The 54,569-nt window shown below is 66.6% G+C and carries 58 protein-coding genes (2 of these 58 only partly in view); 37 read left to right on the top strand and 21 right to left on the bottom strand.

The window, feature by feature from the left end; all coding sequences use genetic code 11:
- The 3 genes from QQZ18_RS17130 to QQZ18_RS17120 form a co-directional block, all read left to right on the top strand.
- On the top strand, positions 1-636 hold the 3' portion of the coding sequence (locus tag QQZ18_RS17130) for a D-alanyl-D-alanine carboxypeptidase family protein (RefSeq protein WP_284542168.1). The gene continues 477 nt to the left of window position 1, outside the view; only the last 636 of its 1,113 coding nucleotides appear in the window; its start codon lies off the left edge, out of view; it ends in the stop codon at positions 634-636.
- A gap of 26 nt (positions 637-662) precedes the next feature.
- Positions 663-1,853 (top strand): CobW family GTP-binding protein, encoded by a 1,191-nt coding sequence (locus QQZ18_RS17125; RefSeq protein ID WP_284542167.1) that lies wholly within the window; start codon positions 663-665, stop codon positions 1,851-1,853.
- Positions 1,854-2,168: 315 nt separating this feature from the next.
- Positions 2,169-2,423, top strand: coding sequence for a hypothetical protein (locus tag QQZ18_RS17120; RefSeq protein WP_284542166.1), 255 nt, complete (start codon positions 2,169-2,171; stop codon positions 2,421-2,423).
- A 52-nt stretch (positions 2,424-2,475) separates the two neighbouring features.
- On the opposite strand, the gene tlpA is transcribed toward QQZ18_RS17120, so the two are convergent.
- The gene (gene tlpA / locus QQZ18_RS17115) at positions 2,476-3,135 is read right to left on the bottom strand and encodes a thiol:disulfide interchange protein TlpA (protein WP_284542165.1); all 660 of its coding nucleotides are present in this window, start codon (positions 3,133-3,135) and stop codon (positions 2,476-2,478) included.
- Positions 3,136-3,165: 30 nt separating this feature from the next.
- Between tlpA and argH the strand changes: the two genes are divergently transcribed.
- The 8 genes from argH (at position 3,166) to ureC (ending at position 9,716) form a co-directional block, all read left to right on the top strand.
- Positions 3,166-4,545, top strand: coding sequence for an argininosuccinate lyase (gene argH, locus QQZ18_RS17110; protein ID WP_284542164.1), 1,380 nt, complete (start codon positions 3,166-3,168; stop codon positions 4,543-4,545).
- Between the two features lie 42 nt (positions 4,546-4,587).
- Complete coding sequence (locus QQZ18_RS17105; RefSeq protein WP_284542163.1) at positions 4,588-4,782, top strand: lipoprotein; 195 nt, start codon at positions 4,588-4,590, stop codon at positions 4,780-4,782.
- 10 nt (positions 4,783-4,792) lie between these two features.
- Positions 4,793-6,061: a diaminopimelate decarboxylase gene (lysA, locus tag QQZ18_RS17100; protein WP_284542162.1), complete on the top strand. Its 1,269-nt coding sequence runs from the start codon at positions 4,793-4,795 to the stop codon at positions 6,059-6,061.
- A gap of 99 nt (positions 6,062-6,160) precedes the next feature.
- Positions 6,161-7,021 (top strand): urease accessory protein UreD, encoded by an 861-nt coding sequence (locus tag QQZ18_RS17095; RefSeq protein ID WP_284542161.1) that lies wholly within the window; start codon positions 6,161-6,163, stop codon positions 7,019-7,021.
- Between the two features lie 14 nt (positions 7,022-7,035).
- On the top strand, positions 7,036-7,338 hold the full coding sequence (locus QQZ18_RS17090; protein ID WP_101290453.1) for an urease subunit gamma: 303 nt from the start codon (positions 7,036-7,038) through the stop codon (positions 7,336-7,338).
- A gap of 4 nt (positions 7,339-7,342) precedes the next feature.
- A complete protein-coding gene (locus QQZ18_RS17085) occupies positions 7,343-7,594 on the top strand; it encodes a DUF1272 domain-containing protein (protein ID WP_284542159.1) in 252 nt (83 codons plus the stop codon).
- 11 nt (positions 7,595-7,605) lie between these two features.
- The gene (locus tag QQZ18_RS17080; protein ID WP_284542158.1) at positions 7,606-7,911 is read left to right on the top strand and encodes an urease subunit beta; all 306 of its coding nucleotides are present in this window, start codon (positions 7,606-7,608) and stop codon (positions 7,909-7,911) included.
- Between the two features lie 89 nt (positions 7,912-8,000).
- On the top strand, positions 8,001-9,716 hold the full coding sequence (gene ureC / locus QQZ18_RS17075) for an urease subunit alpha (protein WP_284542157.1): 1,716 nt from the start codon (positions 8,001-8,003) through the stop codon (positions 9,714-9,716).
- A 5-nt stretch (positions 9,717-9,721) separates the two neighbouring features.
- Here ureC and QQZ18_RS17070 read toward each other — a convergent pair whose 3' ends face one another.
- Positions 9,722-10,126, bottom strand: coding sequence for a bleomycin resistance protein (locus QQZ18_RS17070; RefSeq protein ID WP_284542156.1), 405 nt, complete (start codon positions 10,124-10,126; stop codon positions 9,722-9,724).
- 106 nt (positions 10,127-10,232) lie between these two features.
- Here QQZ18_RS17070 and QQZ18_RS17065 point away from each other — a divergent pair, with 106 nt between their 5' ends.
- The 5 genes from QQZ18_RS17065 to QQZ18_RS17045 all read left to right on the top strand — a co-directional run bounded on the left by QQZ18_RS17065 (position 10,233) and on the right by QQZ18_RS17045 (position 15,224).
- A complete protein-coding gene (locus QQZ18_RS17065; RefSeq protein ID WP_284542154.1) occupies positions 10,233-11,456 on the top strand; it encodes an MFS transporter in 1,224 nt (407 codons plus the stop codon).
- Positions 11,453-12,082: an urease accessory protein UreE gene (locus QQZ18_RS17060; protein ID WP_284542153.1), complete on the top strand. Its 630-nt coding sequence runs from the start codon at positions 11,453-11,455 to the stop codon at positions 12,080-12,082. Before QQZ18_RS17065 ends, QQZ18_RS17060 begins: the two co-directional genes overlap by 4 nt.
- Entirely contained in the window at positions 12,075-12,770 is a 696-nt protein-coding gene (locus tag QQZ18_RS17055) for an urease accessory protein UreF (RefSeq protein ID WP_284542152.1), read from the top strand. The genes QQZ18_RS17060 and QQZ18_RS17055 overlap by 8 nt, the downstream gene beginning before the upstream one ends.
- Positions 12,767-13,387, top strand: a complete 621-nt coding sequence (ureG, locus tag QQZ18_RS17050) for an urease accessory protein UreG (RefSeq protein WP_284542151.1) — start codon at positions 12,767-12,769, stop codon at positions 13,385-13,387. Before QQZ18_RS17055 ends, ureG begins: the two co-directional genes overlap by 4 nt.
- Before the next feature lie 148 nt (positions 13,388-13,535).
- Entirely contained in the window at positions 13,536-15,224 is a 1,689-nt protein-coding gene (locus QQZ18_RS17045; RefSeq protein WP_284542150.1) for a methyl-accepting chemotaxis protein, read from the top strand.
- A gap of 17 nt (positions 15,225-15,241) precedes the next feature.
- On the opposite strand, the gene QQZ18_RS17040 is transcribed toward QQZ18_RS17045, so the two are convergent.
- Together QQZ18_RS17040 and QQZ18_RS17035 are read right to left on the bottom strand one after the other, a co-directional pair.
- Complete coding sequence (locus QQZ18_RS17040; protein ID WP_284542149.1) at positions 15,242-15,460, bottom strand: SlyX family protein; 219 nt, start codon at positions 15,458-15,460, stop codon at positions 15,242-15,244.
- 13 nt (positions 15,461-15,473) lie between these two features.
- Positions 15,474-15,890 (bottom strand): YbhB/YbcL family Raf kinase inhibitor-like protein, encoded by a 417-nt coding sequence (locus QQZ18_RS17035; RefSeq protein ID WP_284542148.1) that lies wholly within the window; start codon positions 15,888-15,890, stop codon positions 15,474-15,476.
- Between the two features lie 225 nt (positions 15,891-16,115).
- Between QQZ18_RS17035 and QQZ18_RS17030 the strand changes: the two genes are divergently transcribed.
- Positions 16,116-17,060, top strand: coding sequence for an AEC family transporter (locus QQZ18_RS17030; protein WP_284542147.1), 945 nt, complete (start codon positions 16,116-16,118; stop codon positions 17,058-17,060).
- Positions 17,061-17,121: 61 nt separating this feature from the next.
- Here QQZ18_RS17030 and QQZ18_RS17025 read toward each other — a convergent pair whose 3' ends face one another.
- Entirely contained in the window at positions 17,122-17,415 is a 294-nt protein-coding gene (locus tag QQZ18_RS17025) for a DUF1294 domain-containing protein (protein ID WP_284542146.1), read from the bottom strand.
- A 147-nt stretch (positions 17,416-17,562) separates the two neighbouring features.
- On the opposite strand from QQZ18_RS17025, the gene hisC reads away from it, so the two are divergent.
- Positions 17,563-18,669, top strand: coding sequence for a histidinol-phosphate transaminase (hisC, locus tag QQZ18_RS17020; protein ID WP_284542145.1), 1,107 nt, complete (start codon positions 17,563-17,565; stop codon positions 18,667-18,669).
- Positions 18,666-19,607 carry a prephenate/arogenate dehydrogenase family protein gene (locus QQZ18_RS17015; RefSeq protein ID WP_284542144.1) on the top strand — a complete coding sequence of 314 codons (942 nt, stop codon included), beginning with the start codon at positions 18,666-18,668 and terminating at the stop codon, positions 19,605-19,607. Before hisC ends, QQZ18_RS17015 begins: the two co-directional genes overlap by 4 nt.
- Here the strand turns inward: QQZ18_RS17015 and QQZ18_RS17010 are convergent.
- Positions 19,599-20,597, bottom strand: coding sequence for a DUF2125 domain-containing protein (locus QQZ18_RS17010; protein WP_284542143.1), 999 nt, complete (start codon positions 20,595-20,597; stop codon positions 19,599-19,601). The genes QQZ18_RS17015 and QQZ18_RS17010 overlap by 9 nt on opposite strands.
- Before the next feature lie 235 nt (positions 20,598-20,832).
- Here QQZ18_RS17010 and QQZ18_RS17005 point away from each other — a divergent pair, with 235 nt between their 5' ends.
- A complete protein-coding gene (locus QQZ18_RS17005; protein ID WP_284542142.1) occupies positions 20,833-21,375 on the top strand; it encodes a gamma-glutamylcyclotransferase in 543 nt (180 codons plus the stop codon).
- A 19-nt stretch (positions 21,376-21,394) separates the two neighbouring features.
- Here QQZ18_RS17005 and QQZ18_RS17000 read toward each other — a convergent pair whose 3' ends face one another.
- The 4 genes from QQZ18_RS17000 to ftsE form a co-directional block, all read right to left on the bottom strand.
- The gene (locus QQZ18_RS17000) at positions 21,395-22,189 is read right to left on the bottom strand and encodes a lysophospholipid acyltransferase family protein (RefSeq protein WP_284542141.1); all 795 of its coding nucleotides are present in this window, start codon (positions 22,187-22,189) and stop codon (positions 21,395-21,397) included.
- Positions 22,190-22,217: 28 nt separating this feature from the next.
- Positions 22,218-22,916, bottom strand: a complete 699-nt coding sequence (locus QQZ18_RS16995) for a YdcF family protein (RefSeq protein WP_284542139.1) — start codon at positions 22,914-22,916, stop codon at positions 22,218-22,220.
- A gap of 61 nt (positions 22,917-22,977) precedes the next feature.
- On the bottom strand, positions 22,978-23,943 hold the full coding sequence (locus QQZ18_RS16990) for a cell division protein FtsX (protein WP_284542138.1): 966 nt from the start codon (positions 23,941-23,943) through the stop codon (positions 22,978-22,980).
- Complete coding sequence (ftsE, locus tag QQZ18_RS16985) at positions 23,940-24,599, bottom strand: cell division ATP-binding protein FtsE (RefSeq protein ID WP_284542137.1); 660 nt, start codon at positions 24,597-24,599, stop codon at positions 23,940-23,942. Before ftsE ends, QQZ18_RS16990 begins: the two co-directional genes overlap by 4 nt.
- Positions 24,600-24,936: 337 nt before the next feature.
- Here ftsE and QQZ18_RS16980 point away from each other — a divergent pair, with 337 nt between their 5' ends.
- From QQZ18_RS16980 to QQZ18_RS16970, 3 genes are all read left to right on the top strand, one after another.
- Positions 24,937-25,944, top strand: a complete 1,008-nt coding sequence (locus tag QQZ18_RS16980) for an MJ0042-type zinc finger domain-containing protein (RefSeq protein ID WP_284542136.1) — start codon at positions 24,937-24,939, stop codon at positions 25,942-25,944.
- Between the two features lie 112 nt (positions 25,945-26,056).
- On the top strand, positions 26,057-26,587 hold the full coding sequence (gene hpt, locus QQZ18_RS16975) for a hypoxanthine phosphoribosyltransferase (RefSeq protein ID WP_284542135.1): 531 nt from the start codon (positions 26,057-26,059) through the stop codon (positions 26,585-26,587).
- An 86-nt stretch (positions 26,588-26,673) separates the two neighbouring features.
- The gene (locus tag QQZ18_RS16970; protein WP_284542134.1) at positions 26,674-27,063 is read left to right on the top strand and encodes a response regulator; all 390 of its coding nucleotides are present in this window, start codon (positions 26,674-26,676) and stop codon (positions 27,061-27,063) included.
- Between the two features lie 8 nt (positions 27,064-27,071).
- Here the strand turns inward: QQZ18_RS16970 and QQZ18_RS16965 are convergent, their stop codons facing one another.
- From QQZ18_RS16965 to QQZ18_RS16955, 3 genes are all read right to left on the bottom strand, one after another.
- The gene (locus QQZ18_RS16965; protein WP_284542133.1) at positions 27,072-27,653 is read right to left on the bottom strand and encodes a cob(I)yrinic acid a,c-diamide adenosyltransferase; all 582 of its coding nucleotides are present in this window, start codon (positions 27,651-27,653) and stop codon (positions 27,072-27,074) included.
- Between the two features lie 95 nt (positions 27,654-27,748).
- Positions 27,749-28,417 (bottom strand): alpha/beta hydrolase, encoded by a 669-nt coding sequence (locus QQZ18_RS16960; RefSeq protein ID WP_284542132.1) that lies wholly within the window; start codon positions 28,415-28,417, stop codon positions 27,749-27,751.
- Positions 28,418-28,437: 20 nt separating this feature from the next.
- Entirely contained in the window at positions 28,438-29,079 is a 642-nt protein-coding gene (locus tag QQZ18_RS16955; RefSeq protein ID WP_284542131.1) for a DNA-3-methyladenine glycosylase family protein, read from the bottom strand.
- A gap of 105 nt (positions 29,080-29,184) precedes the next feature.
- Between QQZ18_RS16955 and gluQRS the strand changes: the two genes are divergently transcribed.
- From gluQRS to metW, 5 genes are all read left to right on the top strand, one after another.
- Complete coding sequence (gluQRS, locus tag QQZ18_RS16950; RefSeq protein WP_284542130.1) at positions 29,185-30,096, top strand: tRNA glutamyl-Q(34) synthetase GluQRS; 912 nt, start codon at positions 29,185-29,187, stop codon at positions 30,094-30,096.
- Between the two features lie 60 nt (positions 30,097-30,156).
- Entirely contained in the window at positions 30,157-31,269 is a 1,113-nt protein-coding gene (locus QQZ18_RS16945) for a saccharopine dehydrogenase NADP-binding domain-containing protein (RefSeq protein ID WP_284542129.1), read from the top strand.
- A 143-nt stretch (positions 31,270-31,412) separates the two neighbouring features.
- Positions 31,413-31,835 (top strand): hypothetical protein, encoded by a 423-nt coding sequence (locus tag QQZ18_RS16940; RefSeq protein WP_284542128.1) that lies wholly within the window; start codon positions 31,413-31,415, stop codon positions 31,833-31,835.
- A 119-nt stretch (positions 31,836-31,954) separates the two neighbouring features.
- Complete coding sequence (gene metX / locus QQZ18_RS16935) at positions 31,955-33,166, top strand: homoserine O-acetyltransferase MetX (protein ID WP_284542248.1); 1,212 nt, start codon at positions 31,955-31,957, stop codon at positions 33,164-33,166.
- Entirely contained in the window at positions 33,163-33,798 is a 636-nt protein-coding gene (gene metW, locus QQZ18_RS16930) for a methionine biosynthesis protein MetW (RefSeq protein ID WP_284542127.1), read from the top strand. Before metX ends, metW begins: the two co-directional genes overlap by 4 nt.
- Before the next feature lie 7 nt (positions 33,799-33,805).
- On the opposite strand, the gene QQZ18_RS16925 is transcribed toward metW, so the two are convergent.
- The gene (locus tag QQZ18_RS16925) at positions 33,806-34,564 is read right to left on the bottom strand and encodes a class I SAM-dependent methyltransferase (protein ID WP_284542126.1); all 759 of its coding nucleotides are present in this window, start codon (positions 34,562-34,564) and stop codon (positions 33,806-33,808) included.
- 107 nt (positions 34,565-34,671) lie between these two features.
- Here QQZ18_RS16925 and gloB point away from each other — a divergent pair, with 107 nt between their 5' ends.
- Entirely contained in the window at positions 34,672-35,442 is a 771-nt protein-coding gene (gene gloB / locus QQZ18_RS16920) for a hydroxyacylglutathione hydrolase (RefSeq protein ID WP_284542125.1), read from the top strand.
- Here gloB and yddG read toward each other — a convergent pair.
- Complete coding sequence (gene yddG, locus QQZ18_RS16915; protein ID WP_284542124.1) at positions 35,435-36,331, bottom strand: aromatic amino acid exporter YddG; 897 nt, start codon at positions 36,329-36,331, stop codon at positions 35,435-35,437. The two genes, gloB and yddG, sit on opposite strands and share 8 nt — an antisense overlap.
- Before the next feature lie 148 nt (positions 36,332-36,479).
- Here yddG and QQZ18_RS16910 point away from each other — a divergent pair, with 148 nt between their 5' ends.
- Entirely contained in the window at positions 36,480-38,618 is a 2,139-nt protein-coding gene (locus tag QQZ18_RS16910) for a putative bifunctional diguanylate cyclase/phosphodiesterase (RefSeq protein ID WP_284542123.1), read from the top strand.
- A gap of 5 nt (positions 38,619-38,623) precedes the next feature.
- Here the strand turns inward: QQZ18_RS16910 and QQZ18_RS16905 are convergent, their stop codons facing one another.
- Both QQZ18_RS16905 and QQZ18_RS16900 read right to left on the bottom strand, forming a co-directional pair.
- Complete coding sequence (locus QQZ18_RS16905) at positions 38,624-39,181, bottom strand: HNH endonuclease (RefSeq protein WP_284542122.1); 558 nt, start codon at positions 39,179-39,181, stop codon at positions 38,624-38,626.
- A 175-nt stretch (positions 39,182-39,356) separates the two neighbouring features.
- A complete protein-coding gene (locus tag QQZ18_RS16900; protein ID WP_284542121.1) occupies positions 39,357-40,214 on the bottom strand; it encodes an SDR family NAD(P)-dependent oxidoreductase in 858 nt (285 codons plus the stop codon).
- Between the two features lie 102 nt (positions 40,215-40,316).
- Here QQZ18_RS16900 and QQZ18_RS16895 point away from each other — a divergent pair, with 102 nt between their 5' ends.
- Together QQZ18_RS16895 and ispG are read left to right on the top strand one after the other, a co-directional pair.
- Positions 40,317-40,835 carry a Fur family transcriptional regulator gene (locus QQZ18_RS16895; RefSeq protein WP_284542120.1) on the top strand — a complete coding sequence of 173 codons (519 nt, stop codon included), beginning with the start codon at positions 40,317-40,319 and terminating at the stop codon, positions 40,833-40,835.
- A gap of 7 nt (positions 40,836-40,842) precedes the next feature.
- Entirely contained in the window at positions 40,843-42,099 is a 1,257-nt protein-coding gene (gene ispG, locus QQZ18_RS16890; RefSeq protein ID WP_284542119.1) for a flavodoxin-dependent (E)-4-hydroxy-3-methylbut-2-enyl-diphosphate synthase, read from the top strand.
- 62 nt (positions 42,100-42,161) lie between these two features.
- Here the strand turns inward: ispG and QQZ18_RS16885 are convergent, their stop codons facing one another.
- Both QQZ18_RS16885 and QQZ18_RS16880 read right to left on the bottom strand, forming a co-directional pair.
- The gene (locus QQZ18_RS16885) at positions 42,162-43,088 is read right to left on the bottom strand and encodes a polyprenyl synthetase family protein (protein ID WP_284542118.1); all 927 of its coding nucleotides are present in this window, start codon (positions 43,086-43,088) and stop codon (positions 42,162-42,164) included.
- Positions 43,089-43,164: 76 nt separating this feature from the next.
- Positions 43,165-43,668, bottom strand: a complete 504-nt coding sequence (locus QQZ18_RS16880) for an Lrp/AsnC ligand binding domain-containing protein (protein ID WP_446728668.1) — start codon at positions 43,666-43,668, stop codon at positions 43,165-43,167.
- A 172-nt stretch (positions 43,669-43,840) separates the two neighbouring features.
- On the opposite strand from QQZ18_RS16880, the gene putA reads away from it, so the two are divergent.
- The 3 genes from putA to rpmF all read left to right on the top strand — a co-directional run bounded on the left by putA (position 43,841) and on the right by rpmF (position 48,465).
- Positions 43,841-46,957, top strand: coding sequence for a bifunctional proline dehydrogenase/L-glutamate gamma-semialdehyde dehydrogenase PutA (gene putA / locus QQZ18_RS16875; RefSeq protein ID WP_284542117.1), 3,117 nt, complete (start codon positions 43,841-43,843; stop codon positions 46,955-46,957).
- Between the two features lie 413 nt (positions 46,958-47,370).
- Positions 47,371-48,114: a monofunctional biosynthetic peptidoglycan transglycosylase gene (gene mtgA, locus QQZ18_RS16870; RefSeq protein ID WP_284542116.1), complete on the top strand. Its 744-nt coding sequence runs from the start codon at positions 47,371-47,373 to the stop codon at positions 48,112-48,114.
- 168 nt (positions 48,115-48,282) lie between these two features.
- Complete coding sequence (gene rpmF / locus QQZ18_RS16865) at positions 48,283-48,465, top strand: 50S ribosomal protein L32 (protein WP_251729113.1); 183 nt, start codon at positions 48,283-48,285, stop codon at positions 48,463-48,465.
- A 94-nt stretch (positions 48,466-48,559) separates the two neighbouring features.
- On the opposite strand, the gene QQZ18_RS16860 is transcribed toward rpmF, so the two are convergent.
- On the bottom strand, positions 48,560-48,949 hold the full coding sequence (locus QQZ18_RS16860) for a hypothetical protein (protein WP_284542115.1): 390 nt from the start codon (positions 48,947-48,949) through the stop codon (positions 48,560-48,562).
- Positions 48,950-49,194: 245 nt separating this feature from the next.
- Here QQZ18_RS16860 and QQZ18_RS16855 point away from each other — a divergent pair, with 245 nt between their 5' ends.
- Complete coding sequence (locus QQZ18_RS16855; RefSeq protein ID WP_284542114.1) at positions 49,195-50,946, top strand: EAL domain-containing protein; 1,752 nt, start codon at positions 49,195-49,197, stop codon at positions 50,944-50,946.
- Between the two features lie 6 nt (positions 50,947-50,952).
- Here QQZ18_RS16855 and phaR read toward each other — a convergent pair whose 3' ends face one another.
- A complete protein-coding gene (phaR, locus tag QQZ18_RS16850) occupies positions 50,953-51,519 on the bottom strand; it encodes a polyhydroxyalkanoate synthesis repressor PhaR (RefSeq protein ID WP_284542113.1) in 567 nt (188 codons plus the stop codon).
- Positions 51,520-51,761: 242 nt separating this feature from the next.
- On the opposite strand from phaR, the gene QQZ18_RS16845 reads away from it, so the two are divergent.
- A protein-coding gene (locus QQZ18_RS16845; RefSeq protein WP_284542111.1) for an AsmA family protein crosses the window boundary here: on the top strand, positions 51,762-54,569 show its 5' portion. Its footprint extends 135 nt past the window's final position; only the first 2,808 of its 2,943 coding nucleotides appear in the window; the start codon lies at positions 51,762-51,764; its stop codon lies off the right edge, out of view.

Below are 54,569 nucleotides of genomic sequence, written 5' to 3'. Positions count from 1 at the left end.
GCCAATGGTCTGCCTGATCCCAACCAGTGGACCACGGCTCGCGACTACGCTCTCCTCGCCCGCGTCCTGCTCAAGGATTTTTCCGGTTACCGCGAGCTCTATCGGACGACGGCGCTGTCGCTCGGCGGCAAGATCATCCAGAACCACAACAACCTGCTCGAACGCTACCCGGGCGCCGACGGCATGAAGACCGGGTTCATCTGCTCGTCGGGCTTCAACGTGGTGGCGACGGCGACCCGCAACGGCCGGCAGATCCTGACCATCGTGCTCGGCGGCAAGACGGCGCGGGAGCGCGACGAACTGGCGGCCAGCCTGCTTGAGGCGTCGTTCCGGACGCCGGCGACCGCTGCGTCGGTGACGATCGATCGGCTTGCGCCCCGTGGGCCGGTGGCCGCCGCCGTTGCCGACATGCGCGACCTCGCCTGTCCCAAACGCAAGAAGGGGGCGAAGGCGCCGGTCGGCGAGGATCTCGGCGACGGTGACGATCAGCCAGCCAGCTATCTCGTGCCGCGCTTCAAGGTGATGGATCCGATTCCCATCAGCCTCGGCGGCGCCAGCGACATGCCGGATCCGGTCGAGCCGGCCGTCGCGACGACGGTTGACGTTCCCCTGCCGCTGCCCAAGCCTGCCCGTTGATACCCATCACAAGAGGACGTTGCACAGTGCCGGAAGTCGACCGTCAGCGCGGGCCCAAGCCCGCCATTCCCGTTACCGTCGTCACCGGCTTTCTCGGCGCTGGAAAGACCTCGCTGCTCAACCGGTTGGTGCGGGATCCGGCGTTGGCCGGAACCGGCTTCATCATCAACGAGTTCGGCGAAATCGGCATCGACCATCTCCTGGTCGAAGCGGCCGATGACGGCATCGTCGAGCTGTCGTCGGGGTGCCTTTGCTGCACGGTGCGCGGCGAACTGGTGACGACGCTCGAGAACTTCCTGCGTGGGCTCGACAACGGCCGCATCGAGACGTTGAGCCGCATCGTCATCGAGACGACCGGCCTTGCCGATCCGGTGCCGGTGCTGGCGACGCTCACCGCCCATCCCTACCTGTCGCTGCGTTACGCCATCGACGGGGTCATCACCGTGGTCGATGCCGTCAACGGCGGCCGAACACTCGACGAGCACGAGGAAGCGGTGAAACAGGTTGCCGTGGCCGACCGGCTGGTCATCGCCAAGGCCGATCTTCCCGAGGGTGCTGCGCGGCTTCCTGCCTTGGCGCGCCGGCTTGCAACGCTCAACCCCGGTGCGCCGCTGGTCGATGCGGCCACGGCCGCGCCGGCCGATCTGCTCAGCTGCGGCCTCTACGATCCCGCGACCAAGACCGCCGACGTCCGTCGCTGGCTCAACGCCGAGGCCTTTGAAGGCGCCGACCACCATCATCACGATCACGATTGCTCCGGCGGGTCCTGCGACCATCCGAGCCATCATCACCACGACGGGCACCACCACCATGAGGAGGGCAGCCGGCATGACGGCGTCTCGGCCTTCTCGCTGGTGTCCGACGGGGCGCTTCCGGCCGGGGCGCTCGAAATGTTCCTTGAGCTCCTGCGCGCCGCGCATGGCCCGAAGCTGCTGCGGCTCAAGGGGGTGGTCCGGCTCGCCGAAGATCCCGAACGGCCCCTGGTGGTACATGCCGTTCAGGAGCTGTTCCATCCGCCGGTTCGCCTCCCCGCCTGGCCGGATGCCGATCGGCGGACGCGGCTCGTCTTCATCACCCGCGACCTCGCCGAGGAGGAGATCAAGCGCCTGTTTGACGCCTTCGCCGGGGTTCTTGCGCCCGACACGCCCGACCGGCATGCCATGACCGACAACCCGCTGGCGCTCTCGGGCTTTACGCCGCCGTCGCGTCGCGCCTGATCGCATCCGGCTATGCGTGATTTCGCTTAGAAAAGGGTGCCGTTGGAAAACCGCGGGTTTCTCTTTTCAAGCCGACGTGCAAGCGATTAACAGTTTATCCACAAACTTGTAAAAACGGCTTTCGTGTTAGAATTAACTATGGTGTTGGTGCATCTATCTTTTTTCATTATGTTTTTCGGTGTGAACGAGTAACGGCAAGCTTGCAGCGAAGCGGTGTTAATGCTCCGTTAACCATATTGGTTCGATCCTCGGAACCGGAGTGGTCGGGTGCCCTGGGGCGCGCTACGAACTCCCGACCAAGACGGGATTGAGAACGTGCTGACAACCCTTGCAAAGCCGGAGTCGTTCCTGTTTTCCTGGACGGATGGAGACCACGCCGTGGTCGTCCGTATCGTGGAAGCTTCGCATCAGCGAGCCGTGGCCCGTTTCCAGGCGATGAGCACAACCGAACGTCGCAAGGCCATCGTCAGCCGTGTCGAAGGACATGACATCGACCATCTCGAGCGCTTCGCCGAGTGGTTCGAACGCTTTCTGCCGCGCCTCGGCTTTGCCGGCCGCAGCCACGCCTGAAACACTTGCCGCGGCGGTCGCTTTTCGGTCCGGTTGAGAGATCCGCGATCGTCTATGGCTTCCCGGATTGCGTTTCGTCAGGCTTCGCCGCGGCATCGATCAGCGCCAGAGCGGCAGGGGAGTCCCATTTCGCGGGGCCGGCCAGCGAGGCCAGGGCGCAGCCGCTTCGATCCACCACGAAGGTGGTCGGCAGACCCAGCACCAAGCCGCGCGTTTTCAAATCATTGAAGGTTCGCATCTCCGGATCGCGCAAGTCGACGAGCGACGTGGCTCCGATATCGTTCAGGAAGCGCGTCGGCTTGTCGGGGCCGCCCACGTCGACGTTGAGCGCCACCACCGAAAAATCGGGGCCGCCCCGCTTCTCCTGAAGTGCCTGTAGATGCGGCATTTCGGTGCGGCAGGGCACGCACCAAGTGGCCCACATGTTGAGGACGAGCGTTTGGCCGGCGAAGTCGGCAAGGCGGCGCTCGCCACCGTCGGCGGTACGCAGGACCAGATCGGAAAGGTCGGCCGGCACGTCGGCTGGCAGCAAGGCGGCGAGATCGCCGGTGGCAAGCGGTTTCAGCGTCGCCGCCTTCGCCGCCGCGACGGCGCAGCGGCCGCCGCCGCTCTCGACAGCGCCCCTCTCCGTCACGTATACCGCAGCAAGGCCGGCGGCCACCGCGACGATCGCAATCGCAGCGAAGACGGGGCGGGAAGGCTTGAACGGCATCGACCGATCCTCGTTCCTGGAGTGGACCCAATGAGCAACCGCATGTGGGGCGGCCGGTTTTCGGCTGGACCGTCCGCGATCATGGAGGAGATCAACGCCTCCATCGACTTCGACCGGAAGCTCTACGCCCAGGATATCGCCGGCTCCAAGGCGCACGCCGAAATGCTCGCCGCCCGCGGCATCATATCCGCCGACGACGCCGGCAAGATCGCCGAAGGCCTCGATACGATCAAGGCGGAAATCGACGGCGGCACTTTCACCTTCTCGCGAGCCCTCGAGGACATCCACATGAACGTGGAGTCGCGCCTCAAGGATCTGATCGGCGCGGCCGCCGGACGCCTTCATACCGCCCGTTCGCGCAACGACCAGGTGGCGACCGACTTCCGTCTGTGGGTGCGCGACACGCTCGACCACGTCGACGGTCAGCTGGCCGACCTGATGCGGGCGCTCGTCAAGCGGGCCGGCGAGCATGCCGATACGGTGATGCCCGGCTTCACGCATCTCCAGTCGGCCCAGCCGGTCACCTTCGGTCACCACCTGATGGCCTATGTCGAGATGCTGGCGCGCGATCGCGGCCGCGTGCAGGACGCGCGACGGCGGCTCAACGAGTGCCCGCTCGGTGCGGCGGCGCTGGCCGGTACCTCGTTCCCGATCGACCGCCACATGACGGCGGCGAGCCTCGGCTTCGACCGCCCGACCGCCAATTCGCTCGACAGCGTCTCCGACCGCGACTTCGCGCTCGAGGCGATGGCGGCGGCGTCGATCATCGCGGTGCATCTGTCGCGTCTTGCGGAAGAGATCGTCATCTGGTCGTCGGCGCAGTTCGGCTTCGTGCGTCTGTCGGACGCTTTCTCGACGGGCTCGTCGATCATGCCGCAGAAGCGCAACCCGGATGCCGCCGAACTGGTGCGTGCCAAGGCCGGCCGCATCATCGGCGACATGAACGCGCTTCTCATCATCATGAAGGGGCTGCCGCTCGCCTACCAGAAGGACATGCAGGAAGACAAGGAGCAGGCCTTTGACTGCTTCGAGAGCCTGTCGCTGGTGCTCGCCGCGATGACCGGCATGGTCGACGACCTCGTGCCGAACGTCGCTCGCATGGCGGCCGCCGCCGGCTCGGGCTTCTCCACCGCCACCGATCTCGCCGACTGGCTGGTACGGGTGCTTGGCTTGCCGTTCCGCGACGCCCACCATGTCACGGGGCGTCTGGTGGCGATCGCCGCCGAGCGCGGCATCGAGCTGGCCGATATCCCGCTCGCCGACATGAAAACGGTGCATGACGGCATCACCGAAGCGGTCTACGATGTGCTCACCGTCGAGAATTCCGTCCGTAGCCGCACGTCGCACGGCGGCACGGCGCCCGACAAAGTGAGGGCGGAAGTGAAGCGCTGGACGGCGCTCCTCGCTTGAGGATGGCTTGAACTGCGTCGGGGCAAACGGATCGAGGACAATATGGTGCTGCGTCTCGGGATGATAATGCTGATGGTCGGCCTCGCGGTGACCGGCTGCGGTCGGAAAGGATCGCTCGAAGCGCCGAAATCGACGGCCGAGGCGGCAGTTCCCTCGACCAACGATCCTGGGGCGGTGAAGCCCGCCCAGGAGCCGGCCAAGCCCGACAAGCCTTTCATCCTCGACGGTCTCATCTGAGGGGGTCCGGTTGCATCACTTCAATTATCGCGACGGCGTGCTGCATGCCGAGGGTGTCGCCGTGCCCGCCATCGCAGCCGCGGTCGGAACGCCCGTCTACATCTATTCCTCGGCCACCATCGCTCGCCACTTCCGGGTGTTCCGGGAGGCGTTGGCCGACGAGCGGTCGCTCGTCTGCTATGCGCTGAAGGCCAACTCCAATCAGGCGGTGATCGGAACGCTGGCCCGCCTTGGCGCCGGTGCCGACGTCGTCTCCGAGGGCGAGCTGCGCCGGGCGCGCGCCGCCGGCATTCCGGCCGACAAGATCGTCTTTTCCGGCGTTGCCAAGTCGGTGCGCGAAATCGAATACGCGCTTGCCGAAGGCATCAAGTGCTTCAACGTCGAGAGCGAACCCGAGCTCGAACGCCTGTCGGCCGTGGCGACCCGCCTTGGCCGCGTGGCGCCGGTGTCGCTGCGCATCAATCCCGATGTCGACGCCCGCACCCATGCCAAGATTTCCACCGGCAAGGCCGAGGACAAGTTCGGCATTCCCTGGAAGGAAGCCGTGCAGGTCTACGCCCGTGCCGCGGCGCTGCCGGGACTTGCAGTCGCCGGCATCGACATGCACATCGGTTCGCAGATCACCGACCTCGAGCCCTTCGATGCGGCCTTCGGTCGGCTTGGCGAACTGGTTGCCGCCCTGCGCGCCGCCGGACACAGCATTCACCACGTCGATCTCGGCGGTGGCCTGGGTATTCCCTATAAGGCCGACAATATGCCGCCGCCGCATCCGGCCGCCTATGTCGAGGTGGTGCGCCGGCATACCCGATCGCTCGACTGCGAGGTGCTGATCGAGCCGGGCCGCTTCATCGTCGGCAATGCCGGCATCCTCGTCACCGAGGTGCAGTATGTGAAGCGCGGCAAGGCGAAGACCTTCGTCATCGTCGACGCCGCCATGAACGATCTGGTGCGGCCGACCCTTTACGACGCTTATCACGAGATCAAGCCGGTCGAGGAACGCCCGGCCGGCGCCGATCTGGAAAAGGTCGACGTGGTCGGGCCGGTCTGCGAAAGCGGCGACTATCTGGCGCGCGATCGCAACCTGCCGGTGGCGCGGCCGGGCGAACTGCTCGCCGTGTTCTCGGCCGGCGCCTATGGTGCCGTTCAATCGGGCACCTACAACTCCCGCCTTCTGGTGCCGGAAGTCCTGGTGGATGGCGATCGGTGGGCGGTGGTGCGCCCGCGCCCGTCCTACGACGACCTGATCGGCCTCGATCATGTGCCGGATTGGCTGATTTAGCGCCTCACATGCCCAAGTTTTAGGCTCGCCGGTTGGCGGGCCTTTTGCCACATTGCCGGGCAGTTGCCGCGCCGGTTGGCGCGGCGTGGGGAGCCCGCCGTGTCGACCGCCGTGTCGCTTCAGACAGAAATGCCCCGGCTCGAAAGGGCCGATGGGGTGGCGCGTGTCGCCTTCGCCTTGCGGCGGATCGGCGAGCGCGAGGAGACGCGGCTGGCCGATCTCTTCCAGGACGGTTCGGCCAAGGTGCGTCTGCCGAAGGTCTACGACGGATCGGGGCCGGCCGCCGTCTTCCTGAACAGCGCCGGCGGCGTCACCGGCGGCGATCACCTTAGCTTCGAGGCATGCTTCGGCGCGGGAACGACGGCGACCGTCACCACCCAGGCCGCCGAACGCATCTATCGGCGTGCCGATGGCGTCGGCCATATCGATAACCGACTGATCGTCGAGGCCGGCGCGACTGCCCACTGGCTGCCGCAGGAAACCATCGTCTTCGACGGCGCCGGCCTCCGCCGTCGCCTCGACGTGGACCTCGCCGGCGATGCCCGCCTCGTCGCCGCCGAAAGCATCGTGCTCGGCCGGACCGCCATGGGCGAAGAGGTGACGTCGGTCGATCTCGCCGATCACTGGCGCGTCCGTCGTGGCGGTCGGCTGATCTACGCCGATGCCCTGCGCCTTTCGGGCGACAGCCGGGCCACTCTGTCCGGCGGCGCTACCGGGCGCGGTGCCCGTGCCTTTGCCAGCGTTCTGGTGGCAACATCTGACGCCGCGTCTCGGCTCGACGGTGCCCGCGAGCTGATCGCGGCGCTGACCGTGGACGGTATCGAGGCGGGTGCATCCGCCTTCGAAGGCCTTATGTCCATACGCTGTCTTGCCCTTGACGGCCGCCTTCTGCGGACCATTGTCGAACCCCTGATCGAAACCCTCACCGGCCGGCCGCTGCCGCGCGCCTGGTCGATCTGAGACGAGGAAAACCGATGAACCTGACGCCGCGCGAAAAGGACAAGCTGCTTGTCAGCCTCGCCGCCATGGTGGCCCGCAACCGCCTCGAACGGGGCGTCAAGCTCAACCATCCCGAAGCGGTGGCCCTCATCACCGACTACGTGGTGGAGGGTGCGCGCGACGGTCGCACGGTGGCCGAACTGATGGCCGGCGGCGCCACCGTCCTGCGCCGCGAACAGGTGATGGAAGGAATCGCCGAGATGATCCACGACGTGCAGGTGGAGGCGACCTTCCCCGACGGCACCAAGCTCGTCACCGTCCACGAACCGATCAGGTGAGACCATGGCGCTTGAGCTTCGTCCCAACTGCGAATGCTGCGACCGCGATCTGCCGCCGGCCGCCGAGGCCTACATCTGCTCCTTCGAGTGTACCTGGTGCCCCGACTGCGCAACCGGCGTGTTGAGCGGCATCTGTCCCAATTGCGGCGGCGAACTGGTGCGCCGGCCGGTGCGCCCGGAGGGCAAGCTTGCCGCCAATCCGGCTTCCACCGTCCGCGTCTTCAGGGCAGAGCCCTGTTCGCCCCGCGCCGCCTGAAAGGAACGACCATGATCCCAGGTGAAGTCATCCCCGAGGCCGGCGACATCGAGCTCAACGCCGGCCGCCCGACGCTGGTGCTGGACGTCGCCAACTCCGGCGACCGGCCGGTGCAGGTCGGCAGCCACTATCATTTCGCCGAGACCAATCCGGCGCTGATCTTCGATCGCGACAAGGCGCGCGGTTTCCGCCTCGACATTCCCGCCGGCACGGCCGTTCGCTTCGAGCCCGGTCAGAGCCGGTCGGTGACCTTGGTGCCCTATGCCGGTAAGGGCGAGGTCTACGGTTTCCGCCAGGCGGTGATGGGAAAGCTCTGAGCGCCCGGCATTCGCCGATCCATTCTCGGTTCGACCGCGAGGCGGCCGGACATCAAAGCTTCAAGCTGTTCTCTTCGGGAGACTGACAGATGCCCTACCGCATGTCCCGCTCCGCCTATGCCGACATGTTCGGTCCCACCGTCGGCGACAAGGTGCGCCTCGCCGACACCGAACTGTTCGTCAAGGTGGAGAAGGATTTCACCATCTGCGGCGAGGAGGTGAAATTCGGCGGCGGCAAGGTGATCCGCGACGGCATGGGCCAGAGCCAGGCGAGCCGGGCCGAGGGCGCGGTCGACACCGTCATCACCAACGCGCTGATCATCGATCACTCGGGCATCTACAAGGCCGACGTCGGCATCACCGACGGTCGCATTTCGGGCATCGGCAAGGCCGGCAATCCGGACGTCCAGCCCGGCGTTACCATCATCGTCGGCCCCGGCACCGAGGCGATTGCCGGCGAAGGCAAGATCCTGACGGCCGGTGCGCTCGACACCCACATCCATTTCATCTGTCCGCAGCAGGTGGACGAGGCGCTCTATGCCGGCATCACCACCATGCTGGGTGGCGGCACCGGCCCGGCGACCGGCACGGCGGCCACCACCTGCACGCCCGGCCCCTGGCACATCGCGCGGATGATCGAGGCGGCCGAGGGGCTGCCGATGAACCTCGCCTTCTCCGGCAAGGGCAACGCCTCGCTGCCGGCGGCGCTTGTCGAACAGGTCAAGGCCGGTGCCTGCGGTCTGAAGCTGCACGAGGACTGGGGCACCACGCCGGCCGCCATCGACAACTGCCTCTCGGTGGCCGACGACTACGACGTGCAGGTGATGATCCACACCGACACGCTCAACGAAAGCGGCTTCGTCGAGGACACCATCGCCGCCTTCAAGGGGCGCACCATCCACGCCTACCACACCGAAGGAGCCGGCGGCGGCCACGCGCCCGACATCATCAAGGTGGCGGGCCTCTCCAACGTGCTGCCGTCGTCGACCAATCCGACGCGACCCTATACGCGCAACACGCTCGACGAGCACCTGGACATGCTGATGGTCTGCCATCACCTCGATGGCTCGATCCCCGAGGATGTCGCCTTCGCCGAGAGCCGCATCCGCAAGGAGACCATCGCGGCGGAAGACATCCTGCACGACATGGGCGCCTTCTCGATCATCTCCTCCGACAGCCAGGCCATGGGCCGCATCGGCGAGGTGATCATTCGTACCTTCCAGACGGCGCACAAGATGAAGGTGCAGCGCGGGGCGTTGCCCGAGGATGTCGGTACCGACGCCGACAACTTCCGCGTCAAGCGCTACATCGCCAAGGTGACCATCAACCCGGCCATCGCGCAGGGCCTTTCCAAGCATGTCGGCTCGGTCGAGGTGGGCAAGCTTGCCGATCTCGTGTTGTGGACGCCGGCCTTCTTCGGCGTGAAGCCGGACCTGGTACTGAAGATGGGCACCATCGCCGCCGCCGCCATGGGCGACCCCAATGCGTCGATCCCGACGCCGCAGCCGGTGCACTACCGTCCGATGTTCGGCGCCTTCGGCAAGGCGATGACCCGCTCGTCGGTCACCTTCGTCTCGCGCTATGCCTATGAGAACGGCATCAAGGAACGGCTGGGCCTCGACCGGGTGGTGCTGCCGGTCGAGAACACGCGCGGCGGCATTTCCAAGGCATCGCTGATCCACAACTCGGCGACGCCGGAGATCGAGGTCGACCCCGAGACCTACGAGGTCAGGGCCGACGGGGAGCTGCTCACCTGCGCGCCGGCCGATGTCCTGCCGATGGCGCAGCGCTATTTCCTGTTTTAAGGGGGCTAGCCGATGGCTTCGCAGAAGCGGAGGAGGTAGCCGTCCGGGTCGACGACGACGAACTGCCGCTGTCCTTCGCTGCGGTCGCCGACGCGATACCGCTTCTCTTCCAGATCGAGGACGAACGCACAGCCGGCCTCGCGCAGGCGGGTGTAGAGTTCCGTCACGTTCGTTATTTCGATCTGGAAGTTGATGCCTCGGCCGTAAGGATGTTCGAGGGGCGCCGGATGCCAGCGGCGGCCCGGCCCGAAAGTCTCTTCCATCATCAGTTCGGCGCCCTCGCGCTCGATATAGGCAAAGCGATCCTCGGGGCGCTGGTAGCGGATGCGAAAGCCGGCGAGACCGACATAGAAGGCCAAGGCGCGCTCGAGGTTATCGACGTTGAGTTCCGGAACGAGTTTCACCGTCATGTTCGCAGCCTTTCTCGAGCGCCTGGGGCACAGGTTGCCCCGATGCCCTTCCATGATGGTCGGCGCAGGACAATGCCTCCGGATCGTCGAGGGCGGAACCTGAATCGTGAGCGTGCGCTTTTCCCGCGGCCGTCTCCGCCTCGTCGGGGTGCTCGCCGTGACACAGGTGACGGGGTGGGGAACGACCTTCGACATGCCGGGCGTCATGGCGCGGCACATGGCGCCGGATGTCGGTCTTACCATCGACGTATCGTTCTTCGGCCTGACGTTGATGATGCTGATCATTGGGCTGACCGGTCCCATGATCGGCAAGGCGGTGCGCCGGATGGGTGCGGCGCGTGTGCTGGCGCTCGGCTCGGTGGCGTCAGGTGCCGGTCTCGCCTTGCTCGCCGGCGCCGATGGACCGGTCGGCTATTTCATCGCCTGGGCGATGATCGGAGCGGCCGGTTCTATGGCCCTGTCGGTGCCTGCCTACGCGGCGGCGGTGGAGCGCGAGGGCGCGGCGGGCCGGCGGACCATCGGCGTGCTGATGATCTTCACCGGCGTTTCATCGACGATCTTCTGGCCGATCCTCAATGCCATCGACGGCTTGGCAGGCTGGCGGGTCACTCTCCTGGCAATGGCTGGCCTGCATGTTCTGGTCTGCCTGCCGCTGCATATCTGGGCGCTGCCGCCGGTCGGGGACCATCCGGCCGAACCGGAAGAGGGGCGCCGGTTGACGGTCGATCTTCCCGCCGATCGCACGACGCAGGCCTTCTTCCATGTCGGCGTCATATCGGTGGCCTTCTCCTTCACCACCTTCGGGCTCGCCGCCGCCTACCTGGAACTATTGCGCTCGGTGGGCGCCAGCGTGGACTACGCGCTGTGGCTCGGCAGCGTCCGGCCGGTGCTGGGAATTGCCGCCCGCGCCGCCGACCTTGCGATCGACGGGCGTGGTGGGCCGTTGGTCACCACGCTGGCGTCGGCGTTGCTGATGGGCGGCGCCTTCCTCCTTCTGCCGGCCGCGAGCGGAACGGGCTGGATCCTGCCGGCGTTCGTGGTTTTCTACGGCCTTGGCGCCGGCCTGTCGGCGATGGCGCGGGCCGTTCTGCCGCTGGCTTTCTTTCCAGTCGAAGAGTTTTCGTCCCGGTCCGGCAGGCTCGCACTGCCCATGAATGTCGCCAACGCCCTGGCGCCGGTCGTCTTCGTGACGGTCATTCACGGTGCCGGTCCGACGGCGGCGGCGATGCTCGGTCTGGCCTTGATGGTCGCGACCCTTGTCTCGGCGACGCTTTTGGCTAAGCTCGCTCCAACATCCCTTCCTCCGTCCGCAAGGACCGACATATCATGATCACCGCTACCCGCATCCTTCCCGCCGGCACATGGTCCGGCACGCCGGTCGATACGCTCGCTCTCGAACGCGACGATCGCCACCGCCGCCGTCTCGTCATGCGCTGCGTCGGCAAGACGGTGTTTCTGCTCGATCTCAAGGACGCCGCCGTCATGAAGGACTGCGATGCGCTCGAACTCGAGGACGGCCGGCTGATCCTGGTGCAGGCGGTTCCAGAACGCCTGCTGGAGATCACCGCTGCCAGTCCGGCCGAACTGGTCCGCGTTGCCTGGCATCTCGGCAACCGCCACCTGCCGGCGCAGTTCCTCGGCGATCGCCTGCGTATCCGCTACGATCATGTCATCGAGGACATGCTGAAGGGGCTCGGCGCCACGGTGGCGCCGGTGCTCGCCGCCTTCGATCCCGAAGGCGGGGCCTACGGCCACGGCGAAGTCCACGGACACGATCACGATCATGGGGAGCACGACCATACCCATGAGCACGGACCGGAGCGCCATCATCACGACCATGGCGAGGCGGGCGCCCATCATCACCACCATGACCACGTCCATGGCGACGATTGCGGCTGCGGCCATGATCACTCGCACGATCACTCCCCGCATGGCGACAGTCACAAGCATGACTGACCCTTCGGCCGGGGCAGCGTTGCCCCGCTTGATGACCTGGCTGTCGCCGGCCTTCCCGGTCGGCGCCTTCACCTACAGCCACGGTCTCGAGTGGGCGGTGGAAGACGGAACCGTCACCACGGCGGCCGCGCTAACCACTTGGCTGTCCGACATCCTGCGACATGGAGCCGGCCGCAGCGACGCCATCCTGCTTGCCCATGCCTTTCGTGCCGCGGCCGAGGGGAGGGCTGAGGATCTTCAGGAGATCGCCGAGCTCGCCTATGCGCTGCAGCCCTCTAAGGAGCGCCGACTCGAGAGCGGGGCGCAGGGGCGCGCCTTCGTGACCGCCATCGCCGATACCTGGGGCGCGCCGACGCTTGTCGATCTTGCAAGAAGCCTGACGCCCGACCCTGTTGCCTATCCGGTCGCGGTCGCCATAGCCGCTGCCGACCACCGTTTGCCGCTTGCCGATACCGTCGAGGCCTATCTCACCGCCTTCGCCGCCAATCTCGTTTCGGCGGCGGTGCGCGCGGTGCCGCTCGGCCAGACCGAAGGACAGCGGACGATCCGCGATCTTGTCCCCGTCGTCTCCGTGATGGCGGGCGAAGCGCTCAACGCCTCGCTCGACGACGTCGGTGGCGCCGCTCTCCGCGCCGACATCGCCTCTATGGCCCACGAAACCCAGTACACGAGGTTGTTCCGCTCATGACCAAGACTGCCAACGGTCCCCTGCGCGTCGGTGTCGGCGGTCCGGTCGGGTCCGGCAAGACCGCCCTGATGGATGCGCTCTGCAAGGCCCTTCGCGACCGCTTCGAGATCGCTGCCATCACCAACGACATCTACACGCGCGAGGACGCCGAGTTCCTGACGCGGTCGGGAGCCCTGCCGCCCGAGCGCATCGCCGGCGTGGAGACCGGGGGGTGCCCGCACACGGCGATCCGCGAGGATGCCTCGATCAATCTCGCCGCCGTCGCCGACATGAATCAGAAATTCCCCGATCTCGATCTCATCCTGATCGAATCCGGCGGCGACAACCTGGCAGCAACCTTCTCTCCCGAGCTTGCCGACCTCACCATCTACGTCATCGACGTCTCGGCCGGCGACAAGATTCCCCGCAAGGGCGGGCCCGGCATCACCCGGTCCGATCTTCTGGTGATCAACAAGATCGACCTTGCCCCGCATGTCGGCGCCTCTCTCGAGGTGATGGATCGCGATGCCAAGTTGATGCGCAAGGGACGCCCCTTTGTATTCACCGACGTTCGTCGCGGCCACAACGTGGCGGATGTCGTTCGCTTCATCGAAGAGCAGGGTGGCCTCGTCGGCTAACTTTACTCCCAAAGCCGAGTTTGGTTATTTTCGGGAATAACTCTACATACTGAACCTGTTGCGTAAGCCAAAGTTAACGGCCATCGCCTACCGTCGCCTAAACGTGAATTATCCCATTTTGTGCGGTAATCTCCGCTGAGGCCAGCACATGTTCAGTATTCACTCCGTGTCCGCCAAGATCGCCGCCATTGTTCTGTTGGCGATCGCCGGGCTCGCGACGATCGGATATCTCGGCTACTCCGATCTCCGCTCCGAGCTGCTGGGTCAGAAGAAGCTTGCACTTCAGGATCAGGTTCAGACTGCCCAGTCGATGATCGAGGGCTTCAGAGATCGCGCGCTCAAGGGCGAAATGAGCTTGGCCGAGGCCCAGGAGGCCGCCAAGGCGGTACTGAGGCCGGTGCGTTTCGGCCCCGACAAGAATTACTTCTTCATCTACGAAGCGGATGGCAAAAACGTCCTCCTGCCGGGCAAGCCGGAACTCGAGGGCAAGAGCCTCATCGACATGAAGGACGTCAACGGCAAGCCGCTTATCCGTGACATGCTGGCGATCGCCAAGGCCGGCGGCGGCAATTACGAGTATCTGTGGGTCAAGCCCGGCGACAAGGACCCGTCGCTGAAGCTCGCCTATGCGACGATGATCGAAGGCTGGAACTGGATGCTCGGCACGGGCTTCCACGTTGCCGATATCGAGGTGTCCCTCGCCGCGAGCACCCGCCGCATCGGTCTCATCACCCTCGTTTCCCTGCTCATGCTGGGGGCACTGTCGTTCGTCGTGGCGCGTGGCATTGCCGGGCCGCTTTCACGCCTTACCCGTTCGATGGACCGGCTTCAGGGCGGTGATCTCGACGCCGAAATCTCCGGTGCGACCCGCAAGGACGAGATCGGGCTGATCGGCCGGGCGGTGGCCCGTTTCCGCGACCTGCAACGCGAGCGTATCGCGGCCGAGGCGGAAGCGGAGGCTGCACGGGCCGCCGCGATGGAGCGGTCACGACGCGATGCGCTGACCGGGCTTGCCGACGGCTTCGACCGGTCGTTCCGCGAGACTTCGGCCGGTATCGAGAGCACGGCGACCGGCTTCGAACGCGTTGCCTCGGATCTGCTCGCCGTGTCGGATCACACCCGGCGCCAGGCGGAGGCTTCGGCCGAGGCCGGCAGGCAGGCGAAGGACAACGTGCAGGCGGTGTCGAGCGCCGCCGAGGAACTGTCGGCGTCGATCGCCGAAATCGTCGCCCAGGTCGACAAGGCCGCCGAGATCTCCAGCGGCGCCGTGCGCGAGACGGCGCGGGCCACCGAGGTGATCCGCGGTCTCGACGAGGCGTCGGGCGAGATCGGCAAGGTGGTGGCACTGATCCAGGAAATCGCCGACCAGACCAATCTTCTCGCCCTCAACGCCACCATCGAGGCGGCACGCGCCGGCGAGGCGGGCAAGGGGTTTGCGGTCGTGGCATCCGAGGTCAAGCAGCTCGCCGCCCAGACGTCCAAGGCCACCGACGAGATCTCCCGGCGCATCGGCGTCATCCAGTCGGCAACCGGCGAAGCCGTGTCTGCCACCGGCACCGTCGAGCAGTCGATCGAGCGGGTCAACGAAGTGGCGTCGTCGATCGCTGCGACGCTGGACCAGCAGAATGCCGCCGTTTCCGAAATCACCCGCGCGATTTCCTCGACGCTGACCGCCGTCGGCAGTCTCGCCGCCGACATGATGCGTCTGATGGAGAACGCCGAGGCGTCCGACTCGAAGTCGCAGGAAGTGGCGGCCCAGGCTCGCCGAATGCTCGGCGACACCAAGGCGCTGCAGGCCGAGGTCGATCGCCTGATGCAAGAGATGCGCGCCGCCTGAGGTGGCGCCCAACTCGCTCAGTAGTGGGGTGGCGGCGGTTCGCGGCCGACCGTCACCCGTGAAGCAAGTTCCATCTCCTTGACCTCGTCGAGGAGGCTCGAAACGAGACGCTTCAGCGTGTCGATCTCCCTCCACTGGTCGGTAACGGCCGTGTTGAGGTCCTCGATCACCTGATCCTGGTAGGCGATCTTCTCCTCCAGCGCATCGATGCGTGCGTCGGGATTATCCGCGATCATGGTCTCGCCTCGGTCAATCGGGGAACGAACGGGTGGCGGTTGCCTCGCCCAGCGTCCGGCCGAACGTGGTGCCACGGTCGCGGGCTTTCGCCGTCCACATGTAACGGTGCGGGCCCGCTGGCGGGCAGGGACCGAGATAACGGAAAGCGCCTGCCGGCACCAGATCTTCACCGGTGTAAGGGACCGTTCCACCGCCATGGCGGAAATCGGGGGCGTTGAGGTCCATCATCTCGAAAGTGATGACGCGCGTGCCGGGTGGCACGTTGGCGAGGGCGAACTCGGGGCTGTCGACTGCGGCCGGACGGCCGCTGTCGCAGGCGGGGGTGGCGCCCCACCGGAAGGACAGCTCGAAGGCATTGGCCGGCAGGGCGAAGCCCGCAAGCGCGGCGGCGGCGACGAGACATTTCAGCATGGCGGTCTTCTCGAACATGGCCCGGAGTGTGTCACCCCCGCCGCCGGGAGGCAAGCGAGGCCGAGGCGCCACGATTTCCGATCGGTGACATAAGCCGGCGGCGCGGGTCGAACGGATCAGCAGTGTTTAGGCCTTGCAGGCGGCGTGCAAGGGAGGGTAGGCAGAAAGTCTAATTCCCCGCCGATCTCCGACGCGCCGCCAAGGCCGCCGGCCCTGCCTCGGCGCAAGTGCGGGTTGCCGCTCGTGATCGCCATTGCCCTCGACGTCCTGCCCATCTTCCTGCTGATCCTGATCGGCTATCTCCTCGTCCGTTTCGGCGTGATGAAGGCGGAGGTGGGCGACGGCCTGTCGGATTTCGTCTTCACCATCGCCATGCCGACGCTCCTGTTCAAGACGGTGGCGACGGCGCATGTCGAGGGCAGTTCGCCCTGGACCATCTGGGTGGCCTATTTTTCCGGCGTTGCCGTCACCTGGGCCGCCGGTCATCTGGCGGTGACGCGGCTGTTCGGCCGCGATGCCCGCATCGGCGTGCTAGCCGGCGTCAGTTCCGCCTTTGCCAACAATCTGTTCATCGGCCTGCCGCTCGTCCAGCGCATCGTCGGCGACGACGGTGTCGTGGCCTTGTCCATTCTGCTCTGCGCCCATCTGCCGGTGATGATGATCGCCGGCACCGTGCTGATGGAGCAGGCCGAACGGCAGACTGGCGGTCGGCCGCCTCAGCCGGTCAGCGCCGTTCTCAGGCAGGTCGGCCGCAACCTCGTACGAAATCCTCTCGTGGTCGGCCTGGCGCTTGGCTCGCTGTGGCAGCTCACCGGTTTGCCGCTCACCGGCGTCGTCGGCATCGTGGTGAACGACATCGGCGATATCGCCGGTTCGGCGGCGCTGATTTCGCTCGGCATGGCCCTGATGAAATACGGCATTTCCGACGGGATAAAGCCGGCGCTGGTCACCTCGGCGTTCAAGTTGTTCCTGTTGCCGGCCTCCGTCTATGCGGCGAGCCGCCTGCTTGGCCTCGACGCAACCTGGACGGCCGCGCTGGTGCTGACTTCGTCGGTGCCGACCGGCATCAACGCCTGGCTGATCGCCAACCGTTTCGGCGTCGGCCATGGCCTTGCATCGTCGTCGATCACCATCACCACGGCCGTCGGGGTGGTGACGACCACCTTCTGGGCGTGGCTGCTAGGGTAGGGCGTTTCATGGGCGGATCTCCGTTCCGGCCCGCCGCCTCCAGCGGTCGAAACCGCCGTGGCTACCGAGCGACAAGGCTATCGAGCCACGTCACCGCGACAATGACGAGCGTCACCTGCAGCAGAGCGATCACGTGCAACAGCGCGACGAAGGGCTGCTTGCGCGTCTTGTGGCGGACAAAATGTCGGGCCGCATAGGCGGCGGGCGTGCCGCCCGCCAGCACCAGCACCAGCAGCGTCCGTTCGGAAATCCGCCATTTGCCAACTCGAGCCAGGTGCTTGTCGTAGGCGAAGGCGGCGAAACAGAGGGCATTGACGGCGCAGAGATAGGCTGCCGGAAGGGCGAAGTCTGCCAAGTCGGCACCTCGTCGTTGGGGGATTCCTCCATAACACGCCGTTGCCGATGCAGAAAAACGGCGCCATCGCAGCCCTATCAGCTTTTCCTTTGCGCACCCGCCATGCCTGCCGTATGACGGGCGCCGGTATTTTCGAGGCGTTCTTCCATGTCCGACACTTCTCTGGTGCCCGTTCCGCGCAGCGGTATTCTCGACATCGACCTCTACGTTCCCGGTGGATCGAAGGCGGCGCCGGGCAAGAAGCTTCACAAGCTTTCCTCCAACGAGACGCCGCTCGGGCCGAGCCCGAAGGCGGTGGAAGCCTATCAGCGGATCGCGAGCAAGCTCGAACTCTATCCCGACGGGTCGTCGACCGAACTCCGGCAGGCGATTGCCGAAACCCACGGTCTCAACGTCGACCGTGTCATCTGCGGCAATGGCTCGGACGAGCTCCTCCATCTGCTCGCCGAGTGCTACCTGTCGCCCGGCGATGAGGCGATCTATTCCGAGCACGGTTTCCTGGTCTATCGCATCTCCATTCTCGCGGCCGGTGCGACGCCGGTGGTGGCGAAGGAGGAGGCCTACACCACGGACGTCGACGCCATTCTCGCCGCCGTGACGCCGCGCACGCGCATGGTGTTTCTCGCCAACCCCAACAATCCCACCGGAACCTACATTCCCATGGCAGAGGTACGGCGCCTGCATGCCGGCCTGCCGGGCAATGTGCTTCTGGTGCTCGACGCCGCCTATGCCGAGTACGTCCGCCGCAACGACTACGAGAGCGGCATCGAGCTGGTCGCCTCGGCCGGCAACGTGGTGATGACGCGCACATTCTCGAAGATCCATGGCCTTGCCGCATTGCGCATCGGCTGGCTCTACGGTCCGAAGGCCGTCGTCGACGTCCTGGAGCGGGTGCGCGGGCCGTTCAATCTCAATGCCGCGGCGATCGCCGCCGGCGCCGCGGGCATGCGCGACCGGGCTTTCGTGGAAGCCGCGATCGAGCACAACGGCCGCTGGAGCGCCTGGCTGACAGCCGAACTCGGCAAGCTGGGGCTGACGGTCACGCCGTCGGTTGCCAACTTTCTCCTGGTGCATTTCCCCGAAACGGGCAAGACGGCCGACGCCGCCGACAAGGCGCTGCTTGCCGAGGGCGTGGTGGTGCGCAAGGTGGGCGGCTACGGCCTGCCCAACGCGCTTCGCATGACCGTCGGGTCGGAGGAGGCCTGTCGCCGGCTCGTCGAGGTGCTGACGGTTTTCATGAAGGGGCCCGCATGACCGACGCCGTGTTTCCCCGTCTCGCCATCATCGGCATCGGCCTGATCGGCTCGTCGATCGCCCGGGCGGCTCGCCTCAACGGGCTCGTCGACGAGATCGCCATATCCGACCTGTCGCCCATCATCCTGAAACGGGCCGAGGAACTGTCGCTCGGCGACAGCTACCACGCGGCTGCCGGCGATGCGGTGGTCGACGCCGATCTGGTGATCGCTTGCGTGCCGGTGGGCGCCGCGGAGGCGGTGGCGAAGGCGATCGCGCCGCGCCTCAAGCCCGGCGCCGTCGTGTCCGACGTCGGCTCGGTGAAGGGCTCGGTCGTCAGGCAGATGAAGCCGCACCTGCCGGACAATGTGCACTTCATTCCCGCCCATCCGGTGGCCGGCACCGAATATTCCGGCCCCGACGCTGGCTTTGCCGAGTTGTTCGTCAATCGCTGGTCGATCGTCTGTCCGGATGAAGGCACCGACCCCAAGGCGCTCGACCGGCTCATCGCCTTCTGGGCCGGCATGGGCGCCAACGTCGAGTCGATGAGCGCCGAGCGGCACGATCTGGTTCTGGCCATCACCAGCCATCTACCCCACCTCATCGCCTACAACATCGTGGGCACCGCCGCGGACCTCGAAAAGGTCACGGAATCGGAAGTGATGAAGTTCTCGGCCGGTGGCTTTCGCGATTTCACCCGTATCGCAGCTTCCGATCCGACCATGTGGCGCGATGTGTTCCTGCACAACAAGGATGCGGTGCTGGAGGTGCTCGGACGCTTTCAGGAGGATCTGTTCGCGTTGCAGCGCCAGATCCGCTGGGGCGAAGGCGACCGACTCTACGACCTGTTCAGCCGCACGCGCGCCATCCGTCGCGGCATCCTGACGCTGGGCCAGGACGCGCCGGAGGCCGACTTCGGCCGCTCGCACAAAGCGCCGCTCAACCCGCCGTCAGAATAGCGGAGCCACCCGTCCGATTTCCCGGCCATTGGCCGAGACGACGCCCTCTTCGATCTTGAGGCCGATGGAGCGGCCGCCGTCGTCGGCGGTCGTGCCCATGAAGACGAAGGCCATGACGAGGCCGGCCAGTTCCGGCGTCAGGCTGCCGCCGGCGGCCGTGGCGGAGGCGGCCAGCGAGTTGAGGTTGCGGCCGGTGACCCGCCCTTCGGCGTCCACAAGGCCCGCCTCCGATACCGAACCTTCGCCGTCGAGAGTGAGCGTGGCCCCGCCGAGTTCTGCGGCCAGCCGATGCAGCATGAGCTTGCCGCCTGCGGCCTTCCAGCCGGCCAGCGCCGCCGGACCGGCCATGGCCATATCGGCCTGGGCGAGGGTGGCGGCCAGCGTCAGGCGGACGGGCAGGGGCGTCAGAGCCGTTTTGCCGACGGTCAGGCCAAGACCGTCGACGGTGGCGGCGATGTCCGCGTCATCGGGCCTGTCGTCGAGGCGCGCCAGCATCAGGTCGCCGCGCCCGATCGTGAGCTTTCCCTCGGTTCCCCCGGCAAGCGGACCGGTCGCCGACAGGTCTTCCGTCCGGATGACAAGCCGATTGGCGCGACCTCTAGAGAAGCCGACGGTCGCGGCGAACTCGCTCGCCGACAGATCAAGCCGCCGGCCGTCCGGGGTGGCGTAGGAGGTTGGGGCATCGAAATGGAAGTCGAGCCGACGGGGATTGAAGACATAGCCTTCGCCCCGCGCACCGGCGGTTTCGAGCCGGCCGCCATCGGCAAACGCGACGACAAGCCCGTCACCACAGGTGAGGACCAGCCGGAACGGCCAGCCGCCGATCCTCTCGTTGGCGCAGTCGACAATGAGGCCGTTGTTCGCCGCGAGGTCGGCCACGGACTTGCGGACGCTATCGGCCAACCACCAGCGGGCACCGAACCAGACGCCCGTCCAGAGGATGGCGACGGCGACGATCGACCACACGGCTACCCTTTTCGTCCACTTCATGGCGCTTCCCCGCAGGCCCCCGGCGCCCGAGTGGACGCGCTGTTCGTCTTCCGTAAATCAATGCACAAAGACGCCCGGTTCGGCCAGCCGCACTCGCAGGCAGGCCCTTGGCGTCGATCAAATGTCGGCGCCACTGCACTAGAGCAATATGGCGAAAGATGGAATCGTCCTCCCCGACATTGCATTCGCCAGCCGGAATGCTACGCATTTTGTCAGGTCGAAACGGAGCGCAAGGATGGACGCGAGCATCTGGGTGTTCGGGTATGGCTCACTGATGTGGAATCCCGGCTTTCCATATCTGAGAGCGGTACAGGCGCGGATGCATGGCGTTCGTCGGGCCCTCTGCATACGTTCGACGCATTATCGCGGCACGCCGGACAGCCCAGGTCTGGTGTTCGGTCTCGATCGCGGCGGATCTTGTCACGGCGTCGCCTTCGAAGTGGCCGAGGCAAATCGGGAGGCGGTCATCGCCTATCTCCGCGCCCGCGAGCAGATCTCCATGGTTTATCACGAGGTTGTCCGGCCGGCGAGGCTCCTAAGCGGGGAGACCGTCGGAGCGCTGGTCTACGTTGCCAACCATGCGCACGAGCAATATGCCGGCGGCCTCGATTTCGAGGAGATGCTGGCCATCATCCGTGGCAGTGCCGGCGCGATGGGACCGAACGTCGACTACGTCACCGCCACGCTCAAGCGGCTCCAGGACATGGGCATTCGCGACCAGGCGCTCGAACGGGTGGTCGCCGCGCTCGCGGCGTCGGGCCCGCTCTCACCTGACTGATCGTCTTCGCCTCGGTTTCTCAGGTGTCCGCCCGTGCGGCAACCTCGGAGGTGGCGAGCTCGGCGACACGGGTCCGCGCCGTTGCCGGCAGATCGTCGCCGCGTGCCGCCGCTTCCACCAGCAACCGGTCGCAGGCGGCCTCGATATCGCGTTCCAGCTTCCGGAACATGTCGCGCGGCTTGAGGCCGGGTGGAATGGGATCGAGGAATTCGACCACGATGGTGCCGCGCCGATGTACGCGCGCCTTGCGCGGCCAGACGGTGCCGGCATTGTGGGCGACCGGCACCACGGGCACATCGAGCGATTTGTAGATCTGGGCAATGCCCTGCTTGTAGTCGGGTTTCGCGCCGGCCTCGGCGCGGGTTCCTTCCGGGAAGATGATCACCTGCCGTCCCGAGGCGACGGCGGCGCGCGTGCCTTCGATCACCTTCCGGAGCGCGGCCGTCGGGCTGCCACGATCGATGGCAATGTTGCCGGCGAGCTTCAGCCACCAGCCGAATACCGGAATCCACGTCAGCTCGCGCTTCAGGATGAAGGCGGGGTCGGCGAGCAGCGGCACGAGGGCCAGCGTCTCGAAGGTCGACTGATGCTTGGAGGCCAGGATGAAGCCGCCCGGCGGGATGCGTTCGAGATGACGGTACTCGTGGCGCGTACCGGTGATGAGGCCATGCAGCCGGATCAGCGTCCACGTCCAGGACTTGACCACCATCATCACGCCCCTGTGCCCGCCGAGAGCGAAGGGCGCGCCGAGAATGGCCATGACAGCCGTCACCGAGAAGAAGGCGAAGCTGTAGAGATAGGACCGGATCAGCATGAATCGTCTTCCAGCTTCTGGCGGTGGCTTAACCGAACACGCCACCTATGACGTCGGCGAAGCCCTCGATGCCGCCGAGCGACAGGCGGAGGCGCGTTGCCGTATACTTCAGGTATTCCTGCAGGAGAAGCACGATCACGCCCCGGTCTTCCGACCAGTTGCCGAGCGTCAGACCGGGCCGGGTCACCGGATAGGGGATGAGGCGGATGTCCGGCATGGCATGCGACAGTTCCAGCATGGAGCGCGGCATGTGATAGGCGGAGGTGACGACGATCAGCGACAGGAAGCCGTTGCGCCGCGCCCACTTGGCCGTTTCGAGCGCGTTGCCGATGGTATTGGCGGCGCGCCGGTCGAGGTCGACGCAGCAGGCCATCATGTCGGGTTCCGCTTCGACCAGGCGGCCAAGCCGGGACGCTGACGTTTCAGGGTGGACGCCCGAGATCAGGAGGCGCCGCGCCTTGCCGGCAGTCATCAGCTCGATGGCCCCGGTAATGCGCTCGGCGCCACCGGTCAGCACGACGATTCCGTCGGCGGCGAGCGGCGACGGCGTCTGGTAGTTGACGATGGTGTCGACGAAACGGAAGAAGCCGCCAAAGAAGAAGCCGCTGCCGATGAGCAGCGCGGCAAGGATGACGACGCCGATCGACCGGCGGGCGCGCGTGCGCTCACCGACGGCTTCCTCGGGCCTGCCTGCCGTCTCTCTCGTGGGAGCGGACGATTCCATCATGGGTTCATTTTAGGAAATCGGCCGACGATTGACAAATCCGGGTCATCTCCCGTCGGAACGCTCAGTCGAGCGCGGACAGCGACCGCCGCACGGCAAGACGCGACGTGAGCGCGGTCAGAAGCGCAACGGCCACCACGAGCGCCAGCACCAGAACGTAGGCCGTGCCGGGCAGCTCGAAGCGACCGAACAGCGCCTCTATCTGGTCGGCCCCCGGTCGCCCGGCCGATCCGCCGATCGCCCAGGCGGTGATCATCATGGCGAGAAGCGCCAACGCTCCGCCGATGGCGCCGCCCTCCACGCCGAACAGCAGGAAGCGACGCTGGAACTGGCCGGCGATGAAGCGATCCTCGGCGCCGCAAAAATGCAGGACCTCGATGACGTCGCGATTCCCGGCCATGGCGGCGCGCGTCGCGAATACCACCGACAGGATCAGCGCCACAAGCATCAGCGTCATCAGGCCGATACCGGCGAACACCATGGACGATGCCATGGCGGACAACCGATCGACCCACAGGGCGTGGTTGTCGACGCTGCCGCCCCGGATGTCGCGACCCACCGCCTCGGCGAGCGCCTTGGCGTCGAAGGCGGCTGCGTTGTCGATCGACACGACCACGAGGCGGGGTACCGGCAAGGCCGAGAGATCGATGCCCGGGCCGAGCCATGGCTCCAGCAGGCGCTGCGTCTCAGCGTCACTGATGCCTCTGGCGCCACCGACGCCGGGGAACTCCTGGGCGAGGGCCACCGCTTTCTCCACCTCGGCGTCGATGGCGACGCCGTCGAGCGGCCTGATCTCGATGGTCACCTCGCGGCCGATGTCGGATGCCCAGGCATCGGCGGCCCTGTCGATGACCGAGACGACGGCGATGGTGAAGCCGGCCAGGAAGGTCATGATGGCGATGACCAGCACCAGCGTGCGGCCGGCAATGGCCTGCGGCGGCACGATCGGCGAGGCGATGGCCATATCGCCGCCGGGCCTCGCCTTGCGTGCCGAGGCACCCTTTTTGGGTTTGAGGATCGACGTCTTCATTCGTAGATCTCGAGGTGGCCGTTCTCGATGACCATGCGCCGCGCGTCGAGCTGGTCCATCAAGCCGATGTCATGGGTGGCGATGAGCACGGCGGTGCCGAGGCGATTGAGTTCCAGGAAGAGACGGAGCAGGCGGCGGGCGAGCGGCGGATCGACGTTACCGGTGGGCTCGTCGGCGAGAAGGAACTCCGGCTTGGTGATAAGGGCGCGGGCGATGGCGGCGCGCTGCTTCTCGCCGCCGGACAATACCGGGGGGTAGACGTGCTTGCGATCGCCGAGACCAACCCAGTCCAAGAGGTCGGCGACGTCGGCGCGATAGCTCGCCTCGTCCCTGCCGAGCACCCGATAGGGCAGCGCCACGTTCTCGTAGGTGGTCAGGTGGTCGAGCAGACGGAAATCCTGGAAGACGACGCCGATGCGGCGACGAAGAGCCGGCATGTCGGCGCGCCTCAGCAGGGCGGTGTCCTTGCCGAAAATAGAGATGAGGCCGCGCGTCGGCTTGAGGTTGAGGAACAGCAGGCGGATCAGAGTCGTCTTGCCGGCACCGGAAGGACCGGTCAGGAACTGGAAGGAATGGGGCGCGATCGAGAATGTGAGATCGCTCAGCACCTCACGCCCCGTACCGTAGCGGAGGCCGACATTTTCGAACCTGATCACCGGCCGCGCCTCACCTTTGTGTCTCGTTGTCCAATGGCGTCGGTGGAGCCATCGTTTTCGCCTCAGTCGTCGACAAGCCCGCTCCCGTTTGGCTCGACGCAGTTCAAGGCGAAGTCTCGCCCGAATTGCGCGTTGTGCGCCGCACCTACCGGCGCCTGAAGCCTCTTTACGGCATCTTGTGTTGTCCTGACCTCATAATTGATGTTGCGGCGGTTGTCCTTAACGTTTCATTAAGCATGTAGAAGCCATCCCTTGGAAAAGCCGCCGCGGCGGTGCGGGAGGCGTGCCGTTCGCCTCCCTTCAGGGAATCCGGCTGGCGGCCAATCGGGGGCCGAAGATGAGAATTGTCTGCCCCGCCTGCGAGACGGGGTATCAGATCGCCGACGGTACGCTCGGCGTCACTGGCCGCAAAGTGCGCTGCGCCCGTTGCGGCACCGTCTGGCACGCCACGCCCAACGACTACCCGGAGGCGCCGATCGCCAGCGTTCCGTCGCCACGGACGGACAGCGACGGCCCGGAGCCGAGCGAGGACGAGTGGCGCGATGCCATTGCCGGCAGCGGACCGGAGAGCGCCTTCGACGCCGAGACGGAACCTGAAGCCGAGGACGACGGCAACGATCAGTCGGCGATCGACGACCTGTTTGCCTCGGGTCCCGATGAGGACCCCCCCTCTGACGACACGCCTCCGGAGGAAACCGAAAGCGGAAACGACCAATCGGCGGTCGACGATCTGTTCGCCTCGCCCACAAACGAGACGGCGGCGCCGGAGGAGGGAGAGACGCCTCCCGACGTCGCCGAGGTCTCGCCGACCATCGAGGCGCCGCCGGCCGGATTCGAGGAGCGTCGCCGCAAGCCGCGCGGCAAGACGGCGCGGCGCGGTGCTTCGACCATCGTGATGATCGATCGGCATCTGTCGACGCCGGTCGCCTCGGTGCTGCTGATCGGATTCCTGGTCATGTTCTGCGTGATCGGGGTGGTCGGTCGCGAGAAGATCGTGGCCACTCTGCCGGATCTGGCAGGAATCTACGAGTTGATCGGCCTGAAGGTGAACCTGCGCGGCCTCGACTTCCAGAACGTCACGGCCCGCCAGGAGATGGACGGGTCGACGCCGGTGTTGGTGGTGGAGGGCGACATCATCAACCTCGACAGCGAGTCCAAGAGCTTGCCGGCGGTTCGCGTCAGCCTCAAGTCGTCGACCGGCCGCGATGTCTATGCCTGGAACTACGCTCTGCCGCAGCTCAGCATCGACCAGATGGGCAAGGTCCATTTCAAGACACGCTTGCTGGCGCCTCCAGAAGCGTCGGTCACCGTGGAAGTGCGGTTTACAGACCAGCGTCAGCCGTAATATAGCTCCGCGCGAAAGCGGCCGGGGCTCTGCGACGGTTCTGGATGCGCGCCTTTGCCGGTCCGCGGTGGATCTGGGCTCATCGACCGTCGCGACCTCAGAGGAGACCGGGATGACGGGCAAGACCATCGACGTGCTATTTTCGGAAGAGACGATCGCCGCGCGCGTCGACGCCATAGCCAAAGAGATCGCCGCCGCTCGACCCGAAGATCTGATGGTGATCGCCATCCTTAAGGGCAGCTTCATGTTCGCCGCAGATCTCCTGCGCGCCCTGCACCGCGAGGGCCTCGCGCCGCAGGTGGAGTTCATGATGCTGTCGAGCTACGGCACCGGCACCACGTCGTCCGGCATCGTCAAGATCATCCGCGACATCGATACCGACGTCGCCGGCCGTTCGGTGCTGATCATCGACGACATTCTGGAATCGGGCCGGACCTTGGCCTTCGCCCGCCGCCTTACCGAGGATCGGGGTGCCAAGGAAGTCAAGGTGGCGGTCCTGCTCGACAAGCCGGGCAAGCGCAAGGCCGCTATCGAGGCCGATATCGTCGGCTTCTCCTGTGCCGATGTGTTCGTGGTCGGCTACGGCATGGATGCCGCCCACGCCTACCGCGAGTTGCCCTTCGTCGGCGTCGTCACCGATTGAGTGCATGCATCTGGTACCCTTAGTCCAGTTGTGCAACAATCTATCGAAATTGTTTCGATTCCAACGGGAGTGCCCGGAGGGCGGCAATGGCGCGCATTCTGCTGACTGAGGACGACGAGTCGGTACGGGCCTTCGTGAAGAGGGCATTGGAACTCGACGGCCATGAGATCACCGAAGCCGAAGATGGCGGCATCGCGCTGGAGATTCTCACGGCTCGGCGGGGCGAATTCGAGCTGTTGCTGTCCGACATCATGATGCCGGTCATGGACGGCATCGCCCTGGCATTGGCCGTTGCGCGCGACTATCCCAAGCTCTCGATCCTGCTGATGACGGGCTTCGCAGACCAGCGCGAGCGCGCCTTCGGTCTCGAGAGCCTGGTCAGCGACGTCGTTTCAAAACCGTTCACGCTCGCCGAGATCCGCACCGCCGTGGCGCGGGCGCTGGTCGGGCGCCCCGCCACCGAAAAGATCGCCTGAGTTCGGCGTCACTCCCTGTTCTGGCCGGGTACCCACAGCACGTCGCGGCCGCCGAGATCATTGGCCCAGCGGCTGGCTACGAACAGGAAATCGGACAGGCGATTGAGATAGCGAACCGCCTCCGGATTGACCGGCTCGCCGGCCGTCTGGGCAAGCGTCACCGTCACCCGCTCGGCCCGCCGACAGACGGTGCGCGCCACGTGCAGGTGGGCTGCGGCGGCGCTGCCCCCCGGCAGAACGAAGGTGGTGAGCGGCGCGAGGCTGCGGTTCAGATAATCGATTTCCTTTTCCAGCCGCTCGACCTGAACGGGCAGGATGCGCAATGGCTCGAAGGCCGGCGGCTCGTCCGCTTCCGGCGTTGCGAGGTCGGCCCCGAGATCGAACAGGTCGTTCTGGATGGCGCCGAGCATCAGATCGAGGTCGGGATACTCGTCGACATGCAGGCGGGCGACGCCGATGGCCGCGTTCGTCTCGTCGACACTGCCGATCGCGTCGAAGCGCACATCGTTCTTCAGCCGGCGTTCGCCGGTTGAAAGACCGCTCGAACCGTCGTCGCCGGTACGGGTATAGATGCGATTGAGCCGAACCATGCTGCCTCCTGGCAAAGCCACCCTCCGCATATTCGCGTAGTTGGGAGGAGGGCTCAATCCGTCAATGGGTGGCGATCGCCGTGATGCACAGTTCGTCAGCGAGCGCCACTGGGAAGATCGACGCCGAGCGCCTCGGCAATGGTCCTGAGGCCGAGAACGAGCCCCATCCTGTCGATGCCGTGGCCAAGGCCGGGCGAAAGGTGCAGCGACACCGGCAGCCCAGCGGCGGTGAGCGCGGCGGCGGCGGTGCGGCTGCTGTCGACGGGCAGGACCTGATCGGCGGTGCCGTGGACGAGCAGCACTTTCGGCTTGGCGGAAATCTCGTCGAGATGATCGGCGCCGGCAAGGTAGCCCGAGTAGCCGACGATCAGCGCCGGCGCCAGCTTGCGCCTCAGGCCGACGTGCAGCGCCATCATGGTGCCCTGGCTGAAGCCGACCAGCACGAGGCGGTCGGCCAATACGCCCCAGCGCTCCAGCTCGGTATCCAGGAAGTGATCGAGAGCCGGCCCGGCGGCGAGAACGCCGCTCCAGCGCTCGGCATCGTCGCGCATGGTCAGCGGGAACCACTGCCGCCCGCCCGGCACCATCGGGCAGGCCTGCGGCGCATGCGGCGAGACAAACGCGGCATCCGGCAGGAAGGGCGCCCAGCTCTCGGCGATGTCGTAGAGATCCTCTCCGTTGGCGCCGTAACCGTGCAGAAGGACGACGAGGGCGTCGGCCTTGCCGCTTGCCGGTTCAAGGCGTGGGCCGTCGATTTCAGTCATGGAGCTTCTCCGGGATCGGTTCAGACCGGGAGGACGTTCCTACCCTGCCGCATCGTTTTGTAATAGGCCCAAAGCAGTTTTGCCGCAACGCCGCGCCAGGGCGACCAAAGCTCTGATATCGCCCGCAATTCCTTTTCGCTGGGTCGCCCCTCCAGCGCCAGTGCCTCGGCGGCCGCCACTTGCAGCGCGAGGTCGCCGGCCGGCAGCACGTCGGCATGGCGGGCGCAGAACAGCAGGAAGATTTCTGCCGTCCAGCGACCGATGCCGTGGATCGCCGTCAGTTTCTCGGTGGCTATTTCCGCCGGCTCGGCGGCGAGGCCCTCCAGGTCCAGGCCGCCGGCGGCGGCTTCCGCGAGAGCATTGAGCGTCTTGATCTTGCCGCCCGACAGGCCGGCGGCGCGCAGGGCTTCTTCGCTCTGGCGGAGGTAGTTCTCGGCCGTCGCCTCGCCGAGCAGCCCCTCGAACCGGCCCCAGATGGCGTCGGCGCTCGCCACCGACAACTGCTGTCCCATGACGATGCGGGCTATACCCTCGAAGCCGGGCGGACGATAGCGGATGCCGACGGGACCGGCCATCTCCACAACCGGTACGAGGCGGGGGTCGGCTCGCTGAAGGTATTCGAGGCCCTCGATCATGTCGGTTTCGGTCAGGATGAGGCGCATCGTGAGGTCCTCCTTCGGCACGAGACTTCAACATTCGGAGCGTATACTGTCCAGCCCGCCAGAACCCGGCAGCAGAGCCGGACAGCTTGCAAACTCTGTTGAGACATGACCGTTCCCGTCTTCCGTTTCGCGCCGTCGCCCAACGGGCCGCTGCACCTCGGCCACGCCCTGTCGGCGCTTCTGAATGCCGACATGGCTGCCGAAAGCGGTGGCCGCATGCTGGTCCGCATCGAGGACGTCGATGTCACCCGAGCCCGCCCCGAGCACGAACGCGCCATCCTCGACGATCTCGACTGGCTCGGTATCGCCTATGAGCGGCCCGTTCGCCGACAATCGGAGCATGCCGACGATTACGCTGCCGCCCTAGATCGGCTGGCTGCGCTCGGGCTCGTCTATCGCTCGTCCCTGAGCCGCACGGAAATCACCGCCGCGATTCGGATGGAGGAGGCGCGAAGCGGTCGGCCATGGCCGCGCGACCCCGACGGTGCGCCGCTCTATCCAGGGATCGATCGCGAGCGCGCCTCCGGCGAAACGGATGCCTCCGGTGCAAGCCAGGCGCCCCACGCGGTGCGGCTCGACATGGCGAAGGCGGTCCGCCTTGCCGGCCCACTGTCCTGGGAGGAGTTCGGCGACCGTCTCCACGGTGAGAGCGAATCGATTGCCGCCGATCCCGCCGCCTGGGGCGACATCGTGCTGGCCGGCAAGTTCACGCCGGCCGCCTACCATCTCGCGGTGGTCGTCGACGATGCATTGCAGGGGGTGACCGACGTGGTGCGCGGCCGCGACCTTTACTTCGCCACCGCCGTGCATCGCCTGTTGCAACGGCTGCTCGGGCTGCCGGAGCCGCACTATCATCACCATCGCCTGATCGTCGATGCCGATGGTCGCAAGCTGTCGAAATCCAGGGGGTCGGCCGGATTGGCGGATTTGCGGGCGACGGGCGCCACCGTCGCCGACATCAGGCGCATGGTGGGGCTCGCGCCGGCAGCACCCCTAAGTAGTCACCCGTCTCGCTGACAGGGCGCGATGCGCTCAGACTCCCGCCGAAGCGGCGGCACGCGCCGGTTGGGGGATTTCATGGGACGGGCGACCATCGCCATCCTGGGCGGCGCCGGCAATACCGGCCGGCGTCTGGCGCGTCTGCTTGCCCGGGGCGGCGATTGCGATTTACGCCTGATGGGCCGCAACAAGGCGGCGGTGGATGACGCCGCGGCCCGGATCGCGGCGGAGACCGGCGCGCCGCTGGTCGGCATTCGCGCCGACAGTTCGGACGGTGCCGGCCTTCTCTCGGCGCTATCGGGCGTCGACCTCGTGGTGTCCGCCACATCGGCGACGCGCAATGCGCCGACCGTGGCAAGCGCGGCGCTGCGGCTCGGCATCGATTATTTCGACATCCACCTGTCATCGGCGGCCAAGTGGAAGGCGCTCCGGGCGAACGAGGCCGACATCCTCCGGCATGGCTTGCAGTTCGTCAGCGACGGCGGTTTCCATCCCGGGCTGCCTGCCGCGATGATCCGGCGGCTGTCGGCTGGCATCGAGCTCACCCACGCTCCGGTCTATGCCAGCTTCAATGTCGATTGGTCGCGCCTGAGCTTCGGCCCCGGCGCGGCTGAAGATTTCATCGGCGAACTCCGGGAGATGGATCCCAGCGTCTTCCGGGACGGCCGCTGGGTGCGGAGCTGGCGCAACGCCCGCGACTTCGATTTCGGTCCTCCTCTGGGGCGGCGGCAGACGATCGCCATGGGGATCGAGGAGTTGCGCTCCCTGCCCGACAGGTTGCCCCCACTTCAGGATACCGGCTTCTACATCGGCGGCTTCGGACCGGCCGTCGACTATGTAGCCCTGCCGATCGCCATGCTGGCGGCATCGCTGCCGCCGCTTCGTCGTCTCGCCGCCGCCGGCTTCTTCGCCGCACTGAAGCGCAGGACGCGGCACGAGGAATGGACGGTGCTGGTCTGCGATGGCCGGGGAACGCGCGACGGCGCTCCCGTCGCCGTCCGGCTCCGCGTCAGTCACGACGATCCCTACGAACTGACGGCCATCGCCGCCGCGGCCTGCGTCAGGGAGATGATCCGTGGCAAGCGCCGCCCCGGTCTATTGCCGCAGGGGCTCTACGTCGACCCCGACGTGTTCTTCGGCAATCTCAGCGACATGGGAGCTAAGGTCGAGGAAAGCGTCGCGCCGGCCTGAACGCGTCGCTGCCCCTCAAAGGTCGCCGGTCCTCCTTCTTGGCGGGCTGAAGGGCCATCTTGTGCATGAAGCGGAGCTCGGGCAAATAATTCGAAGTGCCCGGTTGGCCGCCCTCGGGACTGATCGGCGCTCCGGAGCGTCTCATGCGTGTGCTGTCTCTCGCTCTCTTTCTCGCGATCTCGGCGGGCGGCTCGCCGGCCTTGGCCGCCGATGGCGTGCCAGAGTATGCCGACCTCCTGGCCGACTGCGCCGCGTCGGGTAACGCGGCCTGTCCCGGCCAGCAGGCGGCGCTGGCACCGCAGTGGCCGAAGGCGCTTTCGGGCGATCTTCCCTCGCTGAGGAACTTCGCTTTCTGTCTCGCCGACGGCTGCTATGGCGCCTTCAAGGTCGACCCCGTCCGGTCCTGTGCCCTGCGTATCGTCGTGGCGGCGATCGGCGAGAGGCCGGTCCCCGACGAGGATCGCGGCAACTTCGAGCGAGATTGCGGTCCCCTCGGAGCGGAGGACCAGCAAGCCGCCAAGATCTGGGCTCGCGACATGGTTCGCGCCATCCGTCGCGGCGGCTGATGCTCGGCAGGGTCGACCGATTTTCTTGACATTTGGCGTCCCCGTTCCGATAGCTAACCACCTTCGTGGCGGCGGGCATGGCGCGTGCCGTCCGGACGCTGCCGGATGTTGACGTGACGATGCAGGACGCCCCCCTTACCGAGACCGACGCGCAGGCCAGCCTGCGTCGCACCGAGGCCGACAACCCTTCGAGCCTCGTCATGCGTTTCGGCACGGATGCGCCGCTGACGCTTGACGCCGGCCCGGCGATCGCGCCCTGGCAGATCGCCTACCAGACCTATGGCGAGCTGAACGCGGATCGCTCCAACGCCATCCTGATCTGCCATGCGCTGACCGGCGACCAACATGTCGCCAGCACCAATCCGGTAACCGGCAAGCCGGGCTGGTGGACGCTGATGGTCGGTTCTGGCAAGCCGATAGATACCGACCGCTTCTTCGTCATCTCTTCCAACGTGCTCGGCGGCTGCCTCGGCACCACCGGGCCGGCCAGCACCAACCCGGACACCGGCCGCCCCTATGGCCTCGACCTGCCGGTGGTGACCATAGCCGATATGGTCCGCGCGCAGGCCATGCTGGTCACCGGGCTGGGCATCGACAAGCTGTTCGCGGTGGTTGGCGGTTCCATGGGCGGCATGCAGGCGCTGCAATGGGCGGCGAGCTATCCGGACCGGGTGTTCTCGGTGGTGGCGATCGCCACCAGCTACCGCCATTCCTCGCAGAACATCGCTTTTCACGAAGTGGGGCGGCAGGCGGTGATGGCCGATCCCGACTGGTGCGGCGGTCGCTATCTCGAGGCTGGGCGCAACCCCAAGAAGGGCCTCGCCGTTGCGCGCATGGCCGCCCACATCACCTACATGTCCGACCAGTCGCTGCACCAGAAGTTCGGCCGCAACCTTCAGGATCGCGACGCCCTGGCCTTCGGCTTCGACGCGGACTTCCAGATCGAAAGCTATCTTCGCCATCAGGGCATGACCTTCGTCGATCGCTTCGACGCCAACTCCTATCTCTACGTCACCCGCGCCACCGACTATTTCGATCTCGCAGCCGACCACGGGGGCGTTCTGGCCAACGTCTTCAAGGGTACGAAGACGCGCTTTTGCGTGCTGTCGTTCACGTCCGACTGGCTGTATCCGACGTCGGAAAGCCGCGCGGTGGTGCATGCGCTCAACGCGGCGGGAGCGCCGGTCAGCTTCGTGGAGATCGAAAGCGACCGCGGACACGACAGTTTCCTGCTGGATATTCCCGAACAGTTTCGCATCGTGCGCGGCTTCCTGACCGGCGCGGCACGGGCGCGCGGCATTGCCGGCCCGGCGGCGGAGGAGACCCGATGACCGACCTCGCCGACCTTGCCTCCGACGTCCGCATCGACCTTCGCCTGATCGCCGGGTTGATCGAACCGGGCTCGCGCGTCCTCGACATCGGCTGCGGCGACGGTGCACTGCTCGAACTGCTGGAGCGGACGCGCGGCGTCGATGCGCGCGGCATCGAGATCAGCCAGGACGGCGTCAACGCCGCCGTGTCGCGTGGTCTGTCGGTGATCCAGGGCGACGCCGACAGCGACCTCGTCCAATACCCGGACCAATCCTTCGACTACGTGGTGCTGAGCCACACCATCCAGGCGACGCGCAATGCCCGCCGGGTGCTCGACGAAATGCTGCGCATCGGTCGGCGCGTCGTGGTGTCGCTGCCGAACTTCGGCCACCTCGACGTCCGCTTCCGCCTGATGTTCCTCGGGCGCATGCCGGTCAGCAAGCGCCTGCCCTATTCCTGGTACGACACGCCCAACATCCACTTCTGCACCATTCGCGACTTCGTCGAACTGTCGAAGGATGTCGGGGCGAAGGTCGATCAGGCGATCGTTCTCGACGGCACCGGTAAGCGCCTGCCGTTCAGCCTGCCCTGGATCGTCTGGAATCTTCTCGGCGCGCAGGCGGTGTTCCTGCTGTCGCGCGACGGCCGGTAGCAAGCGGTCAGCCGGACGGACCTGTGCGGTGCGGGCTCGGCAAGCCGGCGGGCGAGGGCAGCAACACGGGCCGGATGGCCGGCGAGCGGACGCGACGGATCACCGGCACGCCCTGATGCAGGTGCTTGGCCGCTTCCACCAGGATCACCCCGGCAAAGGCCGGCCACAGTCGCGCGCCGATCGCCTCCCAACGGGCGCTGGCATGCATGAAGTGGCGTCGCGGCACGGGCATCACGTAGAGTGCCTCGTCCCAGGCCGTGGGCGAAAAGGAGGTCTCGCGCAAGAGCTTGGTGAGCTGGCCGCGCGAGAACGGACGGCCGTAGCCGAAGGGCGAGGTGTCGACGCGTGCCCAGAGGCCGCGCCTGTTAGGCACGACGGCCAGCACCCGGCCACCCGGCGACAGCACCCGCCAGGCTTCCTTGAGAAGCTCGGCCGGATCGTTGGCCATTTCGAGCGCATGAACGATCAGCAGCCGGTCGATCGACGCATCGGGGAGCGGCAGCATGTCGTCGCAGACCAGCGCCGAGGCGGAGGGGCCGCCGGCCGGCCAGTTGACGGCGCCCTGGGCCGCCGGCATCAGCGCCAGAATGCGGTCGGCCTCGTCGCGGAAGGGCGCCAGATAGGGCGTCGCGAAACCGAGCCCGGCCAGCCGGTCGCCGGAAACGCCAGGCCAGATTTTCCGGAAATGATCGGACAGGATGGGCCGGATGACGCGGCCGAGGTCACTCGAATAGAAGTCCCTGAGGTCGACGACGTCGAGAAACATGCTCAGCTCCGGGGCGGCCTTGCCCTTTGCGCCATATTGATCGACTGTGGCTCTATCGCAATGGCGGCCGCCGGCTTTTTTCGCGACGGCGGCAAAGGAGGCTCCCGATGGTCCCGAAGATCGACGTCATCGCCTGTCTCAACGACAACTACGCCTATCTCCTCCGCGACGAGGACAGCGGCGCGGCGGTGGTGGTCGACGCTCCGGAGGCGGCGCCAATCCTTGCCGCCATCGAGCATGCGGGCGGTCGGCTCGATGCCGTTCTCCTCACCCACCACCACGGCGACCATATCGAAGGCGCGGCGGCGATCCTCGAACGTACCGGCGCCGAGCTCGTCGGCGCAGCGGCCGATGCTCATCGTCTTCCGCCGCTCGATCGAGCGGTAGCCGATGGCGAGAGCTTTTCCGTCGGTCCGTTCGGCTTCCGTGTGATCGGGACGCCGGGTCATACGCGCGGCCACATCGTCTATCACGAACCGACCGCGCGGGCCCTGTTTTCCGGCGACACGCTGTTCTCGCTCGGCTGCGGCCGCCTGTTCGAAGGCAACGCGGCGGACATGTGGGGTGCGCTTCTCAGCCTCGCGTCGTTGCCGGCGGAAACGGCCATCTACCCCGGACATGAGTACACCGCCTCGAACGGCCGGTTTGCAGTGACAGTGGATCCGGACAACGCGGCGCTTGCCGAGCGGCTCGCGGACGTGGAGGCACTCCGCGCCGCCGGAAAACCGACGGTGCCGGTGACGATCGGGCGGGAGCTTCTCACCAACCCGTTCCTGAGGGCCGGGGATCCTCGACTGGCCGAAAGGCTCGGATTGTCGGGACGACCCGCCGTCGAAGTGTTTGCCGAGCTGCGGCGACGGAAAGACAGCTTCAGGTAACGGCCTGCTTGGGGGCTCGTCTTCTGAAAGGCAGCGACTCCCAGGCCGCCACGACGGCGCCAAGGGTGACGAGGGCGCAAGAGACGGCCGTCGCCCAGCCGAGCGTGCCATAGCCCGTGAGCGTCAGCAGCAGGGTCGACAGCACAGGCGTCGCATAGGCGGCGGTGCCGATGAGCTGGATGTCGCCGTGCTTGACGCCATGGTCCCAGACGAAGAAGGCGAGGCCGACGGGAAAGGCGCCGAGCAGCGCCACCATCGACCATTCCATGGGAGTTGATGGCAGCACCGTCTCTTCGAATGCGGCGTGGCAGATCAGGCTCAGGATCGCGGTGGCGAGGCAGAAGCCGGCGACGGCTTCGGAGGGAACGCCGGAGAAGCGGCGCGAGGTCACCGAGTAGCCGGCCCAGACCACGGCAGCCAGGAAGGCGGCAAGGTAGCCGAAGGCATAGTCGCCATCGAGCGCCAGCGACTGGCCGGCCGTCACCAGAAGCGCCGCGCCGGCGAAGCCGAGGACGACACCGGCAAGGTGGTGGGGGCGCAGACGCTCACCGGGTAGAAGACCGGAAAACAACACGATCAGGAGCGGCCAGAGATAGTTGATGAGGCCGGCTTCCACCAGCGGCGCCGTGCGCAGGGCCGTGAAGTAGAGAGCGTGGTAGCCGAACAGGCCGAGCGTTCCCACGATCCAGACTCTGAGAGGTTGCCTCAGAACGGCGGTGCGCGCCCTGGCGATCAGCCAGACTGTGGCGACCGAGCCTGAGAGACCGAAACAGAAGGCGTTCAGCAGGAAGGGTGGCACGGCCCCCGAACCGCCGGTGAAGACGCCGAGCATCGACCACATGAGTATCGCGGTCAGGCCGATCATGGTGGCGCGGGTGCGGTTTGGCATCAGTTCCCCCGGCTTTCCCGGCACTATCCCGCCGCTCTTCGATGGAAAACCAAGGAATCTGTGTTTTCCCTGAGCATGCCGGCCGAGTTTGCGAGCCTTTAACGGTATCGCGCTAGGCTACGCAAGATAGAACCAACGGACCGTTGCCTTGTTTTTTGCCAATCGTCGCTGGATGGAGTTCCTTTTTGGCGTGGTCGTGCCGACCGCGTTGACGGCGCTTGCCGCGGCGGCGGTGGTTTACCTGGCCATGGCGCGCATGGCGGCCGAGGTGAACGACATCGATCGGCGGGGCATCGCACGGGTGGTCGACGTGCTGAAGGACGAGGCGCTGACCCAGATGGGGCTCGCCGCCACCGAGGTCGTCGTCTGGAATGCGGCCATTGTCGATGATGACAAGGCCGCCGCGGCGGGTGGTGGCCTTCCTCTCCCCCTCGAGAATGATCGCGTCTTCGATACTTTGTCGATCGTCGACGCCGATGGCGTGCCGCTGCGCACGTTCCATGAGGGACGAACGGTCGGACCGGATGGGATCGGCATCAGCCGGGCCGATATCGCCGCCCTCGTTGCCGCCGCGCGCCAGAAGGTGCGCCAGCCGGCGTCCGGGTTTGTCCAGTCGCGCCTTGGCCCGCTCGTGGTCGGGTTGCATGAAATCGAGGCGCGCGCCGGTCCGTCCTCGTCGGCGGGCTCCCCCCACTATCTCCTGGTCGGCAGGTCGATGAGCGGGGCGCAGTTCATGGCGATGGCCGACGCGCTCGGCGTTCGGCACCTGACCTTCGGTCCGGCGACCATCGGGGACGACGCGGTGCCGCTGATCTCGGCGTCGGGTGTCGTCCTCGGCTCCATCGGCTGGGAGCCGCGCGTTTCGGGAACCGAGGCGATGGAGCGCGCGCGCCTGCCGGTTCTTGCCGTGCTCTTGCTGCTGTTCGTGGTGATGGGCGTGCTGGTCGTCACCATCTGGAAGATGATGAGCGGCCTCCGCCACGATGAGACGGCGGCCCGTCACGCGGCGAGCCACGATCCTCTGTCCGGCCTGCCGAACCGTGCCTCCTTCAACCAGCGGCTTGCCGCCGCCTATGCCGGTCCCGACCATTCCATTGCCGTCCTGTTCGCCGATCTGGACGGTTTCAAGGAAGTGAACGACACCTACGGCCACGATGTCGGCGACCGCCTGATCCGGGCGACGGCGGCCGGCTTCCGTGCGCTGGTCGACAACAGCGGCGTGTTGGCCCGCCTTGGTGGCGACGAGTTCGCCGTGGTGGTCGAAGGGGACCAAGCGGTCGAGCGGGCACGTGCTCTCGGCGAGAGTTTTGTCGATTTCCTCGACGAGGCGTTCGATTTCGAAGGGCGCATGGTCAAGGTGGGTTGTTCGATCGGAGTGGCCGCCGATGCCGACCGCGCGCTTACTCCGGGTGAGCTGGTGCGCCGGGCCGACGTGGCCATGTATGTCGCCAAGGCTGGCGGCAAGAACCGGGTCGTCGTCTACGATGCGGGCATGGATGCCGATCGGCAGGCGCGGGCGACACTGGCCGCCGAGTTGCGCGAGGCGGTGGCGAACGACGGCCTCCAGGTGCATTACCAGCCGGTCGTCTCCGCGAAGACGGGCAGCATTTCCGCCGTCGAGGCGCTGGTCCGCTGGATTCGCCCGGCCGGCCCGGTCAGCCCCTCGGTCTTCCTCGCCGTCGCCGAGGAAGCGGGAATGAGCGATCTGATCGGAACCTACGTGCTGCGCCGCGTCGCCAGCGACGCCCACGCGTTTGGCGACCTCAAGATGGTCGTCAACGTGTTCGCCGCCCAGTTCCGCGACCCCGGCTTTCCCGATGCGCTGGAAGCCGTTCTCAAGGCGGCGGGAATGCCGCCGGACCGGCTTGAACTCGACATCACCGAAAGCTTCCTTGCCTCCGAGCCCGAGCGGGCCAGCCGCAGCGTCGAGGCGCTGCACGCACTCGGCGTATCGGTGGCGCTCGACGATTTCGGCACCGGCTTCTCGTCGGTGGCCTATCTGCGCCGGTTCGCCTTCGACAAGGTGAAGATCGACCGATCCGTGGTGATCGACGTCATCCGCGACCCGGCGTCGCAAAGCCTCGTCCAGGCGGCGGTGGCGCTGGCGGAAACGCTGGGCGCCGAGGTGACGGCCGAGGGCATCGAAATGGCCGAGGAGGCCGAGGCGCTGAAGCAGGCCGGTTGTCACGAGCTGCAGGGCTATTATTTCGGCGCGCCGACGGTTCGATCGGAAATTCTGCGCCGCATCGTTCGGGAACGACAGGCCGTCGGAGAGCTGCGGGCGTAGATCCCTCAGGGATCGAGTTCGACGTCCCAGTAGAGAAAGTCCAGCCAGCTTTCGTGCAGATGGTTGGGCGGGAACAGCCGGCCGTTGTTGTGAAGATCATGCACGGTGGGCGCAAAGGGCAGGCCGGCAAGCGTCATGCCCACCTCCGAAACCGTCTTGTCGGCCTTCTTGAGATTGCAGGCCGAACAGGCGGCGACGACGTTCTCCCAGGTGGTCTGGCCGCCCTTGGATCGTGGGATCAGATGATCGAACGTGAGGTCTTCCCGGCTGCCGCAATACTGGCACTCGAAGCGGTCGCGCAGGAACACGTTGAAGCGGGTGAAGGCGGGTTGGCGAGACGGCTTGACGAAGGTCTTCAGCGAAACCACAGAGGGCAGGTGGAACTCGAAGCTCGGGCTGCGCACCAGCACATCATATTCGGAGACGATATTGACCCGGTCAAGGAAAACCGCCTTGATCGCATCCTGCCAGGACCAGAGCGACAAGGGAAAATAACTCAGCGGGCGATAGTCCGCGTTCAACACCAGCGCCGGGTGTGCGTCCGGCGAGACGGCGATCGTCACCTCACGCTCTCCTTCACCGAGGCAGGTGTCCGATCCCACCCCACGCAGTGAATACTCTACGCCGATGATGTCGCTGATGTGAAGCTGAAACCCAAGGTTTTCCGCCCGTTTCGCGGGCAGGGCGCCGATCGGGTACAGCTTCGACGGCTCGTGTCCAAGTCTTTGCCGTCGTTATTCAATTGCCCGCCCTGGCTGCGCGATGCAGCAAGGCGACGAACATCGAGGCCGGCAGGAGGTGCTTGGCGATCGCCGCGCCCTTGGTGAGCCAGGTCACCCGGTAGTAAGGGCGCGGCCGGTCTGATTCGCAGGCGTGGACCAGGCAATCCACCACCGCCTCGGGCGGTTTGCGGAAGAAGGAAGCCTCCGGCGGTCGCTGCATGTCGGCGAGCCGCTGCCGGTAGCCCTCGGCATTGGCGGATCCCTCGACGTCGACGTTGTCGTGGAATTTCTTCATGGCCGTCGACGAGAACTTGGTGGCGATCGGACCTGGCTGGATGGTGGCGACGTGGATGCCGGCGTCGATCAGCTCCAGCCGCCAACTGTCGGCAAGCCCCTCGATGGCATGCTTGGAGGCGTTGTAAGCGCCGCGGTAGGGCATCGACAGGAAGCCGAGAATGGAAGAGCACATGACGATGCGCCCCGATCCGGCCCGACGCATGGCCGGCACGAGGCGGCGCGTGAGGTCGTGCCAACCAAGGACGTTGACTTCGAAGACATGCCGCAGCACCTCGGTCGAAATATCTTCGAGAGCGCCCGGCTGGCCGTAGGCGCCGTTGTTGTAGAGGGCGCCCAGCCGGCCACCGGTCGCCTCGAGCACCGCGTCGGCGGCCGCGGCGATCGAGGCGGGGTCGGCATAGTCCATCAGAAGCGGCGTGACGCCGGCAATGCCGGCGAGCCTCTGCCGATCCTCTTCGCGCCGTACGGTCGCGAACACCTGCCAGCCCCGCCCGGCCATGATCGTGGCGGCGGCGAGACCGATGCCCGAGGAAGCGCCGGTGATCAGGATGCTGCGGTCGACGGCGGGAAAGCGCATGGCGGGCCTCTGGCTCAGAAAGACGTCCGGCCGGCGCGACAATCAGTCTTTCTCCGGACGGCACGGCCGACTATATACTGTGATGGACGCTTGGAGAGAACCTTGCTCGACGATTCCGACCACGATCATCAGGTCTGCCGCAGCCGCGCCGTCGCCCGCGCCGAGGAGCGCTGCCGCGACGAGGGGCTGCGCCTCACCGAGCAGCGGCGGCAGGTGCTCGAGGCGATGCTGGAAAGCCACGCACCGGTATCGGCCTATGAGATCATGGACCGCATCGCCGGCAAGGCGCGTCGGCCCAGCCCGATCTCGGTCTATCGCGCCTTGGATTTCCTGGTCGCCCATCGCTTCGCCCACCGCATCGAGAGCCGCAATGCCTTCCTTGCCTGCATCGAGGAGCACGGGCATGCCACCTCCGCGCCGGAGGCGCCGCTGGTGTTCCTGCTCTGCGAGCGGTGCGGTTCGGCGACCGAGGCCGAACCGGCCGAACTCGGCGGGCTGCTCGCCCGCATCGCGGCGGCGGAAGGCTTTGCGCCGTCGGCCTCGGTTCTGGAGATTCGTGGCCTCTGCGTCGCCTGCCAGTCAGGCGACAGCCACCACGACCATTCGCACAGCCACAGTTGAGGATTGCATGCTCAGTTCCTTCGGTCCGGCGCCGCGCCGCCGCTCGGTTCCCGTCGTGGTCGGCAAGGTGACGATCGGCGGCGATGCGCCGGTGGTCGTTCAATCGATGACCAATACGGATACCGCCGACGTCGATGCCACGGTGGCGCAGGTGATGGCGCTTGCGCGGGCCGGCTCGGAGCTGGTGCGCATCACCGTCGATCGTGACGAAAGCGCCGCCGCCGTGCCGCGCATCCGCGAGCGGCTCGACCGCGTCGGCGTCGACGTGCCGCTGATCGGCGATTTCCATTTCATCGGCCATCGGCTGCTCGCCGACTTTCCCGCCTGCGCCGAGGCGCTGGCCAAGTATCGCATCAATCCGGGCAACGTCGGCGTCCGCGCCAAACGCGACCGCCATTTCAGCGACATCGTCGAGATCGCCGCCCGCCACGGCAAAGCGGTGCGCATCGGCGTCAATTGGGGCTCGCTCGACCAGGAGCTGGCGACGCGCCTGATGGACGAGAACAAGGCCAAGGGCTCGCCGATGACGGCGCAGCAGGTGATGCGCGAGGCAATGGTGCAGTCGGCGCTGCTGTCGGCTGCCCGCGCCGAGGAGATCGGCCTTGCCCGCGATCGCATCGTGCTGTCGGCCAAGGTCAGCCAGGTGCAGGATCTCATCGCCGTCTATGGCGAGCTGGCCTCGCGCGGCGATTATGCGCTGCATCTCGGTCTCACCGAGGCCGGCATGGGCACCAAGGGCGTCGTCGCCTCGTCGGCTTCCATGGGTTACCTGCTGCAGCATGGCATCGGCGACACCATCCGCGTGTCGCTGACGCCGGAGCCGGGTGGCGACCGCACGCGCGAGGTGATGGTGGCGCAGGAACTTCTTCAGGTGATGGGGTTCCGCAGCTTCGTGCCAATCGTCGCCGCCTGTCCCGGCTGCGGCCGCACCACTTCCACCGTGTTCCAGGAACTGGCCAAGACCATTCAGGATCAGATCCGCGACGCTATGCCGGAGTGGCGGCAGCGCTACCCCGGCGTCGAGGCGCTGCAGGTGGCGGTGATGGGCTGCATCGTCAACGGCCCCGGTGAATCCAAGCATGCCGACATCGGCATTTCGCTGCCGGGCACCGGCGAGAACCCGGCGGCGCCGGTGTTCATTGACGGCGAGAAGGCGGCGACGCTCCGCGGTCCTACCATCGCCCGCGATTTCCAGTCGCTGGTGCTCGACTATATCGAGCAGCGGTTCGGCGATGGCGCCAATCGCAAGCCAGCGGCCGAATAGTCGACCCGGTTGACTGATCGCAGCCGCTTATCCGCAAAGGTCGCGACCTTTCGGGCGGATGCTTAGCGCCGTCTCTCGGCGACGAAGCGAGCGGCGGCGGCGAGCGTTTCGGACCGCGTGCCCCATGGCGCAAGCAGGCCCGTCGCCTCGGCGACGAGGCGGTCGAGCTCGGCGCGCACGGCATCGATGCCGAGACGGGCCACCAGCGTCCCCTTGCCGTGGGCAGCGTCCTTGGCGACGGCCTTGCCCATCTCGCTTTCGGTGGCGGTGACGTCGAGAAGGTCGTCGGCGAGCTGGAAGGCGAGGCCGAGAATCTCGCCGAAGCGCGCGAAGCGGCGCACCTCGTCTTCCGTGGCGCCGCCGAGCCGGGCGCCCATCACCGTCGCGGCGCGGATCAGCGCACCGGTCTTCATCGCCTGCAGCTTGCGAATGCCGGCTTCATCGGGTGCGGCCCCGTCTCCGAAGCGTCCCTCGGCCGCCAGGTCCAGCATCTGACCGCCGACCATGCCGCCGAGGCCGCCGGCGCGGGCGAGGTCGAGCACCAGCGCCGCCCGTATCGCCGGATCGGCGTGGCAGGCGGGGTCGGCGAGAAGGTCGAAGGCCAGCGTCAGGAGGCCGTCGCCGGCGAGAATCGCCGTCGCCTCGTCATAGGCGACGTGGACGGTCGGGCGGCCGCGCCGCAGCGTGTCGTTGTCCATGGCCGGCAGGTCGTCGTGCACCAGCGAGTAGCAATGCAGGCACTCGATGGCCGCCACCGCCGGCATCAGGGTGTCGGTCGTCTGACGGGGATCGAGAAGGCGGGCGACCTCGGTGAGCAGGAAGGGCCTGAGGCGCTTGCCGCCGGCCAGCACCGCGTGCCGCATGGCTGCCAGAAGACGGGCCGGCCGGGCGATCTCGCCGGGCCGGGGAACAGGTTCGAGACGCACCGCGAGACCGGCCTCCAGCGCGGAAGCGAAATCGGAAAGGGCGGTTTCGAAGGCGGCGGTCATCTCTGCTCCAATCGGACAAGGAACGGTCGCTGTGGTAGCGCTCGCCTCTCGTCCCGGTCAAGGCGCCGAAAGCGCATCATACCGGCAGCACGGTGGTGTTCTTCACCTCTTCCATCACCGGATAGGTGTGGGTCTCGCGCACCCCCGGCAGCGTCATCAGCACTTCGGACAGGAACTCGCGATAGGCTTCCATGTCGCGGACACGCGCCTTGACGAGATAATCGAAGCCGCCGGCGATCAGGTGGCATTCGAGCACCTCCGGTGCCTTCTTCACCGCTGCCGCGAATGTGGTGAACACTTCGGGGTTCATGCGGTCGAGCTTGATCTCCACGAAGACCAGCAAGCCACGCTGGAGGTGCAGCGGATCGAGGCGCGCCGTATAACCGATGATGAAGCCGTCTCGCGACAATCGTTTGACGCGTTCGGCGGTTGCCGTAGCAGACATGCCGATTTTTTCGGCGAGTTCCAGGTTGGTAATCCGGCCGTCTTCCTGAAGCGCGGCGAGAATTCGACGGTCGATGCGATCGAGACCGGGAATATCGTGGCTCGGACGAGAACGGTCGCCCCCTGCTGCTGCCATTGTCAGCCTCCAAGACATGCCAATCCGGAAGTTTCACGGAAACAAACGGTTCATTCCGCGATTAACCCGGAGTCTATACCTCAATAAGGAGAGTGTCACCGAAAGCCTGCTGCTATCCTGCGGAATATAAACAGAAGCTGCCGTATCAAGGTGGCAACCTTCCGGAGACCAGATGTCTGCAGTTCTTTCCGAGCCCCACCGGGCTCCGTGCTTTTCGTCGCCCTATGCGGAAGATGAGACGGTGGTGGTCCGGCGTCTTCTGGCGGCGCGACCCGAAGACCTGAGGGCGCGGGCGCGCGTCGATGCGCACGCCGGCCATCTCATCACCGCCATTCGAGAGGGCAAGTCGGCAATCGGCGGCGTCGAGGACTTTCTGAAAGCCTATTCGCTGACGACACGCGAGGGCCTCGCCATCATGGTGATGGCCGAAGCGCTGCTGCGCGTGCCCGACGGCGCCACCGCCGACAAGCTGATCGAGGACAAGCTCGCCTCGGCCGCCTTCGGCTTTCACGGCAAGGGCGAGGATCCCTGGCTGGTGGCGGCATCCGGATGGGCGCTCGGCGTCACGACGCGCGTGCTGCAACCGGGGGAGACGCCCGAGAACGTCATCACCGGCCTCGTCAAGCGCCTGGGCATGCCGCCGGTGCGCGCCGCCACACGGCAGGCGATGAAGATCATGGGCCATCAGTTCGTGCTGGGCACCTCGATCGAGGCGGCCCTGTCGCGCGCTCGCGGTTTGGCTGGCAAGGGCTATCGCCACTCCTACGACATGCTGGGCGAGGGCGCCCGCACGGCAGCCGACGCGACCCGCTACTTCGCCGACTATGCCCAGGCGATCGAGGCGATCGGCCGGTCGGCGGGTTCCGAGGCGCTGCCGGCCCGGCCGGGCATTTCGGTGAAGCTGTCGGCGTTGCATCCGCGCTACGAGGCGCTGAACGCCGAGCGCGTGATGGCCGAACTGGTGCCGAAGCTCCTGGAGCTGTCGCGGGCTGCGAAGGCCCACGATCTCAACCTGACGGTCGATGCCGAGGAGGCGGACCGGCTGAAGCTGTCGCTCGACGTCATCGCTGCCGTTGCCGCCGATCCGTCTCTCGCCGGTTGGCACGGCTTCGGCCTTGCCGTGCAGGCCTATCAGAAGCGGGCGCCGGCGGTGATCGACTACATGGTTGAGCTCGCCGAGAGCCTGAACCGCCGGTTCATGGTCCGGCTCGTCAAGGGTGCCTATTGGGACACCGAAATGAAGCGGGGCCAGGAGCGCGGCCTTGACGACTATCCGCTCTTCACCCGCAAGGCGTCGACCGACCTCTCCTATCTCGTCTGCGCCGACAAGCTGCTGCGTGCGCGGCCGCGCCTCTACCCGCAGTTTGCGACGCACAACGCCCTGACGGTAGCCGAGGTATCGGAGATCGCCGGCGCCGATCGTCATTTCGAGTTCCAGCGGCTGCACGGCATGGGCGATACGCTCTATCGCGAAGTGACCGAGAAGGGCGGTCAGCCCTGCCGCATCTATGCGCCCGTCGGTGGCCACAAGGACCTTCTCGCCTATCTCGTCCGCCGCCTTCTGGAAAACGGCGCCAACTCATCCTTCGTCGCCGCCGTCGGTGACGCCAAAGTGGAGATCTCGACCTTGCTGAAGCGTCCCGCCGACGTGCTGGAGGGCGGCGATCGCGCCCGTCACGCCCGCATTCCGCTGCCTGCCGATCTGTTCGGCGCCCGCCGCAACTCGCGCGGGGTGGAACTGGCCGACGAACAGGCGCTCGAACCGTTGCTGGCCGCGATCACGGCGGCGGGGAGCGATTTCGGAACGGCCGCCTCGATCATCGATGGAGTGGAGGTTGCGGGTTCGTCGCGCGTCCTCCTGTCGCCGGTGGACGGCAAGACGGCGGTTGGCCGGGCGATCGATGCCGACGCCGATACCGCCGGCAAGGCCGTGGCATCGGCCGCCGCCGGCTTCCGGCAGTGGTCGGGAACGCCGGCCGAGACACGTGCCGCGGTGCTCGAACGGGCGGCCGATCTTCTTGAGGACCGGTTGCCGGCGTTCCTGGCCGTTCTGGGGCTCGAGGCGGGCAAGACGCTGTCCGATGGCGTGGCCGAGGTGCGCGAGGCGGTCGATTTCTGCCGCTACTATGCCGCCGAGGCGCGTCGGCTGTTCGCCTCGCCCACCGCCATGCCCGGTCCGACCGGCGAGGAAAACCGGCTGGCGTATCGCGGCCGTGGCGTGTTCGCGACCATCGCTCCCTGGAACTTCCCGCTCGCCATCTTCATGGGGCAGACGGTCGCGGCGCTCGCCGCCGGCAATGCGGTGGTGGCAAAGCCCGCCGAACAGACGTCGCTCATCGGCGCCATGGCGGTGCGGTTGTTGCACGAGGCCGGGGTGCCGGCTTCGGCGCTGGCCCTTATCGTCGGCGACGGGACGGCCGGAGCGGCGCTGATCGCCGATCCGCGCATCGCCGGTGTCGCCTTCACCGGCTCGACCGACACTGCCTTTGCTATCAACGGAGCACTCGCTGCCAAGCGCGGACCGATCGTGCCGCTGATCGCCGAAACCGGTGGCCTCAATGCCATGATCGTCGATGCCACCGCCCTCGGCGAGCAGGTGACCGACGACGTCATCACCTCGGCCTTTCGCTCGGCGGGGCAGCGCTGTTCGGCCCTGCGGCTCCTGTTCGTGCAGGAGGATGTCGCCGACCACATGATCGACCTCGTCAAGGGCGCGGCGGCCGAACTCACGGTGGGGGATCCGCGTCAGCCCGACACCGACGTCGGTCCGATCATCGACCGTGAGCAGACGGAAAAGCTCGCCGTTCATGTTGCGGCATGGCAGGGCAAGGGCGGCGTGCTGTTCTCGGGTGACGTGCCGGGCGGGGCACTGGAGGGCGGTTCCTACTTTGCACCAACCATCATCGAACTGCCCGACGCGGCGGCGCTCGATCGCGAGGTGTTCGGTCCGGTGCTGCATGTCGTCCGCTACAAGGCGAAGGACCTCGACAGGATCATCGAGGATATCGCGGCGAGCGGCTACGGGCTGACGCTTGGCATCCACTCGCGCATTGAAACGACGGTAAAGCGCATCGTCGAGCGGCTGCCGGTCGGCAATGTCTATGTCAACCGCAACATGATCGGCGCGGTGGTCGGCTCCCAACCCTTCGGTGGGTCGGGGCTTTCCGGCACCGGTCCCAAGGCGGGCGGCCCGAACTATCTCGCCCGGTTTGCGCTGGAGCAGGTGGTGTCGATCAATACGGCGGCGGCGGGCGGCAATGCGACGCTGGTCGCCATGGGTGACGAGTAATCAAAGACACAAGCAGGGGGCGGGAGGGCCGGGGAGCGATCCCCGGCCTTTTCCATGTCTGCCGCACCGAGCATGGCGCAAAAAAAACAGGCCGGGGTCACCGGCCTGAGTTCTGGGAGGAAAGCTGGAGTGCCACGGTGGATCAGGAGGAAGACCCAGACGGAAGACCGACAAAGCAGCGCTCACAAGTCAAAGGTCTCATGTTGCCTTAAATCGCGCCATGTCAAATTTAAAGCAGGGCTGTATAAATTGCGGGCATCTGCCGTTTTGGCGTGCTGTTTTGCCTATTGATCGCAGGTCGTGGCATGCGGGACCCGGCTGGAGTTGTCGATATCGCCACGCGCAGCCGTCTTTTCCCTTGTTTGCCCGGCTGGCATGGTTGGTTTATGACGAAACGGACAGGCGGGTGGGGCATGAGCGATCTCAGCGAGGCGATGGCCGAAGGCGAGCCGGCGGCGGACGACGAGGAGGCGGCAGCTGTGAGGCGATCTGGCTGGCGGATCTGGCTCAAGCGGTTGTCGATCGCCGCTGCGGTGGTGGTTGTTCTGCCCTTCGTGCTGACGCCGCTTTATCTCTTCATGCGCCCGATCTCGACGCTGATGATTGGAGACCTCGTCACCCTTCAGGGGTATAGCCGCCAGTGGGTCGATCTTGAGGATATCTCGCCCAGCATGCAGCAGGCCGTGGTGATGAGCGAGGACGGCCAGTTCTGCTTTCATGACGGCGTCGACTGGGAACAGCTTCGCTCGGTGCTGAGCCGCGACGGCGGCCCCAATCGCGGTGCGAGCACCATCACCATGCAGACGGTGAAGAACGTCTTTCTGTGGCCGTCTCGTTCCTACATTCGCAAGGGACTCGAAATCCCGCTCGCCCTCTATGCCGATTTCATCTGGTCGAAGCGGCGGACGCTTGAGATCTACCTCAATATCGCCGAGCTCGGCCCCAACGTTTATGGCGTGGAGGCCGCGGCCCAGTATTACTACAAGAAGCCGGCATCGAAGCTGAGCCGGCGCGAGGCGGCGCTGATCGCCGCCGCCCTGCCCAATCCGGCCATCCGCAACCCGCTGAAGCCGAGCAGGGCGCAAAAGACGCTGGCGCGCATCATCGAGCGCCGCGTCAACCAGTCCGGCGCCTACGTCGAGTGCCTGAAGTCGTGATGGCCGGCCATCGGGATTGCGACGGAGAGCGCACTTTTTTCCGGGCAGGCACTGGCAAAGTGGCGCATCAGTCTGTATAAGGCCGCATCTTTAGGAACGAGCGCCCGCGCGCCCGAACGGTGGATCGTTGCGGTCCTCCTTTCAGAGCGGGCGATGGAGTAGAAGACAATGGCAGTTCCCAAGCGAAAGACCTCGCCGTCCAGGCGTGGCATGCGTCGGTCCGCCGATGCCCTCAAGCAGCCGACCTACGTCGAGGACAAGACCTCGGGTGAGCTGCGTCGTCCCCATCACGTCGACCTCAAGACCGGCATGTACCGCGGCCGCCAGATCCTGGCCCCCAAGGAAGCCTGATGAGAGAGACCTGCTCGGCCGTCGATGACGGCCGGGATCGACTTGAAAAGAGCCGGTGCATCGCGCCGGCCTTTTTGTTTTTAGGGGAGCCGGATCAGTACTCGGCAGCGCCGAAGAAGCCGGGCTCGAGGTCGGTGACGCGGCGATAGCCGTCCCGATAGAGCGCATCGGCCCTGGAAACGACAAGCGACGGATCGCGGCGGACGCGGCGCTCGCCGGTGCCGGCATCGCCAAGACCCAGAGCTGCGAGTTGCGCGACGAAAGGGGCCGAGGCAGGGTTGCCCGCCGACTGTGCGGCGGGGCGGCGGACGGACTCGCTTCTGGCCTCGGCATGAAGATCGATGAGGGCGAAGTGCCGCTGGCCATCGCCGTCGGGGGAGATGCGCTCCGCAGCTTCGACGTAACGACCGGACGCGCGGCGAGCCGCCCTTTCGAGGCTTTGGCCGCCGACGCTTCCGCCGATGGAGCCTACCGATCCGATCATTGTCGCGGGCCTCTCAAAAGCTGTGCCATTCCGGCACAAGGCGAATCGACTTGAGGGTAGCCGAGCAATCGGCGCGCCAGATCTTGAGAATGGTTAAGAAAGAATTAATGCGCAAGACCACCTGCGGGAAAAACGTCGATGGGCTCGGCATTTCCGGAGTGGACCGCTGATAGATGAAACAAAAACGAGGTTCACGCGGCGGGGGTGTTGCGGTAGGTGTTTCAAAACGGTGAGGACGGCGGCAGATGGATGACGATCTCGTTTCCCCGGATGGACATCGGTTGGCCGGCGGCGCCATAGGCGCGGCGATGGCCGCGGCGGGCGTTGCCGCCTACGATCATAGCTACGCCGACGACCGTCTGCGCTGGTCGCCGAATGCCGGCGACGTTCTGGATCTTCCTGTCTACGAAGTGCCTCTTTCGGGCCGTTCGCTCCATCGGCTGATCGGGCCGCAGGCGGAGACATTGCGACTTGCCGCGACCCCGCCGCCCGTGTTGCCGGACGACCGCGTGGGCCCCGACTACCGACTCGTCTACGATCTGGTGCCGCGCGGCGGGAAGCCGCAAGGCATACGCATCGAGGAGAGCGGCAGCTGGTATGGCCCGACTGGACAGCCGGCGCTGGGAGCGCGCGGCACGGTGCGCGTGCTGCCGCGCGACACCGAGACGGCGTCACCGGTCCGTCTCTATGGGCCGGACCGGCGGCTCGACCGCGACGAACTGCTGCAAAGCCTCGACGATCGGCTGAAGCTGCTGGAAACCGATGGCGGCTCGGCAGTGTTCCTGATCATTGCCGTGCTCGACATCGGTCGCATCAATGCCAACTTCGGCTACGAGGCCGGCGATCGGGTGATCGACGTCGCCGGCGAACGCATCCTGCGCCGGATGCGACAGGGCGACGTGTTCGGTTCCTTCTCGGGGCACAAGTTCGGGGCCATTCTCAACGACTGCGACGAGCATTCGCTGATCATCGCGGCCGAACGCTTCCGCGAGGCGGTGCGCGGCGAGGCGATCGATTGCGATGGCGCCGCGGTGCGGGCCGATGTCGCCGTTGGCGCAGTGATGCTGCCGCAGCACGCGCTTTCCGGCGCCATGGCCGCCAACCGGGCTGAGGAGGCTCTCGGCGACGCCAGGCGCGACGTCGACCGGCACCTCAATCTTTACGAGCCTTCGGCCGCGCGCGACGCCCTGCGGCGCCGCAACGTCGAGGTCGCCGAGACCATCCAGCGGGGGCTTGCCGAGGATCGCTTCCTGCTGGCCTATCAGCCGATCGCCTCCGCCGCCGACCGGACCATCATCTCCTACGAGGCGCTCAGCCGGCTGGTTCTGCCGTCGGAGGAAATCGTCTCCGGTGGGCCCTATGTGGAAGCGGCGGAAAAGCTCGGGTTCATCCGGCGGCTCGACATGCGGGCGTTGACGCTGGTGATGACCGATCTCCAGGCCTCTCCGTCGCTCAAGCTCTCCGTCAACGTGTCGCCGGAGACGCTGGCCGACCCCGCCTGGCTCAGCATGCTGGTGGCCGGCGCTCGTCGAGACGGCGACGCGCTCAAGCGGCTGACCATCGAGATCACGGAGACGGCGGCGTTGTCGCGCATGGACGACCTCCGACACATGGTCGCGACGGTCCGCGATATCGGCTGCCGCATCGCCATCGACGACTTCGGCTCGGGCCATACCTCGCTTCGCATGCTGCGCGACATCAAGCCGGACTGGCTTAAGATCGACGGAGCCTTCATTCGCGATATCGGGCATGACGCCGACGCGGTGGTGTTCGTCAGGGCCCTGACCACGCTGGCCGGCCACTTCGGCATCCGCACCGTCGCCGAGTTCGTGCAGGACGAAGCTTCGGCGGCGCTGCTCGCCGAGCTCGGCATCTCCGCCTTCCAGGGGCGGTTGATCGGAGAGCCGTGCCTGCGGGTGGGGCCCGGCGCCACAGTGCTGGATGGCCTCGATGGCGACGGCTGGCTTCGCGGGCCGCTTGTCGTCGCGCCGGCCTGAGCGGATCTATTCGGTTTCCGGCGCCAGTCTGTCGAGCCGCCGCCGCATGGCTTCCAGCTCGTCGCGTAGCGCGTCGATGTCGGAGGTCCGGTTTTCGACGGGGGGCGCCTGTTCATCCGGGCTTTCGCCGGGCAGGGCGGCGCGGACGGCCCGCTCGAAGGACTCGGCGTTGAGCCGGACCTGTTCGCCCAGCTTTTCGCTGAGGGCGGGGGCGCCCAGCGCCTCGCCGGCAATGCCGCGCATCTTGCCCTGTTCGCGGGCGAACTGACCGATGGAATACTCGAGAAAGGCCGGCACCATGGCCTGTAGCTCGTCGCCATAGAAGCGGATGAGCTGGCGAAGGAAATTGACGGGCAGCAGGTGCGGGCCGCGCGTCTCCTCATCGAGGATGATCTGGGTCAGCACCTCGTGGGTGATGTCCGCATCGCTTCGAGCGTCGATGACCACGAAGTCGACATTGGCGCGCACCATGGCGGCAAGGTCCTGCAGCGTGACGTAACTGGACGTACCCGTGTCGTAGAGACGACGGTTGGCGTATTTCCGGATGACGGTACCCTGCCTCGTCCTGGACATCGCGAGCCCCTTGCCGCGTCACCGCGCCCTATCGCGCTTTGGCCAGCATATGGGCAATGGTGCGATGCAGCCAAGTCTTTTGCCCTGCACTTATTCGTTTTTGCAGTGCGGCAGAACGCTTCTCCCATCGGATAGCCGGAGAAGGGTGCCAAAGGCCGAAAGGGACTGGTATTGTATAAACTTGCACCTGCTTGCGGAGGGGCGTGGTGCGTGCCGGACAGGCGTTGGGGGATCGGGGAGGTATGGTTCGCATCATCACGGCCTTGTCGGGGCTGGTGTTGGTCGTCCTGGCGGTGCGCCTGGCGATGGTGCCGCTATTTCCGCTCGACAAGTTCGTGGAGCCGGCGATCTCCGCATTCGAGGCGGACACCGGCACGGAGGTCAGGATCGGTAGGGCCGATCTGGAACTGCTGCCGACGCCGCGCGTCGTGGCCTTCGATGTCGGAATCGAGTTGCCCGAAGGCGTCGGCACCGTACATGCGGACCGCCTTCTGTTAGCCCTCAATCCGCTGCCTTTCCTGTCCGGTTCGGCCGAACTGAACGGCGTGACGGTCGAACGACCGGTCCTGCGCCTTTCGCTCGGGGGAGGCGATCTCGATCCGGCCAAGGCAATCGGTGCGTTGGCCGGTCTTGCCGGCAGGGCTACCGCCCGACATTTCCAGGCCGTGGACGGACGGCTTGTCCTCTCGGTCGCCGGCACGGAAGCCACTCTTGACGGGGTAACGACGTCGGCCACCCGTACGGGCGACGCCGATCGCCTTTCCTTCAAGGCAGCGCTGAGCGGCACTCCGGTGTCGTTGACGGTTGAGGCCGGACCGGGAGGCGCCACACGGGCTCAGTTCGCTTCACCGGCGGTGAGCCTCGATCTCGACGGTGGGCTGGCCGGTGGCGCCTTCGCCGGTCGTCTCGATCTTTCGGTCCCGGACGCCGCCGCACTCGGCGGTCCATCGGGATCGGTGCAGCTCAAGGGCGCCATTACGCTGTCCTCCGGCCGAGCCGAGATGGTCGATGCCACGACCGATATCCTTGGAAGCACAGGCCGGCTGTCCGCCGCGCTCGACCTTGTCGCGCCACGTGCTTCCGTCGACCTCCATGCCGAGTTCGGGCGGCTGCCGGCCGGCTCGCTGGCAACCCTGGCGGCGCTCGCCACCCGGATGGGGTTCGATCCGATCAACGGCGCGGCGCCCTTCGATGCCGGCCTCGACCTCAAGCTCGCCGAAGTCGATCTTCCCAACGGCAGCATTCGCAAGCTTCGCGTCACGGTCGTCGACCGAGGCGGGCGCTTCGGCGCGCGGGTCGACGGGACGGCGGGCGAGGGCATGATATCCGGCCGCTTCGATCTCGTTCCCGGCGACGACGGCCGGCGGCTGGGCGCCTCCTTCGTCGCCAAGAAGGTTGCGGTGGGCGATGTCGCGGCGCTTGCCGGTCTTGCTTCGCCGCTGACCGGTCGTGTCGACGCCGATCTCCGACTGTCGGCTCATGGCCGCTCGGCCGAGGAGCTGGCGGCGACGCTCGCCATCGATGGGGCCGGTCAGCTTCGCGATGGCTATCTCGAACTGTTGCCGCTCGCCGGTCAGGTCGCGCTGCCGGCATTGAGCGACGTGTCGGCAGATCTGTCGCTGACCGGCCTCGACAAACCGGCGCGGCTCACTGGACAGGCGAAAGCGCCGTCGGGTCTCGTCACGTTCGAAGCGGCGGCGACGCCACGCCGGTTGATCGAGGGTGGCGCGGCGCCGGTCGTGGCCGGATTCGATGGACCCGTTCTGTCCGCCGACTTCGACGGCGAGGTCGATCCCGCGTCCCTCACGGCGAACGGCAGCCTGACGTTGACGAGCCGGCGGTTTCCGGTTCTGGTCGGCGTCGCCGATCTGCCATCGATGGCCTCTCTGGATGGCCGGCTCGAAGCCGGTGTCGGCCATCTGGCGTTGGCCGATGCGCGCCTGATGCTCGGGGACAGCGCCTTCGGAGGGGTGCTGGATTTCGCCTCCTCAGGCGATCGCGGCCGGCTCACTGGGCGCCTCAGCGGCGATACGATCGATATCGCCGCGCTGGCCGGCGCGGTTGCCAATAGCCTGTCCGGAACCGGTCGGCCGCTTGCCGTCGATGCGGATTTGCGCATCGAGGCGGGGGGCATCGTGGCCGGTCCGGTGGCGGCTGCAGCCGGCCCGGTCGACCTGCGCCTTGATGGCAAGGGCGCCGAGATCGGGCTGCCGAGGCTGTCGCTGGGCGGCGGCAGCGGTGCGGCGACGCTGACGGTCAGGGCAGGCGACAAGCCGGCCTTCGTGCTCAAGGGAAACCTGGAAGGCGGGCGCCTGGCCAGCCTCGCGCCGATCATCGGTACGGCCACCGACGGCGAGTTCCGTCTCGCGGCGGATATCGCCGCCGAGGGTCGAACACGGGACGCTCTTTTCAAGTCGGCCACCGGAAGCGCCGACTTTTCGGTTGCGCGCGGCGTCCTCGATGGCGTCGATCCCGTCGCGCTGCTCGGCCGGCTGGCCCGGGCGGTGCAGCGTGGCTTCGGTTCGGACGCGGGACGCGTAGGTTTCGATGTCCTGTCCGGGCGACTGAAACTCGCCAAGGGGATCGCAACGAGCGACGATCTCGCCTTCGCCGCAGGCGATCTCCAGGTATCGGGTTCGGGCAGTCTTCGTCTTGCCAATGGCGTCCTGGATCTGCGTCTCAAGCCGAAACTCAAGGGCTATGCCGAGTTCGAGGCGCTGGTGGCCATCGTCGGTCCGCTTGCCGAGCCTCGCCTTTATCCCGATCTGCCTGGGCTGCTTGCCGATCCGGCGTGGGGCTATGGGCGCCTCGCGACCATGGGCGGCGGCTTTGCCCATCTGGTCGGGGGCGACCAGGCGCCTCCGAAGCTCGAAGCCGTCAAGCCGGACGCCATGACGTCGATGATCGACCAACTCGCCGAGCCGGCCAAGCCGGCGGAGGCTCCGCCCGTTGTGACCGCGCCTCTGGCGATCGCCGCGCCGCTGCCCCTGGCGCGGCCGGCCAGCCTGAAGCCCGTGCCGCAACAAGAGAAGGTGGCGCCCCGGACGCCT

Origin of the sequence: Pleomorphomonas sp. T1.2MG-36, from assembly GCF_950100655.1 — a bacterium.
Classification (GTDB): domain Bacteria; phylum Pseudomonadota; class Alphaproteobacteria; order Rhizobiales; family Pleomorphomonadaceae; genus Pleomorphomonas.
This window is presented reverse-complemented; position numbering and strand designations above follow the sequence as displayed.

Excerpts from the sequence above, each read along its gene's own strand:
- QQZ18_RS16900 (WP_284542121.1), bottom strand. The coding sequence starts at position 40,214 with ATGCGCTTTCCCGCCGTCGACCGCAGCATCCTGATCACCGGCGCTTCC.
- tlpA (WP_284542165.1), bottom strand. The coding sequence starts at position 3,135 with ATGCCGTTCAAGCCTTCCCGCCCCGTCTTCGCTGCGATTGCGATCGTC.
- rpmF (WP_251729113.1), top strand. The coding sequence starts at position 48,283 with ATGGCAGTTCCCAAGCGAAAGACCTCGCCGTCCAGGCGTGGCATGCGT.
- gluQRS (WP_284542130.1), top strand. The coding sequence starts at position 29,185 with ATGACCGTTCCCGTCTTCCGTTTCGCGCCGTCGCCCAACGGGCCGCTG.
- hpt (WP_284542135.1), top strand. The coding sequence starts at position 26,057 with ATGACGGGCAAGACCATCGACGTGCTATTTTCGGAAGAGACGATCGCC.
- QQZ18_RS16960 (WP_284542132.1), bottom strand. The coding sequence starts at position 28,417 with ATGACTGAAATCGACGGCCCACGCCTTGAACCGGCAAGCGGCAAGGCC.
- QQZ18_RS17055 (WP_284542152.1), top strand. The coding sequence starts at position 12,075 with ATGACTGACCCTTCGGCCGGGGCAGCGTTGCCCCGCTTGATGACCTGG.
- QQZ18_RS17015 (WP_284542144.1), top strand. The coding sequence starts at position 18,666 with ATGACCGACGCCGTGTTTCCCCGTCTCGCCATCATCGGCATCGGCCTG.
- gloB (WP_284542125.1), top strand. The coding sequence starts at position 34,672 with ATGGTCCCGAAGATCGACGTCATCGCCTGTCTCAACGACAACTACGCC.
- hisC (WP_284542145.1), top strand. The coding sequence starts at position 17,563 with ATGTCCGACACTTCTCTGGTGCCCGTTCCGCGCAGCGGTATTCTCGAC.
- ureC (WP_284542157.1), top strand. The coding sequence starts at position 8,001 with ATGCCCTACCGCATGTCCCGCTCCGCCTATGCCGACATGTTCGGTCCC.
- mtgA (WP_284542116.1), top strand. The coding sequence starts at position 47,371 with ATGAGCGATCTCAGCGAGGCGATGGCCGAAGGCGAGCCGGCGGCGGAC.
- QQZ18_RS16980 (WP_284542136.1), top strand. The coding sequence starts at position 24,937 with ATGAGAATTGTCTGCCCCGCCTGCGAGACGGGGTATCAGATCGCCGAC.
- QQZ18_RS17005 (WP_284542142.1), top strand. The coding sequence starts at position 20,833 with ATGGACGCGAGCATCTGGGTGTTCGGGTATGGCTCACTGATGTGGAAT.
- QQZ18_RS16970 (WP_284542134.1), top strand. The coding sequence starts at position 26,674 with ATGGCGCGCATTCTGCTGACTGAGGACGACGAGTCGGTACGGGCCTTC.
- QQZ18_RS17010 (WP_284542143.1), bottom strand. The coding sequence starts at position 20,597 with ATGAAGTGGACGAAAAGGGTAGCCGTGTGGTCGATCGTCGCCGTCGCC.
- QQZ18_RS17040 (WP_284542149.1), bottom strand. The coding sequence starts at position 15,460 with ATGATCGCGGATAATCCCGACGCACGCATCGATGCGCTGGAGGAGAAG.
- QQZ18_RS16955 (WP_284542131.1), bottom strand. The coding sequence starts at position 29,079 with ATGCGCCTCATCCTGACCGAAACCGACATGATCGAGGGCCTCGAATAC.
- metX (WP_284542248.1), top strand. The coding sequence starts at position 31,955 with ATGCAGGACGCCCCCCTTACCGAGACCGACGCGCAGGCCAGCCTGCGT.
- QQZ18_RS16940 (WP_284542128.1), top strand. The coding sequence starts at position 31,413 with ATGCGTGTGCTGTCTCTCGCTCTCTTTCTCGCGATCTCGGCGGGCGGC.
- QQZ18_RS16995 (WP_284542139.1), bottom strand. The coding sequence starts at position 22,916 with ATGATGGAATCGTCCGCTCCCACGAGAGAGACGGCAGGCAGGCCCGAG.
- ispG (WP_284542119.1), top strand. The coding sequence starts at position 40,843 with ATGCTCAGTTCCTTCGGTCCGGCGCCGCGCCGCCGCTCGGTTCCCGTC.
- QQZ18_RS17090 (WP_101290453.1), top strand. The coding sequence starts at position 7,036 with ATGAACCTGACGCCGCGCGAAAAGGACAAGCTGCTTGTCAGCCTCGCC.
- QQZ18_RS17105 (WP_284542163.1), top strand. The coding sequence starts at position 4,588 with ATGGTGCTGCGTCTCGGGATGATAATGCTGATGGTCGGCCTCGCGGTG.
- QQZ18_RS16880 (WP_446728668.1), bottom strand. The coding sequence starts at position 43,668 with ATGGCAGCAGCAGGGGGCGACCGTTCTCGTCCGAGCCACGATATTCCC.
- ureG (WP_284542151.1), top strand. The coding sequence starts at position 12,767 with ATGACCAAGACTGCCAACGGTCCCCTGCGCGTCGGTGTCGGCGGTCCG.
- putA (WP_284542117.1), top strand. The coding sequence starts at position 43,841 with ATGTCTGCAGTTCTTTCCGAGCCCCACCGGGCTCCGTGCTTTTCGTCG.
- QQZ18_RS17070 (WP_284542156.1), bottom strand. The coding sequence starts at position 10,126 with ATGACGGTGAAACTCGTTCCGGAACTCAACGTCGATAACCTCGAGCGC.
- argH (WP_284542164.1), top strand. The coding sequence starts at position 3,166 with ATGAGCAACCGCATGTGGGGCGGCCGGTTTTCGGCTGGACCGTCCGCG.
- QQZ18_RS17045 (WP_284542150.1), top strand. The coding sequence starts at position 13,536 with ATGTTCAGTATTCACTCCGTGTCCGCCAAGATCGCCGCCATTGTTCTG.
- QQZ18_RS16965 (WP_284542133.1), bottom strand. The coding sequence starts at position 27,653 with ATGGTTCGGCTCAATCGCATCTATACCCGTACCGGCGACGACGGTTCG.
- QQZ18_RS16945 (WP_284542129.1), top strand. The coding sequence starts at position 30,157 with ATGGGACGGGCGACCATCGCCATCCTGGGCGGCGCCGGCAATACCGGC.
- QQZ18_RS16925 (WP_284542126.1), bottom strand. The coding sequence starts at position 34,564 with ATGTTTCTCGACGTCGTCGACCTCAGGGACTTCTATTCGAGTGACCTC.
- yddG (WP_284542124.1), bottom strand. The coding sequence starts at position 36,331 with ATGCCAAACCGCACCCGCGCCACCATGATCGGCCTGACCGCGATACTC.
- QQZ18_RS17085 (WP_284542159.1), top strand. The coding sequence starts at position 7,343 with ATGGCGCTTGAGCTTCGTCCCAACTGCGAATGCTGCGACCGCGATCTG.
- QQZ18_RS16855 (WP_284542114.1), top strand. The coding sequence starts at position 49,195 with ATGGATGACGATCTCGTTTCCCCGGATGGACATCGGTTGGCCGGCGGC.
- QQZ18_RS17000 (WP_284542141.1), bottom strand. The coding sequence starts at position 22,189 with ATGCTGATCCGGTCCTATCTCTACAGCTTCGCCTTCTTCTCGGTGACG.
- QQZ18_RS17080 (WP_284542158.1), top strand. The coding sequence starts at position 7,606 with ATGATCCCAGGTGAAGTCATCCCCGAGGCCGGCGACATCGAGCTCAAC.
- QQZ18_RS17035 (WP_284542148.1), bottom strand. The coding sequence starts at position 15,890 with ATGTTCGAGAAGACCGCCATGCTGAAATGTCTCGTCGCCGCCGCCGCG.
- QQZ18_RS16885 (WP_284542118.1), bottom strand. The coding sequence starts at position 43,088 with ATGACCGCCGCCTTCGAAACCGCCCTTTCCGATTTCGCTTCCGCGCTG.
- QQZ18_RS16860 (WP_284542115.1), bottom strand. The coding sequence starts at position 48,949 with ATGATCGGATCGGTAGGCTCCATCGGCGGAAGCGTCGGCGGCCAAAGC.
- phaR (WP_284542113.1), bottom strand. The coding sequence starts at position 51,519 with ATGTCCAGGACGAGGCAGGGTACCGTCATCCGGAAATACGCCAACCGT.
- QQZ18_RS16990 (WP_284542138.1), bottom strand. The coding sequence starts at position 23,943 with ATGAAGACGTCGATCCTCAAACCCAAAAAGGGTGCCTCGGCACGCAAG.
- metW (WP_284542127.1), top strand. The coding sequence starts at position 33,163 with ATGACCGACCTCGCCGACCTTGCCTCCGACGTCCGCATCGACCTTCGC.
- QQZ18_RS17060 (WP_284542153.1), top strand. The coding sequence starts at position 11,453 with ATGATCACCGCTACCCGCATCCTTCCCGCCGGCACATGGTCCGGCACG.